The sequence below is a fragment of the Rhodanobacter sp. MP1X3 genome, assembly GCF_014207165.1.
GTDB lineage: Bacteria > Pseudomonadota > Gammaproteobacteria > Xanthomonadales > Rhodanobacteraceae > Rhodanobacter.
This window is the reverse complement of record NZ_JACHCO010000011.1, coordinates 1-50,629: the sequence shown is the minus strand read 5'-3', so window position 1 is coordinate 50,629 and position 50,629 is coordinate 1. Positions and strand designations below refer to the sequence as shown.

Genomic DNA, 50,629 nt, shown 5'->3' with positions numbered 1-50,629 from the left:
TGGGTATATCGGTACGTCGTGCGCGCACCAGGTCTGGGCATGAGAACACTCCTGAAGTGATAGTTCAGGGTGTCCACTAAAGCGTAGGAAGTCTCCGTCCGCCTTGAATGAGTTGTTAGGCAAGCTCGACTTAGTTACGAGCGACAACAACCAAGTAGCGACAGGTAGAGCAAATAGCGCAGGCAGCCAGCCAAGAGCGAACTGGCCAAAAAAGTGCCAAAAATACGTATTGCCGATCAATATACGGTTGAGCCAAACGAACGATGGAAGCACCGCCCATAGCAAGTAGAAGGAGATTCTTGCGGGGCGCAGCTTCACGAGCACGAACGCTGCAGGAAGGGAAAGAACCACATTGATGAAAAGATCAATTGGCAACAAAGTGGCGTGCAATGCGTTGCTACGCAGCCCTGTGTCGATAAGCCAACGGAGCAAAGGGCTGTGTACGTTTAGATAAGCCCAACACATGAGTAGGAAGTACGTCTGCAGAAGCCCGAGTAGAAACGCTATTACTGCGGATACTGGAATTGTTTGCAGCTTCATGCCTGATTCTCCTTGTGTGCCTAACGCCGAGTTAAACCGAGCCACGAAGCGGCTTCAGCTTGAACGAACTCTTAGAGGGCATCATAGCGCCGCAGTCTTCGATCTACGATGTAACCAATTGCCCCGCCTACCGCAATTGGTACAAGCGCGTAGATTGGAATAAAAATTAGCGCGATAGCAGCTTGCGCGTCTGCTCTTAGGTCTAGAGTAGTATGCGCCCAAGTAAGGAAGCCGAAGCCAAGTAGGCATGGTGCAACTAGTGAAGCTGGCCGCCGGTACATGAAGCTGATTGCAAGGATTGCACCCCATGCGATGGCATTGAAAGCTGCGAAAAATAGCCAACCACCAAGACTCTCGTCGGTGTACTGCTGAAGCCATTCGATGCCATGTGGCAAGCGTGCTGCATAAGGCAGCAAGACTCCAACCAGCACCAGTATGAAACGAGCATTGCGTATAGTCATATATGCCGCCTAACGCTGGACTTAAGCGGCGGCGCAGCCGTCCGCCTTGAACGAATAGTTAGATGCTTACGTTGCGATGACGCGCACGAACAAAGGCCAAAATGCCCAGCGCAACGCCAACAGCCGCGAAAACAAGGAACGCTAGGATTAGGAACACAGGACGCTGACAACGAACATTTGATGCATGAAGAGAGTATGTGCCGTTGCAGGCAAGGAAGGCTAGGTCGAATGAACTGAGTGCCCAGAGCAGCGAACAGGCAGCCGCAGCCAGGGCGGCAGCGGAGCAGAAGACCAAAAGGCGAGCTGATTTACGACGACTGATCAAGTAAGCACTCTAATGCTGGAGTTAAGCGGTGCCGGAGGCGTCCGCCTTGAACAAGTAGTTAGGCTGCAGCCTACTAGGCAGATTCGTGCATGAGAAGCTTATGGATAGCCCGACCCCTGCGGAGAAAGTAGAAGGCAACAAGGACAAAGAAAATTGATTGTACGAGCGCGACTCCTATACCAATCCATGTTTGAAGGATGAGCCGCTGCGTTTGAGATGTGAAGGCTTCAAAGGCAACGCCATATAGCTTCCACAAATTAAGTATGTCGACTGCCATGCTGAGCATGGACAAGAAGGCACGCCCGAGTGCGAGCAGACCAATTATTATAAGTGCGAGCCAACCTGCCGAGTCTTTGTTCATTTGATGCCTAACGCTGAGTTAGCTGATGTACGTTCATTGAACCCATCACGGAGTTCGGGCCCGGCTTGTTAGAGATATTGATTGGGCCTATTTAGGATTAAGGCAATCGTGACCGCAGCCCAATCACCCTTACGACTGAGCAGACAGGAATTCAGGTCGCTAAGATGTTTCTGGGAGTCCAGGGACACGACCAATACTTACGTTCAATCGATCGCTTGAAGCTGCAGGTAACTTCATTGCGGTCTCGCGCTATTGATCCACTTCAGAGGAAAAAATTGTGGCGACTGAGGACGGTATGAGTAATGTGTTCGAAATTGCTTTTACCTCCCCACCGAGGGGAAGCCGCCGATCGGCGGAATCCGTCTACGTGCAGTTGCGCGCTGCAATCGTTGATGGTCGGTTGGTTCCTGGGTCCAAGCTCCCGGGGGAACGTCAGTCGGCTGTCTTTTTCGGTGTATCGAGAAACACAGCTACCCGGGCTTATGCGAGGCTGGCGATCGAGGGGTTGGTATCGTCCCGGCAAGGATCAGGAACGTATGTGGCGTCCAAGCAAAATCGTCCGCCGCGCGAACGCTTCCTGACGCAGCAAACGCCCGATCCACGTCTAAATTCGCTGTGGTCACGGCCAGAGCTGGCACGGACACTTAACTTTTGGCACGACGGTCAGCGCACTGGGAAGCAAAAGGGTGCCGCATCCTTAGATTTTCGACCCGCGTTGGTCGATTCGCGATTATTCCCATTCGAAATATTTCGTCGGGTCAGCGCCAAGCAGCTCCGGCAAATGGAATTAAAACCTCCTGCCTTCAAGAGCCCGCAGGGCAATCAGGGGCATTTCCCACTGAGGACAGCTATCGCCACGCACATCGGCATTTCGCGCGCAGTCGTGAGCGAGCCCGACGATGTACTGGTTACTGCCGGCGCACAGCAGGCTTTCGATATTCTCGCCCGTGTACTGGTAACCCCTGGGGTTACGACGGTAGCCATTGAAGATCCAGGCTACCCACCGATGCGCGCTGCATTTCTCGCTGCCGGCGCCAGGGTTGTGCCGGTACCAGTCGACGCGCAAGGGCTGGTGGTCGACGCCCTGCCCATCCCTGTACAGATCGTCTGCGTATGTCCTTCACATCAGTTTCCGTTCGGCGTGTCCATGTCCGCACAGCGGCGGATGGCACTGCTCAACTTTGCTCGCAAGTCTGGGGCAGTCATCGTTGAGGACGATTACGACGGAGAATTCCGGTACGACGGCACTCCACTGCAGGCGCTACGATCAACGTCGACCGCAGATGACGTGTTCTACGTCGGCACCTTCTCCAAGTGTATGCTCCCCGCGCTGCGACTGGGATTCGTCGTGGCACCCCAGTGGGCTATGCCTGCGCTGATTACAGCGAAGAACTGTCTCGATTGGCATTGTCCGACTTTGACGCAAATGGTAGTTGCCCGTTTCATCGCGGAAGGGCATCTGGCGCGGCACGTGCGAAAGCTCCGTGACGTCTATAGGACACGACGAGATCTCATCAGGGAGATACTTCAGTCGAACTTCTCAGGTGAACTGTCACCGATGCAATCGCACTACGGGATGCATGTGGCGGCGTTCTCGACGCTACCCAAGCACCTGGAACGCGTCACCGCAAGATTGTTGGGATTGAACGTGCATTTGCATTCGTTCGAGCGCTACTTTTTTGGTGCCCCAACATCGGAAGGCCTGGTTTTCGGCTACGGGGCCATTGACATCGATGATATCGAGCAGGGTCTAAAGGCGTTAAGGCGCGTGCTCTAGCCGCGTGAGATGCCCGATGCGCGCGCAAGGGGCGATTCTGCAGATCAACATAGGACATCACTAATGATGCCCGCATGATCGTAACCGGCGGCTGTAATGAAACCATATTCGTCAGCCGACCCTTCCCAACTTCGCATCCAGCGAAGTGGACCACGCTAAATATCTACGATTGGCTCTTCTGGCGTTGCAGGTATTCCCTATAGTTTCGTCTTGGGCTTGGTCATACGGAGAGCGCGATGATTTGGAGACTGCTATTACGTGGAGTCATGATTGCCGGTGTTCTTACATGCTCGCCTCTGAGTGCAAGGGCCGAGCAGCCCCGAGATGGCTCTCATGATTTCGACTTCGCCCGCGGGAGTTGGCATACCCATGTCACACAAGTACTCGACCCGTTCGATGGCGGGACCCACACAGTGACAATGGATGGTACGAAAACAGTGCGACCGATTTGGGGTGGCCGCGCGTGGCTTGAGGAAATCGAGGCCGATGGCCCAAGTGGGCATTGGGAAGGCGCATCGCTGTTCGTCTATAACTCCAAAGCCGGGCAATGGAGTCAAACTTACATTGATAGCGCTTCGGGAGAGATTGAGGCCCCAACTATCGGAGGCTTCAAAGACGGTCGGGGCGAGCTGTTCGGCACCTCCGTTTATAAGGGGCGCACGGTTCTAGTACGTGGAGTCTGGTCTGACATCAAGGCCAACTCTGATCGCTACGAGATTTCCTACTCCAAGGACGGCGGCCAAACATGGGCGACTGCGTTCAAAGCTTACTTGACACGACTTAAGTGATCTTGCTGGCTGATCCTCAAGGAGACATGACATGCAGTACCTGCTCATTATCAGCCACGACGATTCTTTTACTCCGACTGAAAGATAAGGATGAGCGGCTTGTCGGTGCCACGCACGCTGTAAAATATATGCTGGCCATTAACGTCGGAAAATTTCGCATTCGACGTAGCAAGGGTCTCCCTGGATTGCCCGGGAAAGGCCTTAGCCAGCACTGCGGTCGCTACGGCACTCTTCAGGAAATCGCGTCTGAGCATATTGTTCTCACGTGGCGCCGAACTGGCCAGCTCGGCGGTGATCGTGCGCTTATCGTCGTCCATTCCATGCGCTGGTGGCCGTCACGATCTATCTCCCTGCGAGCAACTCATCCAGCTGCGCAAACTGTTCGGGCAGTCCTTCCGCCGAGCCGGCGAGGGCTTCGTCGAGGGCCGCTGTTGTGGGGTAGAGTTCGTGTAGGGTGACCAGTGTGTCGCCGGCATTTTCTTCGAAGGTCACCGTGGTCACGGCACCCTGATCGCTTTCTTCGTTCGTCCACACGAGACGCTTGTGCGGCGTCACTTCAGTGTACGTGCCGAAGAACACCATGGGTTGATCGAAGGCCGGGTGGCTGAATACGAGGCGATACGCGCCCCCGGTGCGAATATCCATGTCGCATGAAAGCAGCGACATGCCTGCCGACTTCGGAACCCACCAACGCTGGAACAATTCGGGGTTGCTCCACGCTTCGAAGACGATATGCGCCGGGGCATTGAACGTTCGCGTCACGACAAGTTCGCGGTCGGACTTGCGTTTCACGTCGGTGCGATTTATGGCTGCGGAACTACCTTCTTTTACTTTGGACATCTGCCTTCTCCTTGCACTTCAAGTGTTCGACAAGCTCGTCTAAAGCATCGAAGCGTGCGCTCCAGAGCTGGCGATGCCGCTCGATCCAGGCGGCCTCTTCTTCGAGACGGCGCAGTCCGAGCTTGCAGGTTCGCACGCGCCCGACCTTCTCCGTGGTCACGAGTCCAGCCTGCTCCAAAACGCTGACATGCTTCTTCATGCCCGTGAGGGTCATGCTGAACCTTTGGGCAAGGTCAGTGATTGAGGCGTCTGCACCCCCGAGCTGCTCCAGCACGCCGCGTCGGGTGACATCGGAGAGCGCTGCGAACGTTGTGTCGAGGCGGGTTTGATAGTGAACCATATGGTTCACAGTAAGGCACGCATAGGTGATTTGCAAGCGAAGCGCCCCATGGCCGCAGTTGACACGCGGCTCCCTGCCGCTCCGAACCCAAACTGCGCATGCCGAGCGTGGGCAAAGTTCCGCCCCGCTACTTTGTGGCAGCCAGATCAAGACGTCGGATGACTCCCTTGGCCAGAAGCGGACATCGCCGCGATGACTCACAAAGCCGTGAAGGTGTTTGTGGAAAAAGGGGCGCCAAAGCATTCTAGAGGCGGGCGTCCAAGCCCTCATCGGGCCAGGTAGAAATCCATGGGGATAAGCTCGACGGCCCATCCGCCTTCTTCGCCCAGCGTGGCGGCCGGGTGCATGGATGCGATGCGCAGCGCCTCGTCACGGCTGTCCGCCTCGATAATGAACAGGCCGCCCACCACTTCCTTCGACTCGGTGTAAGGCCCATCGCTGACGTGCGTCTTGCCGCTGCGCGGACGAAGGGTCCTCCAGCTGTCCAGATCGCCAAGCGACGCGGAAACCAGAACCTTGCCGGTAGCGCGCATCTTCTCGTCCAATGCCGGGCATTGGCTCACCAATTCCTTGACGTCGTCTGGCGCCATCGCGGCGAATTTTTCGGGGGTGAAGTAGGCCAGGCCGAGGTATTTCATGGGAAATCCTTTTGGGTGGGGATGCACTAACGACGAAGCTGATGATCGGAAATCGACAATCCTCTGGGAGAGTTTCTAGCAGGTCTCGGCCAGCCTGCCCGCTTTGGGTGGCGGAAGCGGACCTTACACTCTATGGATATCGTTTACCCCAAACGACCTCTCGCCTCCGTCGTAGTTCGCGTTATCGAGCTGCACAGCCTCATCCCAGACAGATGAGGAGCCAGGAATGGGCCTGTCCATTTACTGTGCGGCCCACTTGCTGCCGCCGCTCAGTCTAAGACACACTTCGTGAATGAACGACAAGCTGCTGGCGCTCCGACTTTTCGTGCGCGTTGCGCGCACGGGAAGCTTCTCTGCTGCGGCGCGAGAACTTGACCTTTCACAGCCGTCAGTATCGCGGATCATTGCGGCGTTGGAGGAAGACGTTGGCGCGGCTTTGGTTACCCGCACGACGCGCGCTGTCGCGCTGACTGACGTGGGCAACGACTACCTGACCCGTGTCGAAGCGATCCTGTCGTCGCTTGAGGAAGCTGATCACACTGCTCGTGGATCGCGGGAGCTTCGCGGGTCATTACGTGTTGCCATGCCTGCAAGTTTTGGCGTGCGCGAAATCATCCCCTTGATGCCCGGCTTTCTTGCGCGCCATCCTTCGCTAAACGTCAGCTTATTGATGAGCGATCAACGGCAAGACACCATCAAGGAAGGTGCCGATGTCGCACTTCGACTCGGTGACTTGGACGATTCGAGTGCCACCGCACGCGTCATCGGTCGGACGCAGCGGTTAATTGCGGCGTCGCCGCGTTATCTAGAGGAGAAGGGCACGCCCGAGGCGCCCGCAAACTTGGCCGTCCATACGGCTATCGTCGGGCCTGCCGGGACGAGCTCCGGAACATGGTCCTTTCAGAAGGATGGTCAAAGCGTATCGACCCGCATCAATTGTCGCCTTACTGTTTCCTACAACGAGGCCGCAGTAGCCGCCGCTGTCGCGGGAATCGGTGTCGTGAATACATCTCTGTGGGGCTGTCGCGCCGAACTCGCCAGCGGCGCGCTGATTCGGCTGCTTCCCGACTGGAAGATCGGTGAGGTCGAAGCCCACGGCCTGTTCACCCCAGGCCGACGACCGAAGCCCTCGGCACGCGCGCTGGTCGAGTATCTGATCGCGGAGCTTGGTCGCTAGGCTTGGAGCTTACGCCGCGCACCTGTGGCGCCTCGATCGAAGCATGCCGCGAATGCGTCCATGCATCGGTTGAATGTTCGCATCGACGCGGCTCGCCGTTGGTCTGTCAGCCAGGCAATTTCGCCGCGAGCAGATCGATCTTCTCAATGTTCGGTGGGGTGCTGAGCAAGGCAGCTGCGTTGGCCATCAATGCAGCCGCAATCGGGCCTCGCAGGTGGGCTTGACGACCTTCCTCGTCCGCAAAGGCGTCGAAAACGCCAAACGTCGAAGGGCCAAACTGCAACGCAAACCAAGCGACGGTGCCCAACTCGGCATTGGCGAGCGGCAGTGCGCTGGCCAGGAAGGCGGCGACGGCGGCCTCTTGGCCGGGCTTGGCTTCGAGACGGACAAACAGGGCAAATTTGGTCATGGAATGCTTCTCTTGAAATGAAGGTCACGGCTCTGCGAATCCGTGGTCGTAGGGCTTGCTCCGATGTGGACGATTCGTCCCTCTATCGACGGCCCAATGTTTGACATGTTCGCTCAGTTTGAGAGCGGGGAGCCATTCATTTGACGAATAAGTCTTAGTTGTAGACGCACCTACTCACGCGTCCATCGATCGACGACAGTCCATCCAGACGCCACTGTGGCGCCGTCAATTCAGGACACAAATTCATGACTTCACTTACTGGCAAAGTCGCCATTGTTACAGGCGCATCCAAAGGCATCGGTGCTGGAATCGCAAAGCTATTCGCCAAGTCCGGCGCATCGGTCGTCGTGAACTACTCGACTAGCAAGGAAGCAGCGAATGCCCTGGTTGCCGAGATCAAGAGTTCCGGTGGCAAGGCTGTGGCCATCCACGCCGACTTCTCGAAGACCGCCGATATCCAGCGACTGTTTGAAGAGTCGAAGCACGCCTTTGGCGCACTCGACATCCTGGTGAACAACGCGGGCGTCTTCGCCTTCGCCCCCCTTCAGGACTCTACAGAGCAGGAATTCCATCGTGAGTTCAGCACGAACGTGCTCGGCTTAATCACCGCGACACAAGAGGCAGTGAAGTACTTCGGCCCGAACGGCGGCAGCATCATCAATATCAGTTCCATCGCCAGCGTCGGCTACATGCCCAACTCGGTGATCTACGCGGCATCCAAGAGCGCTGTCGACTCCGTCACGCGCGTGACCTCGGTCGAACTGGCGTCGAAGAAGATCCGCGTCAACAGCATCGCGCCGGGGGCCACCATCACCGAAGGCATCGCGGCTCTGGGTTGGTCGCAAGAGGCCGTCGAAGCCGTCGTTGCAACGATCCCGTTCGGTCGGCCGGGCACGCCAGAAGACATCGCTCGCGTGGCGCTGTTCTTGGCATCCGATGATTCGGCCTGGGTGACCGGCGAACGGATCACGGCTTCTGGTGGTCAGCGCGCTTGATCGGCCTCCGTTCCAGCCGTTGCTGTAGGTAATCGCTGGGACGCGTCCTTTTATCGCCGCCGTTCGATCTGCCGCCAAAGACACGCTCCCGGAGGTCACGGCACGCACGCGTTAGCGAAGTAGCAGAGTAACCATCTATGTGGTCACGTCCGCTCAGGCTCGCTTACCGACGTCCCCCCAGCTTCAGTAGCGGTCGGCTCTAGAATCCGGTGGTTACTTTATCGGTTTTACTCGCGAGTTGTTTCGCGTACTCAGCGGGCGTCATGCCACCGAGACTTTTCTTGGGCCGCTCCTCGTTGTATTCGCGTCGCCACGCTTCGATAACGACTTTGGCATGGGCCATGTTGGTAAACCAATGTTTGTTTACGTCATTCGATGCAAAAACTTTCTGCTAAGCCAGCGTCGCAATGGCTCGTCGTAAAGTTTCAAACTGGCGTACGCAATGGCCATCGCAGCTACCGCAACGAGAAGCGCGATAACGATGCCCTGGGCACCGGAAGGGTTACTCCGCACGACCCATCCGGTATAGAGGTAGATCAAGGGATAGTGGGTGATATAGAGCGGAAAGGAGAGATCTCCGAAGAACTGAGCCACGCGTATCGAAAGCCCGTTGACCCGCTTTTCCCCTGCACCTATCGCGACCACGATGGGAAACACAAAGATGACGCACAGTGCGTCATAGATACCGTTCATCCAGCGGTGATCTGTGCCACCAAATCGTGGCAGTGACAGCGCAACGATCAACAGGAGACCAGCGACACCGAACGCGCTCTTCACTCGAATGCGCGCTCCCAGTCGACACAGGAGGATCCCTGCGAAGAACGGAAAAAGAAGTCGGGCAAAGCCGATGTGCAACTGGGTTGCATCGAGAGACCATCCACCGATGAGGTCGCCACGATCGCCAAACACAGCCAGTTGCACGAGCAGTAGCGCCGCGAGGAAGACGAAAACGCTCAATGCAGTCTTCGAAAGCTTGCGCAAGCCCACCGCATACAGAATGTTGGCAATGTATTCGAAGAGCAATGACCATGCCGGACCATCCAGTGGGTGCATTTCCTGCCAGCCGCGAATGTCCATGGATAGAGGAAGGGGAAGCAGCGTGCATCCCACCACCATGACCAACAACATTTTCCAAACCGGCGTTCCAGCGATCGAGGGAAATGCCGGACCTGCCTGAAAATAGAACAGCGCCGCGCCAATGAGACTGCCCATGATGACCATCGGCTGCAATCGGATAAGCCGCCGCTTGTAGAAATCCCACGTTGTCATGCGGCTCCAACGTTCGTCGTACGCGTAAGCGATGACGAACCCGGAGAGCATGAAGAAGAAGTCGACGGCGAGATAGCCGTGATTGATGACTTGCTTCGTAGCGTCACCTTGCGAAAACGGCTCGCAAAGGTGGAATGCCAACACCATAAGCGAAGCGATGCCGCGCAAGCCATCCAGGACGATATAGTGATTCTTTGCGGGCGCGATGACCGTGGTTGAGGCGGCAGTTGAAGCAGTATCCATTATCTCAATTCATCGTTCGTTGAATTCAAAGAGCCACTAATGTGGATAGTGAGTCTACACATGGAAGTGGTCCGGTCAGCTACGCATCAAGTAAATCTGCCTGATTTACTTTTCCACCCGCCGATTTGAAATACACGCGCGCCTTCGCCCCACACACCGTCTTCCATGCATATATGAGGAAAAAAACACTCATGGCAATCCATCCGAAAATGCGCCCACTTCTTGGGCTCCGGGTTCGATGGCTAAGAACAGGAATGGAGCCAGGTTCACTTACGGATCCACGATAAGTGAACCTGACCCCGTTTTGGACCCTTTCCTTTCCTGATCCGGAAGATGCAAACGATCTCGACGGACTCCGAAACAGATAACGGCAACTAAGAAGTGAGCTGGCCTCGTCTTGGTCTCACTCACCGTCGAAAATGTCTCTGACCCCTTTGTTTGCAGTTGTTTGCACGACTATCGGGAAAGTCGACTCTGACCCCGGTTTCGGACCCCGGTTTCGGTGGTGGGAGAGCGGCATAGATGGGCGTTGGCGGCGGCCTACTCGGCAGCATCGTTGAATCGATGTAGACCGTGACAACAATTGACGCACTGCGGGAACAAGCCGACTCAGTCAGCTGACCCGATTAGCTTTCGATTAGAGATCTTCCGATGCGGGAGCGCGGGTGATTCGATCAAATTCAAGTTTGTCAGCATCCATGTGAGCAACATCTGGGCACCCGTTAGGATAGGTGAGGTGAATAATGCCCTGATCGCCTTTTAAGAAGGTATCCCTGGCGGGCAAATGGAATGTGGAGTGATTATTGTCAATGCCATCGGGCACGTCCCTTTCCTGGGCATGATGAAGCAACGTCCATCCCGCCATCCGCAGATCGCTCACAAATTGGCTTCGACTCGGGCACCTATTAAAGAAGTCTTTATCTTGAAAAATAAAAATGATGCCTATCCGTTTTCGATCAGGATGTGGATTGCGAAACCGCGGGGTTTCACTTTCGAAATATTTTAGGACACCTCTAATATCGTATTCGTCCGTCCGTTCGTTATGAATCACCTTCTGCTCAAAGGCGCTTTCAACGTCTTCGGGGGTAATCATCGCATTAGGCTTCGCCGCGAGCTTGAGAAAACTCCGCCAATTACGTTGATCGATCGGTTCCAGTGTGTCATCAGGCGTGACAGCGGCCGTGCTTGCCGACGTTGGGGCGATGGGATGAATATTTTGCGCTCGGGTCTGCGAATACCCGACGGCGGCATGTCCAAGATAGATGAAGCTCCCCAGAAGGGTAGATGCAAGCCATCTCCAGCAATCATTTCGCATCGATTCTTTTCTTCCCAAAGTCATTTTGGTTTGACACGTTCAAGAATGGATTCTGACCCGTTAGCCAGACCCGGTTAGCTAACAAGGGGACTTGGCTCAAATTGTCCCTGACACCTTTTCCCGCCCGCCTTTTCTCCAACATCTTGATCTGGTATTGACACATCATTCGGTGCGGACGGTATGCATGGGGCGGCACCGACCACCATCGCAATCAATCAATACACCATGATCGCCGCAAGGCGCTACGTAGGTCGAATCACCGTTGGCCTTGACGACACCGCATCCCAATTGGTTTGCAACGCTTTGAGCCATCGGCATGGTTGCGGTGTTTGCAACAGAGCCCTGTGCGGGTGTTGAGACGACAACCGCTGACGACACTGCCACCGCACCGGCGTCGAGGGCGGGCGGCGTTGGCACGGCCTCCACTGTCGAAACACTCGTGTCGTAGTGCCCGAGATGATTAGTGATTGCCAACTGCACCGCCGTCACCAGCGAGTTCTCGCCATCCTGCTGCTCGATCGACGAGACCGTACGTGTAAGCACCCTTTTGCCATCGATATCCGTATCGATGTAGATGATGTAAACGGGCGCTCTCGTTGGATTCTCGGCTTCCGTAAAAAGTGCCCGCTGGTATTCGTTGTCACCGGACCAATTGTCGAACATCTTTTCATCGACAGTCCCGGTACTGGCCATCGCCACGTGAGTCGCCGCCGCGTTCGCCGCCAGGCCGCCCAAGATACCGCCAATCCCCGCGAAGACCGCATTTGACCTGAGCTTCGACTTCATATTTGAATAAACGACGAAGTGATAAACATCCACTTTCGGCAGCTCACCGGAAACATTGAATTTCTCGAACACTTGATGCTGCAATAGTCGGGTCGGCGATGGTGACAACCTCGCGTCCCCCTCTCGAAAAATGCCGTATTCCTTGCTGCTGACCAGTAGGCTGAACAACTTGCGATCCTTCTCGCTATCCGGCCTCACATCACGGACCGATAGCGAATCCGACTTCGCCATATCGGGTACGTTGACCTTCGTCACGACTGGAGTGCACGCAGCGCACAGCATTGACAACAGAATTGCCATCACCTTTTTCATAAGCCCCCTGTTTTTGAAATTGTCTCTGATACCGATCTTCGTCAGCTCAAATTGTCCCTGACACCTTTTTCCTTGACGGTGGCGACAGTCCATTTTCCCGTTCCGTTGTAGTCCCGATGGCTCATGATGTAAACGCTAACGTAGAGTTAAACGGCGGCGTCGCCGTCCGCCTGGAACGAATAGTGGGGCAGCAGCTGCGAGTGCCTGAATCAGGGTAACTGAGGATAGTGTGGAATGGCCTGACTAAGGCAAACCCACGGTTGCGCACTGGCCGTCCAAATGTCCAGCATCGGCTGAAACTCCGAAGCGTCATCCAGCGTAGGAAAGCGAACGGACATGAATCCTAGGTTGGCTTCGCCGCGCGTGAACAATGGCGAACCGCATTGAGGGCAGAAGCTGCGAGTCGCAACAGCGCCACTGCCCGCGCGCACCGAATACGTTTTGGGCGTACCCGTGATATTCATGTCCGAGTCCGCGACGATAAAGCCCGAAGCGAATGGGGCACCGCTGGAACGCTGACAGTCCAGACAGTGGCAATTGAGCATCGCGACTGGCGTGCGTGAGCACACGTAACGAATCGACCCACATGCGCACCCGCCGGAAAATGGAGTGGTCATATCGAAAATTCCCTTGCTGCCTAACACTGCAAAAAAGGTGTCAGGAAAAACTCGACACGGTCAGTGGAGCACTTAATTTGTCCCTGACACACTTTCCGTCTCTGCTGGGTTGCCCTCCGCCGCAAGGGCGTCCTCAGGCTGCCGCCTTTGTGAAGCGAGCGCAGCGTCCTTCCATACCCTCTTGAAGATGCCCCTGAGTGCCGGCTTGAGATGCGCTAGTGTCTGCTCCTGGGATGCGCCCATGGCCATGGAAACGATGGCCTGCATGTGCAGCACTTCCGGCTCGGATACATAGCCTTGCTGGCGCCAGCGCCAACCACTGACGCGGCCATCGGAGAAATGCCCGAAGTGGAAGCGGGTGTTGGCGAGGAATACGCCGAAGCCGAGATAGACGGCCGCGAGGTCGGTGGCGATTTCCCACACGTCCCAACCGCCCGGCGGCGGCTCCGGAAAACGCGCCGTGCGGTAGTGCGCCAGCTCGTGGGCGAAGGTCGCCACCAGCGCGACTGGGTCGGCCAATTGGTCCGGATGGTAGGTGATCAACGCACCCTCTTCGCCCAATGCGCGATACGTCCCCGCTGGCGACTGCGGCGCACCCTGCACGAACGCATGCGTCGAGACCTTCGGATCAGGATCGCCCTCCTGGATCCGCAACTCGCACGGCCAGTCGGCCATGCCCGCATGCACCTTGACCTGCTCGAAGACCGCTTCTGCGAAGGCCGCGTCGTGCTTTCCGCGCTGGGGAAAGAACTCCCGCGTCGGCAGAATGAGCCTGCGCGAACGCAAGGCCTCCAGTCCGCCCGTATGCCGCAACAGCCAGTCGAAGCAGTCGAACTGCCAGGCCGTCAACTCGGCATCGAGCAGCGCTTCCTTGCGAAACCATCCGAACATGCAACCCCCGAGCATCAAAGCGATGCGCTTTAGCCTGAAACAAGATTCGAGTTTAAAAGAGATGCATCCCGACCGCTGCTTCTAATCTTCTTCTAATTTGTCCCAGCGGTAAAAAGGTGCGGGGACAATTCGGCAGGGTCAGTCGAGCACTCAAATTTTTCCTGATACCAATTCCGCCCATTTCAGGCAGTAAGTGAACCTGACCCCGTTTTACTTGTTGCGAACAACGCTAGCGCGCTGTTAGCGAGCGACGAGTGCGGGCGAAAATGATTGTAGTCGACTCTCCATGATTCGATCTTTTCTCGGGCGTCTTCCAGTGAAAGAGACCAGTGCGTATTCAGGCATTTGTCGCGTAATGAGCCGTTGAACGACTCGATGAATGGGTTGTCGGTCGGCTTACCGGGTCGCGAATAATCCAACGTCACACCGTGCTCCAGTACCGACGGAATGGAGGTATTGAGCATGGGAACGGCTCGGCGATCCGTGAATCGCCAGTTGCCCCACCTTTTCACGTACCTCCAAGGATGGATGAAAAATCAAGGCATTGACTAATGATGTGTAGGAAAGCTCGTGCAAGATTATCTGGCAATAACTTACCGACTCGGCTCTCCAAACGAAGGCGTATAGTTTTGGGAGCTCGCTGCAACAGCGAGCTATGCGATGTACTCATTAACTTACGGAGAGAACGCCATGAAAATCGTTTCGTCGTCTGCCGTGTTATCAGTGATCGTCGGTCTCGCTGCATTGGGCATGAGTGGATATAGCGGTGGAGCCCATGCTGAAGCTCAAATACTGCCTCCACCCAGCGTGTGTGTCTTGCTATATCAAAATTGTATTAAAGGTGGTGGTACCCGGGCGGAGTGTGCACCGCTGCTCGTGGGCTGCAGTCCTTAGGGATGGTTCTGATCATCCCGCTTTCGTGACTGCAGCGATCGTGTTCGCCGTCGCCCACGCTCGACGATGCCGATACACGCCGTTGCGTAGCGATTTCTCGCCTCGTTTTGCCGCCTTTGATGCCGCCATGCTCTTCACCGTACACAGAAACAAAAGGGCAGCCTCGCGGCCGCCCTTTTGTTTCAACTCAAGCTGCGAGCCACCATCACCCGCACTTCGAATACCCACAATTCAAACACGTCTGACACCCATCCATCAGCACCAGAGCCTGCGTGTTGCACTTGGCGCAGAGCGTGGCACCGGGCGGGAAGCCGGCGGCATTGAGCTTGGGTTTGTTGTCGCTGGTGCTGGCTGACGTCGCGGCTGGTGCTTCTGGCACTACGCTTACGTCAGAGTTTTTTTTTGCGCTAGCGGCCTCGTAGGCGGCGCGCTTGTCAGCGATGAGCTGGCGGGTGGACTCGTCCATCTCGGGGTCGTGGATCATGCCGATGTTTTTCATGTGCTGCTCCACCACCGAGCCGATCTCGGCAACGATGCTGGGCATGTAGACGCCGCCGGATTTGAAGTAGCCGCCGCGCGGGTCGAACACGGCTTTCAGCTCTTCGACGATAAAGGTGACGTCGCCGCCCTTGCGGAACACGGCGGACATGATGCGCGTGAGCGCCACGATCCACTGGAAGTGGTCCATGTTTTTCGAGTTGATGAAGATCTCGAACGGACGGCGTTGCTCGTGCGGCGTGCCGGCGTTGAGCACGATATCGTTGATGGTGACGTATAGCGCGTGCTCGAACAGCGGCGACTTGACCTTGAAGGTGGAGCCGACCAGCGTTTCGGGGCGCTCAACGCTTTCGTGCATCTGGATCACTTCGGCCATCGGCGGCTCTTTGGCCGTGACGGGCGCAGCGACCGCGGCAACCTTGTCTTCGGGTTTGACCACGTTGTAGCCGGTGATCTTTTTGTCGATTTTGGTCGCCATGATGTTCTTCTGTGTTGGGGCGTTATAGAGATAGATATGGTGCTTGCGGGCAGCGAATGAAAGGTGCCTGGCGGTGCGACTGGCTCACGCGGCGCAGTTGGCGCGGAGGGTAACGCGGTGAAAAAAGCACCCGGCCCGGCGCGTGGCCGGACCGGATGCGGTACGGCTTACTTCTTTTTTGCAGTAGCTTTCTTGGCGGCAGATTTCTTTGCCGTCTTTACGGCCACTTTCTTGTTTACACCTTTTACGGTGCTGGCAGTGGACCTTTTCACCGTCTTGGCGACGGCTTTCTTGCTTGCACCTTTCTTGGTGTTTACACCTTTTTTGGTGTTTACACCTTTCTTGGTGCTGGCGGATTTCTTGACGACCGCCTTCTTGGGCGCGGCTTTTTTATTTACACCTTTCTTGGTGATAGCCGACTTTTTGCTGCTGACCTTCTTTACGGCCTTGGCGACGACTTTCTTGACGGCCTTTTTGGCGGAGGCGGCTTTCTTGGCCACCTTGCCGGCGACTTTCTTGACGGCCTTGGTCACTGTCTTTTTGGTGCTGGATTTTTTAGCGGCCGATTTTTTCACGGTGACTTTCTTGTTTACACCTTTTACGGTGCTTGCACCCTTTTTGGTGGCAGCGGCTTTTTGGGCGGCCTTGGCTTTTTTGGCCGGCGCCTTTTTAACGGCCACTTTCTTGGCGACTTTCTTCACTGCTTTCTTTACGGCTTTTTTGGCAGCGACTTTCTTGGCAGCCGCTTTCTTCGGTGCAGCTTTTTTAGCGGCAGCCTTCTTGGGCGCTGCTTTCTTGGCAGCGGCCTTTTTCGGCGCAGCCTTTTTCACGGCAGCCGGCTTGGCAACGGCTTTCTTGGCCGGGGCCTTTTTGGCAGCCGGCTTCTCGGCAACAACAACGACTGGTGCAGCGACCGGTGCTGGAGCCGGTGACGGTGGCGTCTCGACGACAACCGGTGCTTCCGTGACGGGTGGTACGACTGTGGTGTTTTCTACTTCGGTGTCGATGGACATGGTGGGTTCCCCTCCGATGAGCGATTTTGATTTCGCCGCACGCAGAACGCGTGCGACGTGTCAGAACTTGCCGTAATAACCTTCCTTCAAGGCATCGAAGAGGTTGGCGGCGGAATGCATCTCTCCGTCGTACTCCACTTGCTCGTTGCCTTTCAGTTCGACAACGCTACCGTCTTCCAGTTCGAAGCGGTAGAGGGTGTTTTCAAGATCGGCTTCTTTCACCAGCACGCCCTGGAAAGCGGCGGGGTTGAAGCGGAAGGTAGTGCATCCTTTCAGGCCTTGTTTGTAGGCGTAGAAATAGATGTCCTTGAAATCTTCGTACGGATAATCGGTGGGCACGTTAGCGGTTTTGGAGATCGACGAGTCGATCCACTTTTGCGACGCGGCCTGGATGTCGACGTGCTCTTTCGGGCTGATGTCGTCGGCGGAGACGAAGTACTCTGGCAGCTTGTTGGCCACCACATCGGTGAACGGCAGCGCCTCGGCGTTGATCAGCGCGCGATAGGCGAGCAACTCGTAGCTGTAGACCTCGACCTTCTCTTTCGACTTTTTGCCTTCGCGGATCACGTTGCGCGAGTAGTGGTGCGCAAAGCTCGGCTCGATGCCGTTGCTGGCGTTGTTGGCCAGCGACAGCGAGATGGTGCCGGTGGGCGCGATGGAGCTGTGATGGGTGAAGCGCGCGCCGGTCTCGGCCAGCTCGGCAACCAGGTTGGGCGCCACCTCGGCGATGCGCTGCATGTAGCGGCTGTACTTGGCGTGCAGCACGCGGCCGGGGATGCTGTCGCCGACCTTGTAACCGTCGACAATCATTTCGGGGCGCTTGCGCAGCATGTCGCCGGTGACGGTGAAGTCCTTGGCGAGAATCGGTGCAGGGCCTTTTTCCTTGGCCAGCTCGAGCGCGACTTCCCAACCGGCGACGGCCATCTCACGCGAGACGTCTTCGGTGAAGGCGACCGCTTCGGCGGTACCGTAGCGATGCTTGAGCATGGTGATCGTGGAACCCAGGCCGAGGAAACCCATGCCGTGACGACGCTTGGACTCGATCTCGTTGCGCTGCTGCGGCAGCGGCAGGCCGTTGATCTCGACCACATTGTCGAGCATGCGGGTGAACACCTTCACCACTTCGCGATACTCGTCCCAATCGAAGCGCGCCTTGGGGCCGAACGGATCACGCACGAAGGTGGTGAGGTTGATCGAACCGAGCAGGCAGGAGCCGTAGGGAGGAAGTGGCTGTTCGCCGCAAGGATTGGTCGCGCGGATGTGCTCGCACCACCAGTTGTTGTTCATCTCGTTGACCTTGTCGATAAGGATGAAGCCCGGCTCGGCGAAGTCGTAGGTGGACACCATGATCATGTCCCACAGGTGACGCGCGCGCATGGTGCTGTAGATCTTGCAGGCGACCAGGCCGTCTTCGCGATCGATGTAGTTTTCGTGCGTGGGCCACTCGCGCCAGACGACCTTGCTGGCATCGGCGAGATCGATCTCGTGCTTTTCCTTCACGTGCACGGGATAGACCAGCGGCCAGTCCTGATCGTTTTCCACCGCGTCCATGAAACCGTCGGTGATCAGCAGCGACAGGTTGAACTGACGCAGGCGACCGTCCTCGCGCTTGGCGCGGATGAACTCTTTCGCGTCGGGATGGCTGATGTCGAACGTGCCCATCTGCGCGCCGCGGCGACCGCCGGCGGACGACACGGTGAAGCACATCTTGTCGTAGATATCCATGAACGACAGCGGGCCGCTGGTGTAGGCACCAGCGCCCGAGACGTACGCGCCGCGCGGACGCAGCGTGGAAAATTCATAGCCGATGCCACAGCCGGCTTTCAGCGTGAGGCCGGCTTCGTGGACTTTCTCCAGGATGTCGTCCATCGAATCGCGGATGGTGCCGGAGACAGTGCAGTTGATCGTGCTGGTCGCGGGCTTGTGCGCCAGCGCGCCAGCGTTGGAGGTGATGCGACCGGCAGGGATCGCACCGCGGCGCAGCGCCCACAGAAACCTTTCGTACCAATGGCCGCGCAGCTCGTCGCTGGCTTCGACATCGGACAGTGCGCGTGCAACGCGCTGATAGGTTTCGTCGATGCTGCCATCGACTGGTTCGCCCGACTTGGCCTTGAGACGATACTTCTTGTCCCAGATGTCGTATGAGGCAGGTTGCAGCGGAATTTCCACGGCGGCATCGCGACTCATGGGGTTGGTGGTTGGCGCACGCAATGTGCTCATCGGCTTCCTTACTCCCGTTACGGCCTTACGGCCCGGTTACTTATTATTCGAATTGTTTTTGGTTGGTGCGACTGCGTTAATGCCGTGCTTCTGCGTGACCGAATCTGCGGCGATATCTTGCTGTTTTGTGACGATAGTCAGGCCATGAGGATTGCCCTCCAACCCATGTGTCGCCTACTTATCAACGACAACGGCTCCCCTGAGATCGTTAGACGTTCGACACCAGAGCTAGTTTGAATTTCAGCAACCAGACACAAGATGTTGTGGTCGCCATCGATTAGTGACGTTACCCCTGACGCCCACCGATGTAAAGTAGTTATGCATGCAATTTCACAAATCCGCCGTCGCAAGGAACCGTCGCGGGCAGCGCAGGTCGAAACTGCGCTGCTTGGTCATGTCGTGTACTGAATTCATCATCGTTAAGGAGGAACCATGCCGTTACGCCCTTCCCGCTTTCTGCCCTGGCTGACCGCCGTGTTGGCGGTGCTTGCCATAGGTGGCGTGCCGACGATCAGCCATGCGGCTATGCCACCGGCGATCGATGGCCAGCCGATGCCGTCGCTGGCACCGATGCTGCAGCGGGTGACGCCGGCGGTGGTGAATATCTCGTCCAAGAAGCACGTGCAGGTGCAGAACCCTTACTTCAGCGATCCCGTGGTGCGTCAGCTTTTGGGTCCGGGCGGTTCGCGCGAGCGCGTGGAACAGAGCCTGGGCTCGGGCGTGATCGTGGATGCAGCCAAGGGCTACGTATTGACGAATAATCATGTGGTCGGCGGCGCCGACGACATCAGTGTGACCTTGCAGGATGGGCGCACATTCAAAGGCAAGCGCATCGGCACCGATCCGGATACCGACGTGGCGGTGGTGCAGATTCCCGCCGATCACCTGCAGGCGCTGCCGCTGGCCGATTCGAACCAGCTGCGCGTGGGCGATTACGTGGTGGCCGTGGGCAACCCGTTCGGACTCGGGCAGACGGTGACCTCGGGCATCGTCTCGGCACTCGGGCGTTCGGGCCTGGGTAGCGCGACTTCGGGCAGTACAGGTTTCCAGAATTTCATCCAGACCGATGCATCGATCAACCCGGGCAACTCCGGCGGCGCGCTGGTGAACCTGCGTGGTGAACTGGTCGGCATCAACACGATGATTTTTTCGCCGTCGGGTGGCAATGTCGGCATCGGCTTCGCGGTGCCCACGGCAATCACCAGCGAGGTGATGGAGCAGCTGCTGGCGCATGGCAAAGTCGAACGCGGCAACCTGGGACTGCAGACGCAGGCCATCACGCCGCGCATTGCCAAGCTGCTGGCACTCAATGACACCAACGGCGTGGTGGTCACCGGCGTCAGCGCCGGCTCGGCTGCTGAGCAGGCCGGCCTGCAACCGGGCGATGTGCTGACCACGCTGAACGGCAAGCCTCTGCACAGCGTGGAAGATCTGCGCAACACTGAAGGTCTGCTGCCGCTGGGCAGCAATGTGCAACTCGGCGTGGTGCGCGATGGCAAAAGCAGCATCGTCAACGTCACGCTGAGCGCGGAGAAACTCAGCAGCGTCGACGGCGGCAAGCTGGATGCGCGACTGGCGGGCGTCATCTTTAGTGATCTCAGCGACGACCAGCGCGGCCAGGGCATGTTCGGTGCCGTCGTGAGCTCGGTGAAACCGAACAGTCGCGCCGCGCTGGCCGGCCTGACGACCGACGACATCGTGGTCGGCATCGGCAACCAGCGCATCCCGAGCGTCAGCGTATTGCGTGGGCTGGCCAACGTGCACCTGCGCCAGCTGGTGCTGATCGTGGCGCATGCCGACGGCAACAACCGCTATGTAGTCATCAATTGAGAGGACTCACAAGGTCAGCGAAGCCTGTGCGGTCACCCCAAAGAAAGCAGCCATGGATGGCCACTTCATCGGCATCGGCTGCCATGTCTTCACACATGGACCCGTGCGCGGTCGCGTTGTCTGAACATAAATACATGAAAGCGCTTGATGTTTTACGTTCAGGCCGATGAAATACCCTGTCAGCCTTCATATATGCGCACCGGCAACGCGCCATACTTACGCCACTCACTTTCTATCGGGGTTCTCCATCACATGTCTCTTCGTCTTGCCCGCTTGCTGTCGGTCACCCTGATTGGGGCCTGCCTCGCCACCTCCGCATTTGCCGCCAAGACCACGCATGCGAAGTCGCATGCGAAAACCACCGTCGCGAAAGGTCCGAGTCTGATCTGGCGTGGTGACGTGGCCACGGCGCAGGGCGTTGTCGACGAAGTGGCACTGGCCTGGGAGAAAGCAGGCCACGGCTCGATCGAACTGCAGCCATTCAACACCGCATCCGGCATTGATGCCGTGGCGACTGGCACAGCGGATCTCGCTGGCAGTGCACGCCCGAGCGACGGTAGCTCGCAGAACACCAATCTGACCTTTACACCCGTCGCGTGGGACGCGCTGGTGATGGTGACCAATCCGGCCAACCCGGTCAGCAACCTCACGCTGAAGCAGCTGCACGACATCTACTTCGGCAAGATCACCAACTGGAGCGAAGTGGGCGGCGGCAGCGCACCGATCGACCTGTACGCGGTGGCGAGCCCGGGTGACGGCGTGGAATACAGCCTGCGCACGCTGCTGTTCGGTCACGGCAACCAGCCGGTGGCCGCGCCGCGCCTGTACGTCAACACACACAAGCTTGAGGAAGGCGTGACCCTCAACCCTAACGGTCTCGGCGTTGCCACCATGGCGGACGCGGCATCGAACCCCAAGCTCAAGATGATTCCGATCAACGGCATCACGCCGACGGTGTCCACGGTCGGCAACGGCAGCTATGTGCTGTTTACCCCGCTGTACCTCGTAACCAACCCACGTAACCCGAAGGCCGCCGACGTCAGCGCGTTTATCGACTTCCTGCAGACCGATGCCGCCAAGGCTGCGATGCGCAGGCATGGCGTGGTGCCCTTCAGTGACGGTGCCGCGCTGGCGTCGATCGACGTCAGCCGTCGCAACAGTATCCTGGCAGAAACCGGCGGCCACGCCAGCCACATCGCGCCGGTGACCGTGCCGAGCTCGACCCCTGTCGCCAGCGAAGCGTCGCGCGTCGCTGCGGCTTCTGCCGTTTCCGGCACGCTTGCAGCAGGCGCTCAGGGTGCCAAGGAAGCCACCACGGCAGTCAGCGACAAGACCCAGATCACCGGCGTCAAGGGCAGTGTCGCCGCGGTGGCTGTCACCAGCTTTGCGCACGTGAAGGGTTCGGTGCTGGCATCGAAAAAATCCAAGGCCGACAAGCATGCCGCCAAAACCGCCGACGAAGACGCGCCGGCCAAAGCGACCAAGAAAGTCAGCGCTGCCGAAACCAAGAGCACGGCCAGCGCAAGCGGCAAGAGCTACACCGTAACCAAGGGCGACACGCTGTTCTCGATCGCCAGGAAGCACTCGGTCGACGTCGCCCAACTGCGCGACTGGAATCACCTGAAGGACAACAACGTCAAACTCGGTCAGTCGCTGCGCGTCAGCAATCGCTGATCGCTTCAATTCAGCGACGTGCGAATACTTGCCCTAACGCTGGATCTCGACGACACGCTGTGGCCGGTACTGCCGGCCTTGGAACGCGCCGATCACGCCGTTGACGCGTGGCTGCAGCAGCACCACCCCGATGTTGCTCGCGCATGGCCGGTCACGGCGATGCGCGAGCTGCGCATGAAGGTTGCCATCGAGCGGCCCGACCTGGCCCACGATTTCAGCACGCAGCGCCAGCTCACCCTGCAACACGCCTTTGCCAGCTGCGGCATCGCCACTGCACCGGTGGATGTGTTGTGGGAAATCTACTTCGCTGCGCGCAACAGCGTGGAGCTATACCCGGACAGCCTGCCGGCACTGATGCACCTCACCGCGCGCTGGCCGCTGGCGAGCCTGACCAACGGCAATGCCGACCTCGAACGCGTCGGCATCCATAGGCATTTCCATCATCACATCAGCGCCCGCAATACCGGTGCCGCCAAGCCCGACCCGCGCATTTTTCTGGCGGCCGCCGAATGTCTCGGTGTCGCGCCGGAAAACATTCTGCATATCGGCGACGATGTGGAACTGGACGTCGTCGGTGCGCGTGATGCCGGCATGCGCACCGCGTGGATCAATCGACACGGCGCAACCTGGCCAGCCGATCTGGGCAATGCACCCGATCTGGATGTGCCGGACATGACTGCCCTGGTCGAATGGCTTGAACGGCAGCCGCCGACAACATAGTCAGCCGTTGGCAAAGCGGGCATCATGCGCGGTGGAATATTTTGGAATCGGCAACGCCCGTTCCAACAAGAGCTAAAAGGAAAACCGCATGTCTGCCCTGATCGAACGCACCGCTGGTGCACGCCACAGCATTGCCATTGAAGCCGTCGACACGGCGCACCTTGCCGCTGCACGCAGGCGCCTGACTGCTCCGCAGCGCCGCGCGCTGGACGATGGCGGATTCGTTGCCAATCCCGGCACTTTCGCCCTGATCAACGATGCCACCGGCAAGCTGGTGCGCGTGCTGGCTGGCGTGCATGCGGGCGATTCGCTGGGCGCCCTCAGCGGGCTGCCGATAACGCTGCCCGAGGCAACCTATCACCTGGCCGACGAAAGCACGATCACCGATCCGATGCAGGCCGCCCTGGGCTGGGCTTTGGGCGCCTACCAGTTCAACCGCTACCGCAAAGCCAAACGCGCACCGGCCACGCTCGCCGTTGCAGCGAATGATTTGAAAAAATTGCAGCCGCTGATCGATGCCACCGCGCAGGTGCGCGATCTGGTCAATACGCCGACTGAGGACATGGGTCCGCAGCATCTCGCCGCAGCGATCAAACAACTCGGCAAAACCTACAAGGCAAAGGTGCGCGAGTGGGTCGGTGACGAACTGCTCAAGGCCAACTTTCCCACCCTGCATGCCGCCGGCCGGGCGAGCTATCGCGAGCCGCGGTTGATCGAATTGTCCTGGGGCAAGGCCTCACACCCCAAGCTGGTGGTCATCGGCAAGGGCGTGTGCTTCGACACCGGCGGCCTCAACATCAAGACCGGTGACGGCATGCGCTGGATGAAAAAGGATATGGGCGGCGCGGCCCATGCGATCGCCTTGGCCGGGCTGATCATGCAGGCAAAGTTGCCTGTGCGTTTGACCTTGCTGGTATCGGCGATAGAGAACGCGGTGTCTGGCAACTCCATCCGCCCGGGCGACATCATCACCACCCGCTCCGGCATCACGGTGGAGATCGACAACACCGATGCGGAAGGCCGGCTGGTGCTGTGCGATGCGCTGACCTATGGCGGCGAACAGAAGCCGGACCTGATGTTGAATTTCGCTACGCTGACCGGCGCAGCGCGCGTGGCGCTGGGGCCGGATCTGCCGGCACTGTTTGCCAACAACGACGCATTGTCCACCGAGCTGATGACGGCCAGCCGCGCCGTGAACGATCCGGTCTGGCCGATGCCGCTGTGGCAACCGTATCGGAAGATGCTCGATTCGCACGTGGCCGATCTGGTCAACTCCGCGCCGTCGCGGCACGCCGGCGCGATCACCGCGGCGCTGTATCTGGAACGCTTCGTGCCTAGCGAGATTCCCTGGATGCATCTGGATACCTACGCCTGGAACGACGCCGACCGTCCCGGTCGACCGCGCGGTGGCGAGGCGATGGGCTTGCGCGCCACATTTGAGCTTTTGCAGCAGCGTTACGGCCACTGAAGCGTTTCCACTGCGATGAAGAACGGCGCCTTGGCGCCGTTTTTTTTGGCCCTATGATCCTGCGATATCGTGGATTTTCGCTGCTGAAGGCGAGAAGCCCGCGCAATCACCATCTCAAAATTGACGCACCGCTCCGAGCTAGAGACCCTCCGGAGACAGTGACCGGATGACAAGTCAAACCCCATAGATACAACTCATCCTGCCCTGTGGCAAAGCCAGCATGATGACCGCGGGACAACGTTTCGACCGCAAACTGGGTAGCAACAAGTCGTGCTTTTCTGCCCTGCAGCAAGGCCACGCTGGCCAAGCCAGTTTTCGGGGTTGCATGTTGCGACGCAAAACTAAATTCACCCAGAGTCTTTTCTTACGATCATCTTTCTGTAACAGTCGGTGAGGGGACAAGGTTTTGCGAGGCAACGATTTCCGGGTTTTCCCAATGTTGTATTCGCAGCCGGACATCAAGAAGTGTCCCCGGCAAATAAGGACGGCGGCCAGATGAGCACGGGGGTGCTTATTTGGCGTAACCGGGTGTGGTTCTGCACCCAACGCTGCGCGTCGATTACGTACCGCGCATCGCTCTACTTCTACGGGGAAAGCTCATGAAATACGACTTGAATCACCTATCCATGGCGGTGCGTCTGGCTTTGGCCGTAGGTGTTTTCTCGGTGGCTGGCGCGATCCAGGCACAAGACTCGACAACCACCACCGATGCCGCCGCGAGCAGCCAGGCCAAGCCGGACCAGCCATCGAAAGACAAGGCAAAAACCTTGCAGGCCGTATCCGTCACCGGCTCGCTGATCCGCCGCGTGGATAGCGAAACGGCCAGCCCGGTGGTAACCCTGGATCGCGCCAATATCGAGGCCTCGGGCAAATTGACTCTGGGCGATGCGCTGCAGCAACTTCCCAGCGTCCAAGGTAATGCCACCAACACCCAGAACAACACCAACGGCGGTGGTGTCGCAAGCCCCAATCTGGAGGGCGGCGATGGCGCAGCGCGCATTTCACTGCGCGGACTGGGCGAAGACCGCACCTTGATGCTGGTTGATGGCCAGCGCCTGGCCAATCAAGACCTCAACATGATTCCACAAAGCATGATCGAGCGGGTCGACGTCCTGGCCGAAGGTGCCTCCACGGTGTACGGCTCAGACGCCATCGGCGGTGTGGTCAACTTCATCCTGCGCAAGGATTTCAAGGGCGCCGAGCTCAGCATCAACGATGGCATTTCCAGTCACGGCGATGGCCAGCGGCACGGATTCGATCTTACGCTCGGCGAAAGCGGCGAACGCGGCAGTATCGTCGTGGGCCTGGACTACAACAAATACGACCCCGTGCTCGCCACCCGACGCGACTTCTCCGCCCATCAGCTCTACCTGTCGAGCGGCGTAATCACGCCATCCGGCTCCAGCAACATCCCGACCGGCAAGATTCAGGTACCTGCCCTCGTTAGCCAGCTCGGCTGCAGCTCAGGCTACGTCACGCGGGCACAGGGCAGCGGATCGAGCCAAAGCGATTACCGCTGCTACCGCGGCGCCCCCGACACCTTCAACTACAACGCATACAACTATATCGAGACCGAGCAGGAGCGTACCAACGCCTTCGCGCTCGGCACCTACAAATTCACGGACGATATCACCGGCTATGCGAACGTGTTCTACGACCACACCCATTCCAGCGGCCAGGATGCCCCCGAGGGGACTTCGGCGAACAGCGACGGTTGGTACGTTCTCGCCAGCAACCCAAACAATCCGTTCGGCATCACCTTCGGCACGCCTCCGGGCGGCGGCACGAACAGTGGTTATGGATTCAACACCCGACTTACCGGACTCGGCACCCGCCTGCATACCTTCACCACCGACAACCTGCAGCTCAATACTGGCCTGCGCGGCAATTTCGGCCAGAGCAGCTGGACCTGGGATGCTTCGCTCAATTACGGCTATTCGAAGCGCCAGCAGAACGACTTCAACGAGCTCAACATTGACGATCTGCAGACCGCCATCAACAACGGGGCGAATATCTTCGATCAGTCCAGCCCGGCGGTCACTTCAGCATTGCGCTCTGCCGTGGATACGCCAGTCTATGTCAAGACCGATAGCCAGAAGCAGGTTCAATTCCAAGCCAGTGGCGAGCTGTGGGATCTGCCGGCAGGCCCGATCATGCTGTCCGTGGGCGCCCTGTATCGCCACGAGTCGATGAACTACACCGTAAGCGACGACGCCATCCTCGATGTCGACTCGCTCAGCTGCCAGCTGGTGCAGGAAGCCTGCGGCGGGCCAGGCCGGGGAGCAGACAGTGTCAAGGAGTTGTATGCCGAATCATTGATTCCGCTGCTCTCCCAACAGCCATGGGCCGAGTCGTTGAACCTCGACTTGGGCATCCGCACTTCGGACTACAGCACTACCGCAGTCGACACCAACAAAAAGATCGCGCTCGAATGGAAGCCGATCGCCGATCTGCTGGTGCGGGGCACCATTTCCCAGGTATTCCGCGCCCCAAATCTTGACGAACTCTACGATGGCTACAACATCACCAACCCGAATCTGAACGATCCGTGCACCAATCTCAGTTCCGCGCAGCTCGCGCAACACGCCAACGCGTGCCAATACGTGTCGGTCGGTTACACCCCCCAGGGCCAGCAGATAGACGGCTTGACCTCCGGTAGCAAGGTACTCGGCGGATCGTTGAAGCCCGAACAAGGCAAGTCCGTCGATATTGGCCTGGTCTACGACCCCAGCTGGTTGCCCGGCGTGTCTACCACGGTCGACTTCTGGCACGTCTATCTGACGGACACGCTGACCACGCTGACCGCGCAAACTGCGGTGAGCTCCTGCTTCAACAATGAAAACAGCCCATATTGTTCGTACATTCACCGCTACGATGACAGCACGCAAGAAGCCGGCCAGATAGATTACGTCAGCACGCCTGCGGTCAACCTGGGCAACCTGAGCACGACTGGCATCGACTTCACATTGAACTACCAGATCCCGCATTTCGATCTGGGCAATTTTGACCCGGGGCGGTTCAAGGTCGGCCTCAATACCACCTACACCTCCACCTACAAGAACGATGCAACTCCCGGCGAAGCTAGCGCATCGACGATCGACTACGCCGGCACCTATAGCGCGCAGTTTGGCAACATCGCTCGCTGGCGTGGCACCTTGTCGCTCAACTGGACGAAGGGCAACTGGAGCGCCCAGTGGCAGACCCGATACGTCAACAAGGTGACCAACCTCAATGCCGATGCCGACATCCCCAATGTAAATATACCGATGGCTTCGGTGCTTTATCACTCGATCCAGGTCGGCTATGAGGTGCCGTCGATCCATACTCGGTTCGACATCGGCGTGGATAACCTCAGCAACAAGATTCCGCCGCTGTCCTACCAGAACGCCACGAACTACAACGTGGATACCTCCACCTATGACACCCTTGGACGCTATTTCTGGGCCCGCGCCACGATCAAATTCTGATTTGCAAACGCAAAGGAAGTCCTCGTGAGACAACCGCTGGCCGTGGCGCCGCCAGCGGATACCGGATCGACCCCGCATGACCCTCTCAAGCACCCATCTCGCCGATGCCATGGCGTCCGCCTATCGTGCCGGCGAGATGGAACGGGTCATCGCTCTGGCCGAACCCATCGCGCAGTCCGGTGAAGCCGACGAAGCGGTCACGCTGCTGCTGGGCTTGGCCCAGCAGGCGACGCATCGCTATGCCGAGGCCGCTGCATCTTTCCGCCAGCTCACGCAGATGCGGCCCGACGTTTCCGCCTACTGGAACAATCTGGCACTCGCTTGCCGGCAAACGGGCGATACGCCCGAATCGGAACGGGCCCTCCTGATAGCCCGATCGCTGGCTCCGGGCGACGCGGAGGTGCAATACAACCTGGGTCTGCTTTACGTGCAAGAGCGGCGCTGGCTGCTGGCCCGCCAGGCATTGATGGATGCGGTGCATCTGGCCCCCCATTTCATCGAAGCCCGGTTGCAGGCCGCGCATGCCTGCTACGTCTGCGGCGACAACACGGGTCAGGAAGCCATGCTGGCCGGTGCGGCCGACTGGCCACCGCAACCCGCCGAACAAGCGTTGACCTTGGCCGCCATGCTGGCCGTGCAAGGGGATCTGCACGCCGCCTTTGATACGCTGGCGCGAGCCGAACTGCCAGGGGAACCCGACGCGGGCAGCATGCGATTGCGCATCACCGCACGGCGGATCGCACTTCACGAGCGAAGCAATCAGATCGAGCGCGCGAAAACCGAGTTGATCCAGCTGCCACTGAGTGCGCTGGATCAACTAACTACGGAAGCACAACACGCCCGCGCGGAAGGCTGGGCGGCACACGCCGCCATGGCCATGCGTGAAGCCGCCTATGCCAATGCCGCCGAACTCTATCAACGGATGCTTGCGCTCGCGGTCGACAACGAAAGCCAGGCGGCTGCGAACTTTGGCCTGGCATCTGCTTGCGACAAGCAGGGTAAGTATCGTGAGGCGTGGCAGGCTGCTTCCGCGGCGCATGCAGCACAGCTGCATATGGCGCGCGACGTGCTGCCGGAGCTGCTGGCAGCCGATAGCCAACCATTGCAGATGACGAGCCGCGTTGTCAGCCACATCGCGCACAACGCCTGGACGACGCTGACCTCGCCATCGCGCGAGCAGAGTCCGGTCTTCGTTGTCGGTTTTCCGCGCTCGGGCACGACCCTGCTGGAACAGATGCTCGATGCCCATCCGGATTTCCGGTCGATGGACGAACGCGCCTTTATCCATGAACTGACCGAACGCATGGAGCAGGCCGGACAGCATTATCCCAACCATCTGGCGAATCTGACCCAGACCGAAGCCGACCATTTGCGCGCCGTCTACTTCAAGATGGTTGGCAATGTGCTGCCCGACCTTGGCGAACACCGCTTGGTCGACAAGAATCCGCTCAACATGCTGTGCCTGCCGATGATCATGCGGCTGTTTCCAAACGCGCGCATCGTTCTGTGCATCCGCCATCCATGCGATGTTTTATTGAGCTGTTACATGCAGCCGTTCCGCTCGCCGGCGTTCATGGTGCTGTGCTCATCGCTGCAGCGTCTGGCGCGCAGTTACGTACAGGCGTTCGAACACTGGTACCAGCACGTCGACGTCTTTGCACCGGGCGTGCTGGAGTGGCGCTATGAATCCGTGGTCAGTCATTTTGACGATCATGTCGCGCAGCTGGGGCAGTTTCTCTGCGTCGCCGATGCTACGCCGATGGCACGCTTCGCCGAACATGCGCAGGACAAGCGTTACATCAGCACACCGAGTTATGCCCAGGTCACCCAGGGTATCCATCGCAAGGCGGTGAACCGCTGGCACGCTTATCGGAAACCATTCCAATCCGTGCTGCCGATATTGCGGCCGTTGATGGACCGCTTCGGCTACAGCGAATAGACGCCGCTTTGGACGTCCAAAAAAACAGCGCCGAAGCGCTGTTTTTTTATCTCGCACTGCAAGTATGGGTGACGCTGCCTTACTGACCTGCGGGAGGTGAGACCGAAGTGGGCGCTGCCGGCGCGGCAACAGCCGCTGCACCGGACACCAGCACGGAATCCGTACCCTTGCCAGCGTACGGCAGTACCTGGGCAGCCAGCTTGGAATCGCCTTTGATCAGACCGACCGCGTCGGAAATGATGTGCGCGGTCTCGTTGAGCTGCACGTCCTTGGCCTTCTTGGCGTCTTTCTCTTCTTTCAGTTCGCTGCTGAGGCTGCGCTCGTTGGCATCGAGGCCGTCGTCCAGCGCACTGTCGTCGTCACTCAGCAACGCATCGGAACCGTCGATCGCCTTGTGCCGCGTGCGGAAGCCGGCCTGAATCGCATCCTGCTGCTTGCGTTCGGCCTCACGCGTGGCAAGGTTCATCGACACCGATGTCTTTGCGCGCATCATCTTGTACTGCGCCAGTTCGTCCAGCATCAGCTGCCATGCCGGCGACTTTGCCGTGCGTGCGTCGTGCATCTGCTGCAGCTGTGGCAGATAGGCGTGCAGGTCAGCCACCGGCTGGTAACCGGCCGGCGAGATCTGCGTCCACTTCAGCGCGTTGTCGTAGGTCGACTCGCCGTAATCCTTGTCATCCCCGTTGTTCGGGAACGCGAGGTCCGGCGTTACGCCCTTGAGCTGGGTAGAGCCGCCGTTGATCCGGAAAAACTCGGCGATGGTCATCTTCAGCTCGCCGTACTGCGGCTTGCCGTCAGGGTTCTGGCTGAAATGGTCAAGGTCGACCAAGTTCTGCACGGTACCCTTGCCGAAGGTCGGATTGCCGATGATCAGACCACGGTGATAATCCTGGATTGCCGCCGCAAAGATTTCCGAGGCCGATGCCGAACCACGGTTGACCAGCACGGCCAGCGGGCCCTTCCAGACCATGCCGGGGTCCTCATCGCCCTGTACCTCGACCTGACCCTTGGCATCGCGCACCTGCACGACCGGGCCCTTGTCGATAAACAGGCCAGTGAGCGAATCGGCTTCGGCCAGCGAGCCGCCACCATCGTTGCGCAAATCGACGACCACGCCTTCCACACCCTCGGCCTTCAGCTCGTTGAGCAACTTGGTCACGTCGCGGGTGGCGCTCTTGAAATCCTTGTCACCCTCGCTGCGAGCACCGAAATCGGAGTAGAAGCTCGGCAGATCGATCACGCCGATCTTGCGCGTCACGCCGGCATCGGTAATCTCGATGACCTTTTTCTTGGCCGCCGACTCCTCGATGCTGACCTTTTTACGCACCAGCGTGACGGTTTCAGGCTTGCCATCAAGGCCGGCATCCGCCGGCAAAATCTCGATCCGCACCGTGGTGTCTTTCTTGCCGCGGATGCGGTTGACCACGTCGTCCAGACGCCAGCCGATCACATCGGTGACCGGGCCAGTCGCGCCTTCGCCGATGCCGACGATGCGATCGCCCACATGGATCTTCTCGGACTTGGCCGCCGGACCGGCAGGCACCAGTTCGTGGATTTCGGTGTAGTCATCACGCGCCTGCAGCACCGCGCCGATGCCTTCCAGCGACAGTCGCATCGCAATATCGAAATTCTCGGCGTCGCGTGGGCTGAGGTAATCGGTATGTGGATCGGTCGAGTGGGCGTACGCCGTCATGAAAGTCTGGAATGCATCCTCACCATCGAGCTGCTTGACGCGATCGATGTAGCCGGCGTAACGCTTGTCCAGCGTCTTGCGGATGTCGTCATCGTTCTTGCCGGCCAGCTTCAGGCGCAGCCAGTCGTTCATCGTGCGCATGCGCCAGATGCTGTCCAGCTCGGTCTGGTCCTTCGGCCAAGCCGCATCCTTGCGATCGAAGGTGTAGTTGTCGTTGGTCGTGAAATCGAAGCCCTGCTTGAGCAAGCCGCGCGCGTAGGTCATCTGCTTGACGGCGCTTTGCAGGTAGTCGTTGAACACTTCGAACGGCGCCGACAGATCCTGGTTCCAGATCGCATCGTCGAATTTGGTTTTCATCGGCGCGAACTTGTCCATGTCCGCCTGCGTGAAGAAGACCTTTTCGCTATCGAGCAGCTTGAAGTACGCGTCGTAGATGCGCGCCGACATGGCGTCATCGAGTGGCTTGGCGTCGTAGTGGAAACGCGTCAGGAAGCGCGCGGAGAGCTGCGCGGCTTGGGTTTCATTGGTGGTGGCCTTGAGCGGCCATACAGACGCTTTGCGGTTCTGCGTGCCGGCACCGAGGTCGGCCGCGGATTGGGCCGCGACGCGGGTGACGGTGAGTGCAAGCAGCAGGACCAGCAGGGGACGAAATTTCATGAATTCTCTCAGGCTGACTCGGTAACACCGGCTGCATGGGCCTGCAGGTCGGCGTGATAGGACGAACGTACCAACGGACCGGACGCGACATGATGGAAACCCATCGCCTCGCCGGCTTCACGCAAAGCCTCGAATTCTTCGGGAGTCCAGTAGCGCACCACCGGATGATGGTGCGGCGTCGGCTGCAAATACTGCCCGATGGTGATCATCTCGACGTCATGGGCGCGTAAATCTCCCATGGTCTCGATCACCTGGTCCCAGGTTTCACCCAGGCCAAGCATGATGCCGGACTTGGTCGGCACGTCCGGATGCTGCGCCTTGAAGCGCTTGAGCAGGTCCAGCGACCACTGGTAGTCGGCGCCAGGGCGCACTTCGCGATACAGGTGCGGCACGGTTTCCAAGTTGTGGTTGAACACGTCCGGCGGAAAATCCTTGAGTACTTCCAGCGCGCGCTCCATGCGACCCTTGCCGCGGAAGTCGGGCGTGAGGATTTCGATTCTGATGTTCGGACTGGCGTGACGAACCGCGCGGATGCAGCTGGCGAAGTGCTCGGCGCCACCGTCGCGCAAATCGTCGCGATCGACCGAGGTGATCACCACGTAGCGCAGACGCATGTCGGCGATGGTCTCGGCCAGGCGCGCCGGCTCCAGCGGATCGGGCGCGACCGGGCGGCCATGCGCCACGTCGCAGAACGAGCAGCGCCGCGTGCAGACTTCGCCAAGAATCATGAAAGTGGCGGTGCCCTTGCTGAAGCACTCGTGGATGTTCGGGCACGAGGCCTCTTCACACACGGTGACCAGCGAGTTTTCGCGCAGGCGCGCCTTCAACTGCTGCACGGCATTGCCCTGCGGCAACCGGACGCGAATCCAACTGGGCTTGCGCAGCGTCGGCACGGCGGTATCGAAACCCGCACGGTTCAGCGCGATCTTGTCGTTGCCCAGCTTTTTTTCAGGCACGCGCGTATCCACAGTGCCGGTAACGACGCTGATCGGAATGATGCGGATTGGTGTGGCGGAAGTGTCGCTCATCGGCAGTACCTAGACCGCCACGCGGGCGGGGAGTTCAGGTAGAACAGGAGCGGCCGGCTCGGCATCGAAACCGAACTGGCGGCAAAATTCACCGATCAGCACTTCTTCGACGTCCGCCAGACGCGATGGACCGCCGCAGTCTACCATCTGCGTCACTTCCAGGCCCTTGTAACCGCAGGGGTTGATGCGCTGGAACGGCTCCAGATCCATGTTCACGTCCAGGGCCAGACCGTGGAAGCTGCAGCCGCGACGCACGCGCAATCCCAGCGCAGCGATCTTGGCGGCACCCACATAGACACCGGGCGCGCCATCGAGCCGCGCGGCTTCAATCTGCCAGTGCGCCAGGCTGTCGATGATCGACTGTTCGATCTTGTTGACCAGTTCGCGCACGCTGACGCCGACGCGGCGCAGGTCGATCAGCGGATAGGCCACGATCTGCCCCGGCCCGTGATAGGTCACCTGGCCACCGCGGTCGACCGGCACCACCGGAATATCGCCCGGGATCAGCACGTGCTCCATCTTGCCGGCCTGGCCAAGGGTGAACACCGGGTCATGCTCCAGCACCCAGAGCTCGTCGATGGTATCGGCCACACGGTTGTCGGTGAACGCACTCATCGCCCGCCACACCGGCTCGTAGGGCTGGCGGCCAAGGCGACGGACTTTCAGCGGCAACGACATGGATGGCCTGGGGCGAGGGGGGCGCAGAACGAGCAACATCAGGGGCAAAAGCCACGAATCAAGGCGCCGCGCCCAAAAAAGACGATCGCATTCCGGCGGGAAAAGCGAGAAATCGGCAATAGCGCAGGGCAACCGATCCCTGTTCCATATTGTCCGCCCCGCTTTTCATAGCGTGTACCGAATATCCGCATTCTCGCGCAGCGCAGTGTGTGCCGCTTCGTACTGCTCGCGGCTTTCGCAGCGGACAGTGACGGTGACCGAGACGTAGTTGCCTTCGCCCGATTGCCGGTGCCGCACGGTTTCGTGGAAAACGTGCAGGCCGGCGCGATCAAGGATCTGCGGCACGTGGGTGGGCAGGTTGGCACTGGCCTTGCCGACCGCGGTGATCTCGAACTCACCGGGAAACTGGAAGCCCTTGCCGTCCTGCTTGGCCTTGCTGAAGTCGATCGGTTCCATCACTTGCTACCTGGGGCGGGTTCACTGGTGGTCTTGCTGCTGTGGAACCAGAGCAGGATGCTGTCCCACAGGCGACCGAAGAAGCCGCACTGTGGCGCATCGTTCAGGGCAATCAGCGGGATCGTCTGCACCGGCTGGTCGGCCAGCGTGATGCGCAGCGTACCGACCTGCTGGCCTTTCTTGAACGGCGCGATCAGGGTCGACGGAATATCCATCGTCGCCTTGAGCTGGTCGTACTGGCCACGCTTGACGGTGACCTGGACGTCGTCGGCAACGCCGATCGGCAGCTGGTTTTGCTCACCCTTCCACAACTTCGGCGTAACCAATGGCTTGCTGGCGTCGTAGAGCTTGTGTGTTTCGTAGAAACGGAAGCCGTAGCTGAGCAGGGCCATCGCCGAATCGGCGCGCGCCTTCTCGCTGCTGGCACCCATCACGATGGCGATCATGCGCGACTCGCCCTGCTTGGCCGACGCCGCCAGGCAGAATCCAGCCGCCGCGGTGTGGCCGGTCTTGATGCCGTCCACGCTCGGATCGCGCCACAGCAACGTGTTGCGGTTGCCCTGCTTGATGCCGTTCCACTCGAACTGCTTGATCGCGGAGATCGCGTAGTCTTCGGGAAAATCATGAATCAGCGCGCGCGACAGGATCGCGATGTCGTGCGCGGTGGTGTAGTGGTTGGCGATCGGGTAGCCGGACGCGTTCTCGAAGTTCGAGTTGACCATGCCCAGCTGCTTGCCGTACGCGTTCATCAGGCCGGCGAACGCATCTTCGGAGCCGGCGGTGTGCTCGGCCAGCGCGATCGCCGCATCGTTGCCGGACTGGATGATCAGGCCGTACAGCAGATCCTTCAGCGGCACCTGGCTATTGAGCTTGAGGAAGCTCGTGGAACCGTCGGTACCCGCACCGCCGCCGCGCCAGGCACGCTCGCTGATGGTGACCGGATCGGTCATGTGGATCTTGCCGTTGGCCACTTCGGCCGATACCACGTAGTCGGTCATGATCTTGGTGATCGAAGCCGGCTCCACGCGCAGGTCGGGATCCTTCGAGGCGAGAATCTGGCCCGTGGCGTAATCCATCAGCACCCAGCTTTTGCCATCCACGTCCGGCGGCGGCGGCACCGGTGCATCGGGCACCACGGGTCGCGGTACCGGCGAGGGACGCGGTGGTGGCGTTTGCGCGACGGCAACGCCGAGCAGCAAGGTCAGGGCAGCAAACGGAACCAGGGTGCGGCGCAAAAAATTCATCGTTGTGTGTCGTCCAGTCTTTGAAATGGCGTCACCGCACGGGCGTCGGCATCGAGTAACAAGAGGTTGAAAAATTCCGCTCAGTCTACCGCGACGCGCGGCCTGGGCAGACCCATGTCGGTGATCTGGTCACTGACTTTGTCAGCGCTATCCGCATCTGCCAGCGGTCCGAGGCGCACACGATGCAGGGTGTGACCGTTGATTTCAGCATCCATTACCTGCACCGGAGCAAAATTGGCCGCACGCAATCGCTGTGCCACCTGCTCCGCATTGGCCGAATCGGAAAACGCGCCGACCTGCAAATAGATGCCCGGTAGCTTTCCAGGCGGCGCGGCCGGGGGCGGTGGTGGCAGATCGCGTATCGGTTCGCCGGGATCGATGCCTCGCACTTCCACCAGGCCGGTGCCCTTGGGCCAGACGCCAATCTTCACCGCGGCCACGTAGGACAGATCGATTACCCGATCCTCGTGAAACGGACCGCGGTCATTGATCCGCACGATCACGCTTTTGCCGTTGGCCAGATTGGTGACGCGCGCATAGCTGGGCAGCGGTAACGTCTTGCTGGCAGCGGTGAAGCTGTACATATCGTAATTTTCGAGGCTGGACGTCTTGTAACCGTGGAACTTGTTCCCGTAGAACGACGCGATGCCACGCTCCACATAGCCGCTTGCCGAAGGCAGCACGTTGTAAGTGCGACCGAGCACGGAATACGGCGATTTGTTGCCATAGAGAGCGCGCGGCTCGACCTTCGGCACGGGTTCGACCAGGTTGCTGATATCCGGCGGAGGGCCGTCCGGCACGCTGTCGTCACTGTCGCGATAGCGGCTACTCTGGGATTTGCTGGTGTCATCGGTAAAACCGCCGCTGCTGCCGGCGTAGCCCGCGGAAGGTGCCGACGACGATGGCGATGCGCGACCATAAGCACGCGGCGTGCTTTGGGTCGGCTTGGCTTTGGAGCCACTGCAAGCGGTCAACAGCAGCAGGATCAGAAGCAGCATGGTGGCCATCAGCGCCGCCGCTGCCGACCTCGCCCGGCCGCCGCCGATTTTTCTCATTGCGCCGAGTCCGCCTGCACGCCGGCCGCAATCGCCTTGGCCAGTTGATCGACCGCCATCGCGTAGAGCGGGCTGCGGTTGTAACGCGTGATCACGTAGAAATTCGGGAAGGTGAACCAGTACTCCCGACCGTTTTCACCCTGCAGCGTCTGCAGGCTGCTGAGCTGCCCGGGATTCACCGACTGCAGCGGCGCATAGCCCCACGCTTCGAGCTGCTCCAGCGGCCACTGTGGCTGGGCATCCTTCACCGTGATCGGCTTTGACGCAGCGTCCGGCTGCGCGCGCATGGCCACCTCGCCACCACTGACCCAACCGTGCTTGGCGAAATAATTGGCCACACTGGCAAGGATATCGGGCAGCGAGTTTTTCAGATCGATATGGCCATCGCCGTCTTCGTCCACCGCAAAATCGCGGATGCTCGACGGCATGAACTGACCCCAGCCCTCGGCACCGGCGTAAGAGCCGGTCAGCGTATCGATGGGGCCGCCGAGATGGCTGTCGGGCAGCTCCAGCAACGTTTTCAGCTCGCCGCGGAAAAACGCGGCGCGCGGTGGGTAATACAGCCCTAGCGTAACCAGCGCATCGAGCACCTTGTACTTGCCGGTGACGCGTCCGTAGAACGTTTCCACGCCCACGATCGCCACGATGTACTGCGGCGCCACGCCGTACTGCTGACCGATCTGTTCCAGCAAGGCGCGGTGTTCGCGATAGAACGCGATGCCGTCATCGATACGCTTGTCGGTCAGGAAGATCGGGCGGTACTCGCTCCACGGCTTGGCCTCGGCCGGACGACCCATCGCATCGAGAATGCTCTGCTTTCGTTGCGCGCCATCGAGCAGCGCATTCAGCACCAAGGGGTCCTTGCCGGTATCTTGAACCACCTCGCGTACCAGCGCGTCCTGACCGGGATGCGTTTCGGCCAGCGCAGGTGAAGGCGCTGCCATCGACAAAAGCATCGAGGCGACGACCACTCGGATCGGGGCGACGTTGAAGCGCGATACGGAAGTAGCAGTCATGCGGGATTTTCGTTGGCGTTGAAACAGCATCGTCGAGAGCCTAACACGTGGTTCGCAGCACACCCGATGCGTTGAATGCGGCGATCAAAACACATTCACTCATGCATCTTGCGATTGGCATGGATCGACATAAGCACACCAAACCCGACCAGCAGCGACACCGCCGAGGTACCGCCATAACTCACCATCGGCATCGGCACACCGACGACGGGCAGCATGCCGGCGACCATACCGCCGTTGACGAATACGTAGACGAAAAAGCTCATACCCAGCGCGCCGGCCAGCAGACGCGAATAGGTATCGCGCGCTTCCATGGCGATCCACAGGCAACGGCCGATGATGAAGGCGTAAAGCACAATCAGCCCGATCACGCCGACCAGGCCAAACTCTTCGGAAAACACCGCAAAAATAAAGTCGGTCGTGTGCTCGGGCAGAAAATCCAGTCGCGACTGCGTGCTCTGCTGGAAGCCCTTGCCGTACATGCCACCCGAACCCACGGCGATCTGTGACTGGATGATGTGCCAGCCGTTGCCCAGCGGATCGGATTCGGGATTGAGCAGGGTCAGCACGCGATCGCGCTGGTATTGATGCAGGAAATGCCAGGCCACCGGAATCATGCCGCCCACCGCCGCCACGATCAGGCCCATGCGCCACCACGCCATGCCCGAAAGAAACAGCGCGAACGCACCGGCCGCGGCCACCAGCAGGGCCGTACCGAGATCTGGCTGCTTGACGATCAGGGCCACGGGAACAGCGATCAGCAAGCCGACCACCGCGATGTCTTTCCAGCGCGGCGGCAGTTGGCGCGGATGCAGATACCAGGCGACCATCATCGGCATGGTCAGCTTGAGCAGTTCGGACGGCTGAAAGCGCATCACGCCCAGGTTGAGCCAGCGGTTGGCACCGCGGCCCTCGCCTAGCACCGCGACAATCACCAGAAAGGCAGTGCTGGCCAGATACAGCCACGGCGTCCAGTTACGTAGCACCGATGGCGGAATACGCGAAATCAGCAGCAGCAGCGCAGCGCCCAGTACAAAGCGCGCCGCCTGTCCGCTGACCATGGAAAGGCTGCTGTCGCTGGCGCTGTACAGCGTCACCAATCCGACCATGGCCAGCAGGATCAGCGCCATTGCGAGCGGCAGATCGATGCGTGGCCGGGTGAGGATGCGCCGCAGGAAACGCTGCAGACGTATCGTCATCGTGTCGATCATGGGCCGCCCTCGCTGCTTGAGCTTTCTACCGGCAGGTCTTCCATATCCGGATCAACGGTGCTGCCCGGCGCTGGCAAGGACAGCTCAGGCGGCGCCGTATCCGCCGGCGCCGTCTTGCCCTGTGTCACCAGCCATGCGTCGAATATCTTGCGTACGATCGGGCCTGCATCAGCAGCGCCCCAGGCGCCCGCCTCCAGCATGGCGACGGCCGCAATCTTCGGATCCTCGGCTGGTGTATAGGCCTCGAACCACGCGCGGTGACGTGCCGCGAGATGGGCGTTGCTCTTGTTGGTGTCATAGGCATCGGTCGTTCGCGAAAAGCGCTCGGCCGTGCCGCTTTTGCCGGCGATCACATACGGAAAGCCGGTGAAGATGCCGCCCTTGCTGCCAGTGCCCCCGGTAATCACCGCCCGCATGCCTTCGTCGATCACATTCCAGTCCGCGGGTTTCTGGATCAGCGACGGACCGGTTGGTGGGTTCGCCAGCATCTGCATCTGTGCATCTCCGTTGGCCCGCGTCGCCATCACCAGCCGTGGCTGATAGGGCATGCCATGGCCGGCGAAGGTCGCAACCGCGTGACCCAACTGCAGCGGCGTCACCGCCCAGTAACCCTGACCGATGCCGGCGATCACCGTCTCGCCAGGAAACCAGCCCTGCTTGCTGCGTTTGGCCTTCCATTCGCGTGAGGGAAGAATCCCCTGAGCTTCGCCGATCAGATCAATGCCGGTCTTGCCGCCAAAGCTGAAGCGGCTCATCCAGCCGCTCAAGCGGTCGATGCCCATGTCCAGCGCCAGCCGATAGAAATACGTGTTGGTGGACAATTCGATGGCGCGCACCATGTTGACCGTGCCGTTACCGCCGCGCGTATCATCGCGATAGCAGCGCGTTTGCCCCGGTAAACAGAACTGACCGGTCGACAGCACGGTATCCTGCGGCCGCCGAATACCGTATTCGAGACCGCCCAGTGCCAGGAATGGCTTCACCGTCGACCCCGGCGGATAGGTGCCGGTCAGCGCGCGATCCAGCAAGGGCTTGTCGACCGCCGTGGTCAGCGTCGTATAGTCGGCGCGGCCAATGCCGTTGACGAAAAGATTGGGATCAAAACTCGGCACGGTGACCATTGCCAGCACTTGGCCATTGCGCGGGTCGATCGCCACCGCAGCCCCGGGACGACCGTCGAACGCGGCCACGGCTGCCTTCTGCATGCGCACGTCAATGCTGAGATAGAGATTCTCGCCTGGTGTCGGTGGAATGGTTTTCAGCACTTGCTGGATGCGGCCATCGGCATTCACCTCGTCCAGCTCGTAACCCGGCTTGCCGTGCAGCACGTCTTCGTAATAGCGCTCCAAACCGGTGCGACCGACGTGGCTGGTACCTTTGTATTCATCCGGGTCGAGCCGATCCAGATCGTCGGCGTCGATACGGCTGACATAGCCGACGACATGAGCAAACAGATCGCCCAGCGGATAGTGTCGGGTCAAGTACGGCACCACATCCACGCCGGGAAAGCGCCAGCGGTTCACCGCGAAACGATCGATCTCGTCCTCGGTCAGATGCAGTTTCAACGGTACGCTATCAAAGCGACGACTCTGTGCCTGCTGCTTCTTGAACGCATCCAGATCGTCCTGACCGAGTGGCACCACTTTGCCGAGCTCGGTCAGCAGTGCCTGCATGTCCGGCACCTTGTCAGGCACTACCTCGAGGCGGAACGCCGGTACATTGTCGGCAAGCAGCACGCCGTTGCGGTCGTAGATCAACCCTCGCGCCGGCGGAATCGCCCGTGGCTTGACGCTGTTGTTGGTCGAACGGGTGGCGAACTCGTCGTGATGCGTGACCTGCAAGAAATGGAAGCGGCTCACCAGCAGACCGAAGCTCAGCAGAATCAGCAGAAACCCCACCACGGCACGACGCTGGAACAACGCACTTTCACCACGGGTATCCTTGAACGATCGCCGGATCTTCATTGGCATGGCATCACGGCGGCGGTCATCATTGAATCCGCAAACGCGCGCGCAGATCGTCCAGCAGCAGAAACAGGAACGGCCACAGCGCCGCACCCACGAACGGTGAAATCCACCAGGCCGCTGGCGGCAGCGACGCACCAGCCAGCACGCGCACGACAAGCAGCAGGATGCGATCGTTCAACAGCAGCGCCAGCACGGCAAGCGTCTGTTGCCACATCGGGAAAAAGCGCAGGCGCGAGCGAAAACGCAGCGCGATAAAGACCAGGGCACACAAACGCATCGCCTGCTCGCCCAACACCACGCCATTGAGCAGATCGGCAGCCAGACCCAGCGTAAAAGCCATGCCTAGCGTGACGCGATCCTCAGACTCCAGGCACCAGTACAAAAGGATCAGCGCCGGCCAGTAGGGCTTGAACGGTTCCAGCACGCCAGGCAGCGGCACCAGCATCGACAGCAGCGCGAATACCAATGTGCCGATAAACCACCAGCGGCTCAATCGCTGCCGGCTCATGGCGGGCCCCCGTTGCTATCGGCCGACGCAGGCACGGATGGCTTCTTGACGAAAGCACCCGCCTGACTGGATGACACGGCAGGCGCCGCCTCGGCCGGCGGCGCCAGATCTGTCGGTGGCCCCATCGGCGTTATCGGCGCGGGTGGGCCATCCGGCTCGGCCTGGTCGTGGAGCAGCAACACGTCTTCGCTACGATCGATGTCCGCCGCAGGATCGGCCTGTGCCATCTGAAACATGCCCGTGGCAGACGGCGCCACCGAGCGCACGTCGCCGACCGGAAACCCGGGTGGAAAACGTCCACCCAATCCGGAAGTCAGCAGGTGATCGCCCACGCGCACGTCGGCCGCCAGCGGAATATTCGGCAGGCTCAGCTGACCGCTTTCGCGCGAACCGTAAGCTACCGTGCGCAGGCCGGAGCGCGCGATCACCACGGGAATGGCATGCGAGGGATCGGTTATCAGCATCACCACTGACGTGGTCGGCAATACTTCCTTGATCTGTCCCATCACGCCATGTGCGTCGATCACGGGCTGGCCCGGCTTGACGCCATCGCGCGCGCCAACGTTCAAGGTCAGCTGATAGCGATAGGCACCCAGATCCACGCCGATGACGTGCGCGAGCTGCACGTTGAGTTCGAGGCTATGTTGGGTATCGAGCAACTGTTTCAGGCGCTCGTTCTGTACGGCGACGGCACCCATGCGATTCAACTTGGCATTGGCCAGCAGCAGGTCTTCGCGCAAGCGCTGGTTTTGCTCGGTCAACCGCTGGCGATCGGCGAAAGCCACGCTTGCGGTGCGAATGCCGACCGCCGGCAAGCCGGCAAGGCGATAGACCGGCTCCACTACCATCGACGCGGTGTAGCGCATACGCCACAGCCAGTTATTGCGATGGTCGAGCACCATCAGCACCATGGCCAGCGCGAGATAGAAAATCAGCCGCAGCGTGCCAGCCGCATTGCCAGCAAACAGAGGCGAGGATTCGTCGCGCGCGCGCGCCATGGCCGCCCCTGACTACCGCGTGTTATTCGGGTGCGAAGAAATCGCTGCCGTGCTGATCGATCAGCTCCAGCGCCTTGCCGCCGCCGCGTGCCACGCAAGTCAGCGGATCGTCCGCCACCTGCACGTGCAGCCCGGTCTCTTCCGAAATCAGCCGATCCAGATCGCGCAGCAACGCACCACCGCCGGTGAGCACGATGCCGCGCTCTGCCACGTCCGAGCAGAGTTCCGGCGGGGTCTGTTCCAGGGCGGATTTCACTGCAGCCACGATACCGGCCAGTGGTTCGTGCAGCGCTTCCAGAATCTCGTTGGAGTTGATGGTGAACATCCGCGGCACGCCCTCGGCGAGGTTGCGACCGGAGATCTGGATCTCCTTGACGTCAGCCTGCGGGAACGCACAACCGATTTCCATCTTGATCCGCTCGGCGGTGGATTCGCCGATCAGCGTGCCGTGGTTGCGTCGTACGTAGTTGATGATCGCCTCGTCGAAGCGATCGCCGCCGACGCGTACCGACTGCGAGTACACGATGCCGTTGAGCGAGATCACCGCCACTTCGGAGGTACCGCCACCAATATCCAGCACCATCGCGCCACGCGCCTCGTGCACCGGGATACCGGCACCGATCGCGGCCGCCATGGGCTCCTCGATCAAAAACACATCGCGCGCACCAGCGCCTTCGGCCGATTCCTTGATCGCACGACGCTCGACCTGGGTCGAACCGCAGGGCACGCATACCAGCACGCGCGGGCTCGGACGCAACAGGCGCGACTTGTGCACCTGCTTGATGAAATGCTGCAGCATCGCCTCGGTCATGGTGAAGTCGGCGATGACACCGTCCTTCATCGGACGCACGGTGGCGATGTTGCCTGGCGTACGGCCCAGCATGCGCTTGGCCTCGGTACCGACTGCTGCAATCGTGCGCGGGCCGCCCGGGCCGCGGTCCTGACGGATCGCCACCACCGACGGTTCGTTCAGCACGATGCCCTGACCACGCACATAAATCAGCGTGTTGGCCGTGCCGAGATCGATGGAGATGTCGTTGGAAAAGATCCCGCGAAACTTCTTGAACATGGGTCCGCCGTGGGTCGGCTTGGCTAAAAAGTAAGCTCACCAGTCTAGTCAGCGCGGCCACCTTGCGCAAGAACATTAACGTTAAGAAATCCTTGTACAACACGGCGATAAGTGCGATTCCTGCGCCTTGAAGTGAGTTGTTCACGCACCTGAAGTGTCGCCATTGCAGGCAGATGGCGGTACGATTCCGACCTTTGCCTGCCGAAGCCTGATGGCCCGGTTCCCGTCGTCCGCAGCTGCGGCGTCGTTTCTACGAGCAACACCCACGCTGAGGGGCACCCGCACATCATGTCTGCTGTTATCTGCGGATCGCTGGCCTACGACACCATCATGGTGTTCCAGGATCAGTTCAAGAACCACATCCTGCCCGATCAGGTGCATATCCTTAATGTGTCGTTCCTGGTGCCACGGATGCGGCGGGAATTTGGCGGCTGCGCGGGCAATATTGCCTATAACCTGAAACTGCTCGGCGGTAATCCGCTGCCGGTAGCGGCGGTGGGTCAGGACTTTGCACCCTACCGCGAGCATATGCAGCAGAAGGGCATCTGTCTCGATGGCGTGCGTGTTTTCGACGATCAGTTCACACCGCAGTGCTTCATCACCACGGATCTGGACAACAACCAGATCACCGCCTTTCATCCCGGCGCGATGTCCAGCGCGCAGGAAAATCACGTGAGGGACATCAAGGACATCGACTTCGGCATCGTCGCTCCCGATGGCCGTGAGGCAATGCTGCAGCACGTGGACGAATTCGCAACACGCGGCGTGCCCTTCATCTTCGATCCTGGCCAGGCGATGCCCTTGTTCAACGGCGAAGAATTTCGCACGATGATCGAAAAGGCGACCTACGTGATCGTCAACGATTACGAATCCCAGTTGCTGCAGACGCGCACTGGCTGGAGTGCCGCCGAGATCGCGTCACACGTGACGGCGTACATCGTGACCCACGGCCCACGCGGCTCGGTCATCCATGTAGGCGGTGAGTCGCATCAGATTCCACCGGCGCGCGAGCGCAAGATCGTTGATCCGACGGGTTGCGGCGATGCGTATCGCGCGGGGCTGATCTTCGGCATCATGCGCGGTCTGGACTGGCCGACCGTTGGCCGTATGGCTTCGCTGATGGGTGCGCTCAAGGTTGAACATCCCGGCACGCAGAATCAGAGCTTCACCTACGAAGAATTCGCCGCCGAGTTTGAAGATCAATTCGGTTACGCGTTCGCCTAACGGCGCGTAGCGGGAACACGGACATGAAAAGGCGGTGTATCTCTACACCGCCTTCTCTTTTTCTAACCGTTGTTTTTGTAACGCAACGGGTTCGATCCGCTTTATGCCTTTACCTTGAAGCCCATCGTCGCCTCGACAGCCTGCTTCCAGCCCGCGTAAAGCTTTTCACGTTCCGGCTCCTGCATGGTCGGTTCAAAGCGTTTATCCACCGCCCACATCCGTGCGATTTCCTCGCGGCTGCTCCAGAAACCTGTGGCCAGACCGGCAAGAAAGGCGGCACCCTGGGCTGTGGTTTCCTGCACCTCGGGACGCAGCACGGGAATGTTGAGGATATCCGCCTGGAACTGCGCCATGAAGTCGTTGGCAATCGCGCCACCGTCAGCGCGCAGCTCCTTCAACGATATACCGGAGTCTGTTTCCATCGCCGCCAGTACGTCGCGTGTCTGATACGCCATCGACTCCAGCGCCGCGCGAATAAACTGCTCCTTCGTCGTACCGCGTGACAATCCGAACACCGCACCGCGCACATCGCTGCGCCAGTAAGGCGCGCCAAGACCCACGAACGCCGGCACGAAATAAACGCCATCGTTGTCATGCGCACGCTCGGCGTAGGACTGCGAATCGCTGGCCTTGCCGAGCATGCGCAGGCCGTCGCGCAGCCACTGGATCACCGAACCGGCCACGAAAACACTACCCTCCAGCGCGTATTCGACTTTGCCATCAATGCCCCAGGCGATCGTCGTGAGCAGTCCATTCTTCGAGGTGACTGCCTTCTCGCCGGTGTTCATCAACATGAAGCAGCCGGTGCCATAGGTATTTTTGGCCAGCCCGGGTTCGAAGCAGGCCTGGCCGAAAAGCGCCGCCTGCTGATCACCCGCGACACCGGCAATCGGCACTTCACGACCGAGCAGGTACTGCGGCAAGGTGGTCCCGTACACTTCGCTGGACGAGCGCACTTCGGGCAGCATGGCGCGCGGAACATCGAGCATCTTCAACAGCTCGTCATCCCATTCCTTGGTATGAATGTTGAACATCAACGTGCGCGATGCGTTGGTGTAATCGGTAACGTGCGCCTTGCCGCCAGTGAGGTTCCAGATCAGCCACGTGTCGATGGTGCCGAAGAGCAACTCGCCTTTTTCCGCCTTCTCGCGTGCACCGTCGACGTGATCGAGTATCCACTTCACCTTGGTGCCGGAAAAATAGGCGTCGATCAGCAGGCCGGTTTTCGCGCGAACCATGTCTTCGTAGCCGTCGGCCTGAAGCTGGTCGCATATTTCACGCGTCTGGCGCGACTGCCACACGATCGCGTTGTAGATCGGCTGCCCTGTACCCTTGTCCCACACCACCGCGGTCTCGCGCTGGTTGGTAATACCGATGCCGACGATCGATTCGGCATCGACTTGGGCGTTGTTGATCACCTCGGTCAAGGTCACCAATACACTGGTCAGGATCTCGCGAGGGTTGTGTTCGACCCAACCCGGCTGCGGAAAGATCTGGCTGAATTCACGTTGCGCCATGCCAACGACACGGCCGTCGTGATCGAAAAGCATCGAACGCGAGCTGGTGGTGCCTTGGTCAATAGCCAGGATGTATTGCTTGCTCATGGAACTCGCCTCACATGGTCAGAATGATGAAAACGCCCTTTTGAACTTCTCGACAATTCAAATCAGAGAAGGCTCAGTGGAATATTCAGCCGGGCTTATTTCGGAAGCGCACCGTCGCCTGGGGCCAAGCCGAGGCGATCAGCCTCGGCAGCACGCACGCGTGCTGGCAAGAACGGACGGATAAGGCACTGATAGGCACCACCACCCACTACGCCACCGATCAATGGCCCGACGATCGGAATCCACCAGTAGTTTTCAGGTGATGGAAAGGCTGCGGATTTCCAGCCAGCCAGGTAAGCGAACAGGCGCGGCCCAAAATCACGTGCGGGATTGAGTGCCCATGCTTCCAGGTAACCCATCGACGCGCCGATTGTCGCTACCAGCAAACCGATCATCAGCGCGCCGGAATTGGCCATCGGCGCCATCTCGTTGTACTGCTCGGTGATCGCGAAGATGCCAAACAGCAGGAAGGCGGTGAGTATTATCTGATCAAGCAACGCGTGCATCGGCGTGATCGCCAGACCCGGGTGGGTGAAAAATACGCCAGCTGCCCCGCCCGCTTCGCGAGTGAGCTGGTGCGCTTCGTTGTAGTGATCGATCACCGGGCCAAACAACACATAGACGATGGCGGCGCCGGCGAAGCCTCCCACCACCTGGGCCAGCCAGTAGGGCACCACCTTCTTCCACTCAAAATTGCGGAATATGGCCAAAGTCAGAGTTACTGCCGGGTTCGCATGTGTGCCGGATACCGAGCCGGTAACGTAGATCGCCAACGTTACTGCCAAGCCCCATGCGATACAGACACCCCAATAGGCATTCTGGTAAGGGCTGGGGTCGTAGAGCGTGTACATCGCTGCGACTGAATCGCCAAAGGCGATGATGATGAACATTGCTATTGCTTCAGAAATAAGCTCGCCTGTTAGTTTGCGCATCTCGCTTCACCTTTGATGATTTTCATGGTCCATGGTTGTTGGCACTCTAGGCGCTTGCCCGCATTTCCTCAGGCTAACGTCCACCCTTATCGAGCTGGAACTTTGGCGAGGTATGCGGTCAGACGCGCGACATCATCGGGGCCGACCCGCAAGCCGAGCTTGCTTCGCCGCCAGAGAATGTCTTCAGCCTGAGTCGCCCACTCATGCCTTATCAGGTAATCGACCTCGGCTTGGTAGAGGTCGCTGCCGAAGTGCTCTCCAAGTGCCTCCAGCCCATCAGCCTCGCCGAGCAAATCGCGCGTGCGCGTGCCGTAGTTGTGCACCAGTCGCCAGGCCATCACTTCCGACAGCCACGGGCGGCTTGCACGAACATCATCGAGCAACGCGTCGATGTTGAATTCGCCACCACCTGGCAGCGGAGGCCCCTTGGCCGTCCACGCCGGCTTGGTATTGCCCAGTGCTTCGCCGAGCAAATCGAGTGCCTCCTCGGACAGCTTTCGATAGGTCGTGAGCTTGCCGCCGAAGACATTCAACAACGGCGGACCGCTGCTATCGAGTTCGATGTGGTAATCACGTGTTACTTCGGAGGCGTTACCGCTCTTGTCCTCAAGCAGCGGACGCACACCGCTGTAGCTCCACACCACGTCGGCCGGCGTGAGATTGCGCTTGAAATAGCGATTGGTGGCTTCGCAGAGATAAGCCGTTTCTTCACCATCGATTGTCGGGTGCGACGGATCGGCCTGATATTCGATATCGGTGGTGCCGATGAGGGTAAAGTCGCGTTCATACGGAATGGCAAAAACAATGCGGCGATCAGGCTGCTGGAAGATGTACGCGTAGCGATGGTCATACAGCTTGGGCACGACAATGTGGCTGCCCTTGATCAATCGCAGCGAGTGGCTGTGTTCGATATGGGCTATATCGTCGAGAAATTTGGCTGCCCATGGTCCGGCCGCATTTACCAGTGCGCGAGCGCGAACAGTGCGGCGAACACCACTATCCGACTCGAGCTCGGCGATCCAATCCGTGCCCTCTTTCTTTGCGCTGATGCATCGCGTGTGAGTGAGTATCTCAGCACCGCGTTGTGCCGCATCCATCGCGTTGAGTACCACCAGCCGCGCGTCCTGGACCCAGGCATCGGAGTAGACAAAGCCCACATGAAACTCGTCGCGCAACGGGGTACCGACTACATGTTTGCTGAAACGAATGCGCCGTGAACCGGGTAGCGTACGGCGACCACGACCAAGATGGTCATACAGAAACAACCCGATACGAATCATCCAGGCTGGCCGCAGGTGCGGCTGGTGCGGCAACACGAAACGCAGTGGCCAGATGATGTGTGGCGCAGCGCGGAGCAGCACCTCGCGTTCGGCAAGTGCCTTGCCCACCAGCGCAAACTCGAACTGCTCGAGATAGCGCAGCCCGCCGTGAATCAGCTTGGTGCTGGCACTGGACGTATGCGATGCAAGATCGTCTCGCTCGCACAGCACAACCGACAAGCCGCGACCAACGGCGTCACGCGCGATGCCGGTACCGTTGATACCACCACCGACCACCAGTAAGTCGACCCGCTCCGACATGCACCACTCCGATGACAACAGTTCACGAAGTCGCATGAGCCAGTAACCGGCAGCATGTGCGAAACGGAATACTGTTTATGAAAATAGAAAATGAATTTATGCTTTCGAAACTGGATAAGCTTGATAAAGCTGACTATCGAGCTCTATCGATCATATTCGAACATTTGCAAACAGCGCACGCTGCAGCGCAACGTAGCCATCCTGGCTTTGTCGCCAGCAGCCAGGGCATACGAACCCGCCGGGATGAATATGACCGTGGTTAATCAGCAACGTGCAGATGCGTCCCTGCACTCTCGAGTACGGCCAGTAGTGGTTCGGGCGGTGCGCGGTCGGTAAACCAGGCACCGACGCGTGAAAGCGAACCGAGGCGAACCAGTGCATTGCGTCCGATCTTGCTGTGATCCGCGGCCAGATATACCTGGCGCGAGTGCTCGATGATGGCCTGCGCCACACGCACCTCCTGGAAATCGAAATCCAGCAACGTGCCATCCAGATCGATTCCGGAAATACCGACAATGCCAAAATCCACCTTGAACTGACGAATCAATTCGATCGTCGCTTCACCGGTCACGCCGTGATCGCGCCCACGCACCAAGCCGCCAGCCACAATGACTTCGAACGACGGGTTGTTGCTCAACATGAGCGCCACATTGAGATTGTTGGTGATGATGCGAAGACCCTTGTGGGTCATCAACGCACGCGCGACATCCTCGTTCGTGGTGCCGAGATTGATGAAGAGCGAGGCTTCATCCGGGATGTGTTCGGCAACCAGAGCCGCTATGCGCTGCTTTTCTGCCTGCAAAAGACCTTTGCGAGCGTTGTACGCCAGATTCTCCACGCTCGATGGCAGGCTTACACCACCGTGATAACGCCGCAACAAGCCGGCGTCGCACAGTGTCGAAAGATCTCTGCGTATCGTCTGCGGCGTCACGTCGAAATGTGAAGCCGCCTGCTCGACGGCAACAAAGCCTTCGCGCTGCACGAGAATGATCAATTCTTCCTGACGTCGATTGAGTCGTGGATCCATCGTTTCAGAAGCACCTGCCAGTCGTGCGTGCATGATGACTCGTGAAGTGCGCCATGTCATTCCGGCACAGACGCGGACAAACTTGCAGAGCGGCTACGAAAGGCAGAGATTCGCGCGTCAGAGCGCTTGCAGAACAGAAGCCATGTCGTCCTGAGCCGACGCACAGCCCGTAATTTTTCGAGCACATCAAAAAGAGAGGTGTAAGGCCCCTGGCGGTGACGTGTTGCAGCTCGCGGCCGGCGAGCGCACCGGCACCGGCAAAAAGAAAAACCCCCACCGTTTCCGGTGAGGGTTATTCAGTGTAAGGCCCCTGGCGGTGACCTACTCTTGCATGGCAAAGCCACACTACCATCGGCGCATGCGCGTTTCACTTCTGAGTTCGGGATGGGATCAGGTG

General features: G+C 59.4%; 43 protein-coding genes, 1 rRNA gene and 2 pseudogenes. 12 read left to right on the top strand and 34 right to left on the bottom strand.

All coding sequences use genetic code 11. From position 1 onward, the window contains the following. On the bottom strand, nucleotides 1-540 hold a 540-nt coding region (locus HDE79_RS21855; protein WP_221440318.1), incomplete at its 3' end, for a hypothetical protein. Between the two features lie 71 nt (nucleotides 541-611). Then, the gene (locus HDE79_RS21245; protein WP_184605150.1) at nucleotides 612-1,001 is read right to left on the bottom strand and encodes a hypothetical protein; all 390 of its coding nucleotides are present in this window, start codon (nucleotides 999-1,001) and stop codon (nucleotides 612-614) included. 1,224 nt (nucleotides 1,002-2,225) lie between these two features. Between HDE79_RS21245 and HDE79_RS21240 the strand changes: the two genes are divergently transcribed. Both HDE79_RS21240 and HDE79_RS21235 read left to right on the top strand, forming a co-directional pair. Further along, entirely contained in the window at nucleotides 2,226-3,464 is a 1,239-nt protein-coding gene (locus tag HDE79_RS21240) for a PLP-dependent aminotransferase family protein (protein ID WP_343206015.1), read from the top strand. A gap of 236 nt (nucleotides 3,465-3,700) precedes the next feature. Beyond that, complete coding sequence (locus tag HDE79_RS21235) at nucleotides 3,701-4,252, top strand: DUF1579 family protein (protein ID WP_184605147.1); 552 nt, start codon at nucleotides 3,701-3,703, stop codon at nucleotides 4,250-4,252. A 68-nt stretch (nucleotides 4,253-4,320) separates the two neighbouring features. Here HDE79_RS21235 and HDE79_RS21230 read toward each other — a convergent pair whose 3' ends face one another. The 4 genes from HDE79_RS21230 to HDE79_RS21215 all read right to left on the bottom strand — a co-directional run bounded on the left by HDE79_RS21230 (nucleotide 4,321) and on the right by HDE79_RS21215 (nucleotide 6,070). Then, nucleotides 4,321-4,569, bottom strand: a complete 249-nt coding sequence (locus HDE79_RS21230; RefSeq protein WP_184605145.1) for a hypothetical protein — start codon at nucleotides 4,567-4,569, stop codon at nucleotides 4,321-4,323. A gap of 25 nt (nucleotides 4,570-4,594) precedes the next feature. After that, entirely contained in the window at nucleotides 4,595-5,092 is a 498-nt protein-coding gene (locus HDE79_RS21225) for an SRPBCC family protein (protein ID WP_184605144.1), read from the bottom strand. Beyond that, the gene (locus HDE79_RS21220; RefSeq protein WP_221440316.1) at nucleotides 5,070-5,468 is read right to left on the bottom strand and encodes a metalloregulator ArsR/SmtB family transcription factor; all 399 of its coding nucleotides are present in this window, start codon (nucleotides 5,466-5,468) and stop codon (nucleotides 5,070-5,072) included. The genes HDE79_RS21225 and HDE79_RS21220 overlap by 23 nt, the downstream gene beginning before the upstream one ends. 230 nt (nucleotides 5,469-5,698) lie before the next feature. Continuing rightward, entirely contained in the window at nucleotides 5,699-6,070 is a 372-nt protein-coding gene (locus HDE79_RS21215) for a YciI family protein (protein ID WP_184605142.1), read from the bottom strand. A 292-nt stretch (nucleotides 6,071-6,362) separates the two neighbouring features. Here HDE79_RS21215 and HDE79_RS21210 point away from each other — a divergent pair, with 292 nt between their 5' ends. Then, nucleotides 6,363-7,247, top strand: a complete 885-nt coding sequence (locus HDE79_RS21210; protein WP_184605140.1) for a LysR family transcriptional regulator — start codon at nucleotides 6,363-6,365, stop codon at nucleotides 7,245-7,247. A 106-nt stretch (nucleotides 7,248-7,353) separates the two neighbouring features. On the opposite strand, the gene HDE79_RS21205 is transcribed toward HDE79_RS21210, so the two are convergent. Further along, the gene (locus tag HDE79_RS21205; RefSeq protein WP_184605139.1) at nucleotides 7,354-7,656 is read right to left on the bottom strand and encodes an antibiotic biosynthesis monooxygenase; all 303 of its coding nucleotides are present in this window, start codon (nucleotides 7,654-7,656) and stop codon (nucleotides 7,354-7,356) included. Between the two features lie 245 nt (nucleotides 7,657-7,901). On the opposite strand from HDE79_RS21205, the gene HDE79_RS21200 reads away from it, so the two are divergent. Continuing rightward, nucleotides 7,902-8,651, top strand: a complete 750-nt coding sequence (locus tag HDE79_RS21200; protein WP_184605137.1) for a glucose 1-dehydrogenase — start codon at nucleotides 7,902-7,904, stop codon at nucleotides 8,649-8,651. Nucleotides 8,652-8,850: 199 nt separating this feature from the next. Here HDE79_RS21200 and HDE79_RS21195 read toward each other — a convergent pair. From HDE79_RS21195 to HDE79_RS21150, 10 genes and pseudogenes are all read right to left on the bottom strand, one after another. Beyond that, nucleotides 8,851-9,018: pseudogene (locus HDE79_RS21195) on the bottom strand (integrase core domain-containing protein); the annotation flags it as partial. After that, nucleotides 9,015-10,163, bottom strand: coding sequence for an acyltransferase (locus HDE79_RS21190; protein ID WP_184605134.1), 1,149 nt, complete (start codon nucleotides 10,161-10,163; stop codon nucleotides 9,015-9,017). The pseudogene HDE79_RS21195 and the gene HDE79_RS21190, both read right to left, overlap by 4 nt. A gap of 637 nt (nucleotides 10,164-10,800) precedes the next feature. After that, nucleotides 10,801-11,478 carry a hypothetical protein gene (locus tag HDE79_RS21185; protein WP_184605132.1) on the bottom strand — a complete coding sequence of 226 codons (678 nt, stop codon included), beginning with the start codon at nucleotides 11,476-11,478 and terminating at the stop codon, nucleotides 10,801-10,803. A 162-nt stretch (nucleotides 11,479-11,640) separates the two neighbouring features. After that, a complete protein-coding gene (locus HDE79_RS21180; protein ID WP_184605130.1) occupies nucleotides 11,641-12,669 on the bottom strand; it encodes a hypothetical protein in 1,029 nt (342 codons plus the stop codon). Between the two features lie 116 nt (nucleotides 12,670-12,785). Further along, nucleotides 12,786-13,121, bottom strand: a complete 336-nt coding sequence (locus HDE79_RS21175) for a GFA family protein (protein ID WP_255488540.1) — start codon at nucleotides 13,119-13,121, stop codon at nucleotides 12,786-12,788. 144 nt (nucleotides 13,122-13,265) lie between these two features. Continuing rightward, entirely contained in the window at nucleotides 13,266-14,084 is an 819-nt protein-coding gene (locus tag HDE79_RS21170; protein ID WP_184605127.1) for a hypothetical protein, read from the bottom strand. A gap of 182 nt (nucleotides 14,085-14,266) precedes the next feature. After that, nucleotides 14,267-14,512: pseudogene (locus HDE79_RS21165) on the bottom strand (transposase); the annotation flags it as partial. A gap of 671 nt (nucleotides 14,513-15,183) precedes the next feature. Beyond that, nucleotides 15,184-15,954 carry an NrdJb gene (locus HDE79_RS21160; RefSeq protein ID WP_184605125.1) on the bottom strand — a complete coding sequence of 257 codons (771 nt, stop codon included), beginning with the start codon at nucleotides 15,952-15,954 and terminating at the stop codon, nucleotides 15,184-15,186. A 167-nt stretch (nucleotides 15,955-16,121) separates the two neighbouring features. Beyond that, entirely contained in the window at nucleotides 16,122-16,967 is an 846-nt protein-coding gene (locus HDE79_RS21155; protein WP_184605123.1) for a hypothetical protein, read from the bottom strand. Nucleotides 16,968-17,027: 60 nt separating this feature from the next. Then, nucleotides 17,028-19,187, bottom strand: a complete 2,160-nt coding sequence (locus HDE79_RS21150; protein ID WP_221440311.1) for an adenosylcobalamin-dependent ribonucleoside-diphosphate reductase — start codon at nucleotides 19,185-19,187, stop codon at nucleotides 17,028-17,030. Nucleotides 19,188-19,619: 432 nt separating this feature from the next. Here HDE79_RS21150 and HDE79_RS21145 point away from each other — a divergent pair, with 432 nt between their 5' ends. From HDE79_RS21145 to HDE79_RS21120, 6 genes are all read left to right on the top strand, one after another. Continuing rightward, a complete protein-coding gene (locus HDE79_RS21145) occupies nucleotides 19,620-21,017 on the top strand; it encodes a Do family serine endopeptidase (RefSeq protein ID WP_184605121.1) in 1,398 nt (465 codons plus the stop codon). A 252-nt stretch (nucleotides 21,018-21,269) separates the two neighbouring features. Beyond that, complete coding sequence (locus HDE79_RS21140; protein ID WP_184605119.1) at nucleotides 21,270-22,691, top strand: substrate-binding domain-containing protein; 1,422 nt, start codon at nucleotides 21,270-21,272, stop codon at nucleotides 22,689-22,691. Nucleotides 22,692-22,709: 18 nt separating this feature from the next. Further along, nucleotides 22,710-23,411, top strand: coding sequence for an HAD family hydrolase (locus HDE79_RS21135; protein WP_184605117.1), 702 nt, complete (start codon nucleotides 22,710-22,712; stop codon nucleotides 23,409-23,411). An 88-nt stretch (nucleotides 23,412-23,499) separates the two neighbouring features. After that, entirely contained in the window at nucleotides 23,500-24,879 is a 1,380-nt protein-coding gene (locus HDE79_RS21130) for a leucyl aminopeptidase family protein (protein ID WP_184605115.1), read from the top strand. 599 nt (nucleotides 24,880-25,478) lie between these two features. Next, nucleotides 25,479-28,346 carry a TonB-dependent receptor gene (locus HDE79_RS21125; protein ID WP_184605114.1) on the top strand — a complete coding sequence of 956 codons (2,868 nt, stop codon included), beginning with the start codon at nucleotides 25,479-25,481 and terminating at the stop codon, nucleotides 28,344-28,346. A 76-nt stretch (nucleotides 28,347-28,422) separates the two neighbouring features. Next, nucleotides 28,423-30,285 carry a sulfotransferase family protein gene (locus tag HDE79_RS21120; protein ID WP_184605112.1) on the top strand — a complete coding sequence of 621 codons (1,863 nt, stop codon included), beginning with the start codon at nucleotides 28,423-28,425 and terminating at the stop codon, nucleotides 30,283-30,285. A 79-nt stretch (nucleotides 30,286-30,364) separates the two neighbouring features. On the opposite strand, the gene HDE79_RS21115 is transcribed toward HDE79_RS21120, so the two are convergent. The 12 genes from HDE79_RS21115 to HDE79_RS21060 all read right to left on the bottom strand — a co-directional run bounded on the left by HDE79_RS21115 (nucleotide 30,365) and on the right by HDE79_RS21060 (nucleotide 43,865). Beyond that, nucleotides 30,365-32,635 carry a carboxy terminal-processing peptidase gene (locus HDE79_RS21115; RefSeq protein WP_184605110.1) on the bottom strand — a complete coding sequence of 757 codons (2,271 nt, stop codon included), beginning with the start codon at nucleotides 32,633-32,635 and terminating at the stop codon, nucleotides 30,365-30,367. Between the two features lie 8 nt (nucleotides 32,636-32,643). Further along, the gene (gene lipA / locus HDE79_RS21110) at nucleotides 32,644-33,663 is read right to left on the bottom strand and encodes a lipoyl synthase (RefSeq protein WP_184605108.1); all 1,020 of its coding nucleotides are present in this window, start codon (nucleotides 33,661-33,663) and stop codon (nucleotides 32,644-32,646) included. Between the two features lie 9 nt (nucleotides 33,664-33,672). Beyond that, nucleotides 33,673-34,341 carry a lipoyl(octanoyl) transferase LipB gene (gene lipB, locus HDE79_RS21105; protein WP_184605107.1) on the bottom strand — a complete coding sequence of 223 codons (669 nt, stop codon included), beginning with the start codon at nucleotides 34,339-34,341 and terminating at the stop codon, nucleotides 33,673-33,675. A 165-nt stretch (nucleotides 34,342-34,506) separates the two neighbouring features. After that, nucleotides 34,507-34,797 carry a DUF493 family protein gene (locus tag HDE79_RS21100; protein WP_184605105.1) on the bottom strand — a complete coding sequence of 97 codons (291 nt, stop codon included), beginning with the start codon at nucleotides 34,795-34,797 and terminating at the stop codon, nucleotides 34,507-34,509. Beyond that, a complete protein-coding gene (locus HDE79_RS21095; protein ID WP_184605104.1) occupies nucleotides 34,797-36,041 on the bottom strand; it encodes a D-alanyl-D-alanine carboxypeptidase family protein in 1,245 nt (414 codons plus the stop codon). Before HDE79_RS21095 ends, HDE79_RS21100 begins: the two co-directional genes overlap by 1 nt. Before the next feature lie 80 nt (nucleotides 36,042-36,121). Next, entirely contained in the window at nucleotides 36,122-37,096 is a 975-nt protein-coding gene (locus HDE79_RS21090) for a septal ring lytic transglycosylase RlpA family protein (RefSeq protein WP_255488539.1), read from the bottom strand. Then, entirely contained in the window at nucleotides 37,093-38,112 is a 1,020-nt protein-coding gene (mltB, locus tag HDE79_RS21085) for a lytic murein transglycosylase B (protein WP_184605102.1), read from the bottom strand. Before mltB ends, HDE79_RS21090 begins: the two co-directional genes overlap by 4 nt. Before the next feature lie 95 nt (nucleotides 38,113-38,207). Next, the gene (gene rodA / locus HDE79_RS21080; RefSeq protein WP_184605100.1) at nucleotides 38,208-39,323 is read right to left on the bottom strand and encodes a rod shape-determining protein RodA; all 1,116 of its coding nucleotides are present in this window, start codon (nucleotides 39,321-39,323) and stop codon (nucleotides 38,208-38,210) included. Then, nucleotides 39,320-41,287, bottom strand: a complete 1,968-nt coding sequence (mrdA, locus tag HDE79_RS21075) for a penicillin-binding protein 2 (RefSeq protein ID WP_184605151.1) — start codon at nucleotides 41,285-41,287, stop codon at nucleotides 39,320-39,322. The genes rodA and mrdA overlap by 4 nt, the downstream gene beginning before the upstream one ends. Nucleotides 41,288-41,312: 25 nt before the next feature. Beyond that, nucleotides 41,313-41,798 carry a rod shape-determining protein MreD gene (gene mreD, locus HDE79_RS21070; RefSeq protein WP_184605098.1) on the bottom strand — a complete coding sequence of 162 codons (486 nt, stop codon included), beginning with the start codon at nucleotides 41,796-41,798 and terminating at the stop codon, nucleotides 41,313-41,315. Further along, the gene (mreC, locus tag HDE79_RS21065; protein ID WP_184605097.1) at nucleotides 41,795-42,796 is read right to left on the bottom strand and encodes a rod shape-determining protein MreC; all 1,002 of its coding nucleotides are present in this window, start codon (nucleotides 42,794-42,796) and stop codon (nucleotides 41,795-41,797) included. The genes mreD and mreC overlap by 4 nt, the downstream gene beginning before the upstream one ends. A 22-nt stretch (nucleotides 42,797-42,818) precedes the next feature. Beyond that, the gene (locus HDE79_RS21060) at nucleotides 42,819-43,865 is read right to left on the bottom strand and encodes a rod shape-determining protein (protein WP_184605095.1); all 1,047 of its coding nucleotides are present in this window, start codon (nucleotides 43,863-43,865) and stop codon (nucleotides 42,819-42,821) included. Between the two features lie 288 nt (nucleotides 43,866-44,153). Between HDE79_RS21060 and HDE79_RS21055 the strand changes: the two genes are divergently transcribed. Continuing rightward, nucleotides 44,154-45,089, top strand: coding sequence for a carbohydrate kinase family protein (locus tag HDE79_RS21055; protein ID WP_184605093.1), 936 nt, complete (start codon nucleotides 44,154-44,156; stop codon nucleotides 45,087-45,089). Between the two features lie 101 nt (nucleotides 45,090-45,190). Here the strand turns inward: HDE79_RS21055 and glpK are convergent, their stop codons facing one another. From glpK to glpD, 3 genes are all read right to left on the bottom strand, one after another. Next, a complete protein-coding gene (glpK, locus tag HDE79_RS21050; protein WP_184605091.1) occupies nucleotides 45,191-46,693 on the bottom strand; it encodes a glycerol kinase GlpK in 1,503 nt (500 codons plus the stop codon). 95 nt (nucleotides 46,694-46,788) lie between these two features. After that, complete coding sequence (locus tag HDE79_RS21045; protein WP_184605089.1) at nucleotides 46,789-47,625, bottom strand: MIP/aquaporin family protein; 837 nt, start codon at nucleotides 47,623-47,625, stop codon at nucleotides 46,789-46,791. An 86-nt stretch (nucleotides 47,626-47,711) separates the two neighbouring features. Continuing rightward, on the bottom strand, nucleotides 47,712-49,205 hold the full coding sequence (glpD, locus tag HDE79_RS21040; RefSeq protein ID WP_184605088.1) for a glycerol-3-phosphate dehydrogenase: 1,494 nt from the start codon (nucleotides 49,203-49,205) through the stop codon (nucleotides 47,712-47,714). A gap of 77 nt (nucleotides 49,206-49,282) precedes the next feature. On the opposite strand from glpD, the gene HDE79_RS21035 reads away from it, so the two are divergent. Further along, nucleotides 49,283-49,468: a hypothetical protein gene (locus HDE79_RS21035; protein ID WP_184605086.1), complete on the top strand. Its 186-nt coding sequence runs from the start codon at nucleotides 49,283-49,285 to the stop codon at nucleotides 49,466-49,468. Here HDE79_RS21035 and HDE79_RS21030 read toward each other — a convergent pair. Together HDE79_RS21030 and rrf are read right to left on the bottom strand one after the other, a co-directional pair. Beyond that, the gene (locus HDE79_RS21030; protein WP_184605084.1) at nucleotides 49,465-50,265 is read right to left on the bottom strand and encodes a DeoR family transcriptional regulator; all 801 of its coding nucleotides are present in this window, start codon (nucleotides 50,263-50,265) and stop codon (nucleotides 49,465-49,467) included. The two genes, HDE79_RS21035 and HDE79_RS21030, sit on opposite strands and share 4 nt — an antisense overlap. A gap of 275 nt (nucleotides 50,266-50,540) precedes the next feature. After that, nucleotides 50,541-50,629: ribosomal RNA gene (gene rrf, locus HDE79_RS21025) — 5S ribosomal RNA — on the bottom strand; the annotation flags it as partial.

Coding starts and splice junctions, on each gene's coding strand:
- HDE79_RS21245 (WP_184605150.1), bottom strand. CDS start 1,001: ATGACTATACGCAATGCTCGTTTCATACTGGTGCTGGTTGGAGTCTTG.
- HDE79_RS21235 (WP_184605147.1), top strand. CDS start 3,701: ATGATTTGGAGACTGCTATTACGTGGAGTCATGATTGCCGGTGTTCTT.
- HDE79_RS21230 (WP_184605145.1), bottom strand. CDS start 4,569: ATGGACGACGATAAGCGCACGATCACCGCCGAGCTGGCCAGTTCGGCG.
- HDE79_RS21225 (WP_184605144.1), bottom strand. CDS start 5,092: ATGTCCAAAGTAAAAGAAGGTAGTTCCGCAGCCATAAATCGCACCGAC.
- HDE79_RS21215 (WP_184605142.1), bottom strand. CDS start 6,070: ATGAAATACCTCGGCCTGGCCTACTTCACCCCCGAAAAATTCGCCGCG.
- HDE79_RS21210 (WP_184605140.1), top strand. CDS start 6,363: ATGAACGACAAGCTGCTGGCGCTCCGACTTTTCGTGCGCGTTGCGCGC.
- HDE79_RS21205 (WP_184605139.1), bottom strand. CDS start 7,656: ATGACCAAATTTGCCCTGTTTGTCCGTCTCGAAGCCAAGCCCGGCCAA.
- HDE79_RS21200 (WP_184605137.1), top strand. CDS start 7,902: ATGACTTCACTTACTGGCAAAGTCGCCATTGTTACAGGCGCATCCAAA.
- HDE79_RS21190 (WP_184605134.1), bottom strand. CDS start 10,163: ATGGATACTGCTTCAACTGCCGCCTCAACCACGGTCATCGCGCCCGCA.
- HDE79_RS21185 (WP_184605132.1), bottom strand. CDS start 11,478: ATGCGAAATGATTGCTGGAGATGGCTTGCATCTACCCTTCTGGGGAGC.
- HDE79_RS21180 (WP_184605130.1), bottom strand. CDS start 12,669: ATGGACTGTCGCCACCGTCAAGGAAAAAGGTGTCAGGGACAATTTGAG.
- HDE79_RS21175 (WP_255488540.1), bottom strand. CDS start 13,121: ATGCTCAATTGCCACTGTCTGGACTGTCAGCGTTCCAGCGGTGCCCCA.
- HDE79_RS21170 (WP_184605127.1), bottom strand. CDS start 14,084: ATGTTCGGATGGTTTCGCAAGGAAGCGCTGCTCGATGCCGAGTTGACG.
- HDE79_RS21160 (WP_184605125.1), bottom strand. CDS start 15,954: ATGGCGACCAAAATCGACAAAAAGATCACCGGCTACAACGTGGTCAAA.
- HDE79_RS21155 (WP_184605123.1), bottom strand. CDS start 16,967: ATGTCCATCGACACCGAAGTAGAAAACACCACAGTCGTACCACCCGTC.
- HDE79_RS21150 (WP_221440311.1), bottom strand. CDS start 19,187: ATGAGCACATTGCGTGCGCCAACCACCAACCCCATGAGTCGCGATGCC.
- HDE79_RS21145 (WP_184605121.1), top strand. CDS start 19,620: ATGCCGTTACGCCCTTCCCGCTTTCTGCCCTGGCTGACCGCCGTGTTG.
- HDE79_RS21140 (WP_184605119.1), top strand. CDS start 21,270: ATGTCTCTTCGTCTTGCCCGCTTGCTGTCGGTCACCCTGATTGGGGCC.
- HDE79_RS21130 (WP_184605115.1), top strand. CDS start 23,500: ATGTCTGCCCTGATCGAACGCACCGCTGGTGCACGCCACAGCATTGCC.
- HDE79_RS21125 (WP_184605114.1), top strand. CDS start 25,479: ATGAAATACGACTTGAATCACCTATCCATGGCGGTGCGTCTGGCTTTG.
- HDE79_RS21120 (WP_184605112.1), top strand. CDS start 28,423: ATGACCCTCTCAAGCACCCATCTCGCCGATGCCATGGCGTCCGCCTAT.
- HDE79_RS21115 (WP_184605110.1), bottom strand. CDS start 32,635: ATGAAATTTCGTCCCCTGCTGGTCCTGCTGCTTGCACTCACCGTCACC.
- lipA (WP_184605108.1), bottom strand. CDS start 33,663: ATGAGCGACACTTCCGCCACACCAATCCGCATCATTCCGATCAGCGTC.
- lipB (WP_184605107.1), bottom strand. CDS start 34,341: ATGTCGTTGCCGCTGAAAGTCCGTCGCCTTGGCCGCCAGCCCTACGAG.
- HDE79_RS21100 (WP_184605105.1), bottom strand. CDS start 34,797: ATGGAACCGATCGACTTCAGCAAGGCCAAGCAGGACGGCAAGGGCTTC.
- HDE79_RS21095 (WP_184605104.1), bottom strand. CDS start 36,041: ATGAATTTTTTGCGCCGCACCCTGGTTCCGTTTGCTGCCCTGACCTTG.
- HDE79_RS21090 (WP_255488539.1), bottom strand. CDS start 37,096: ATGAGAAAAATCGGCGGCGGCCGGGCGAGGTCGGCAGCGGCGGCGCTG.
- mltB (WP_184605102.1), bottom strand. CDS start 38,112: ATGACTGCTACTTCCGTATCGCGCTTCAACGTCGCCCCGATCCGAGTG.
- rodA (WP_184605100.1), bottom strand. CDS start 39,323: ATGATCGACACGATGACGATACGTCTGCAGCGTTTCCTGCGGCGCATC.
- mrdA (WP_184605151.1), bottom strand. CDS start 41,287: ATGAAGATCCGGCGATCGTTCAAGGATACCCGTGGTGAAAGTGCGTTG.
- mreD (WP_184605098.1), bottom strand. CDS start 41,798: ATGAGCCGGCAGCGATTGAGCCGCTGGTGGTTTATCGGCACATTGGTA.
- mreC (WP_184605097.1), bottom strand. CDS start 42,796: ATGGCGCGCGCGCGCGACGAATCCTCGCCTCTGTTTGCTGGCAATGCG.
- HDE79_RS21060 (WP_184605095.1), bottom strand. CDS start 43,865: ATGTTCAAGAAGTTTCGCGGGATCTTTTCCAACGACATCTCCATCGAT.
- HDE79_RS21055 (WP_184605093.1), top strand. CDS start 44,154: ATGTCTGCTGTTATCTGCGGATCGCTGGCCTACGACACCATCATGGTG.
- glpK (WP_184605091.1), bottom strand. CDS start 46,693: ATGAGCAAGCAATACATCCTGGCTATTGACCAAGGCACCACCAGCTCG.
- HDE79_RS21045 (WP_184605089.1), bottom strand. CDS start 47,625: ATGCGCAAACTAACAGGCGAGCTTATTTCTGAAGCAATAGCAATGTTC.
- glpD (WP_184605088.1), bottom strand. CDS start 49,205: ATGTCGGAGCGGGTCGACTTACTGGTGGTCGGTGGTGGTATCAACGGT.
- HDE79_RS21035 (WP_184605086.1), top strand. CDS start 49,283: ATGAAAATAGAAAATGAATTTATGCTTTCGAAACTGGATAAGCTTGAT.
- HDE79_RS21030 (WP_184605084.1), bottom strand. CDS start 50,265: ATGCACGCACGACTGGCAGGTGCTTCTGAAACGATGGATCCACGACTC.